The sequence below is a fragment of the Gilliamella mensalis genome, assembly GCF_900103085.1.
In the GTDB taxonomy this organism is placed as follows: Bacteria; Pseudomonadota; Gammaproteobacteria; order Enterobacterales; family Orbaceae; genus Gilliamella; species Gilliamella mensalis.
The window spans coordinates 1-57671 of record NZ_FMWR01000013.1 but is presented as its reverse complement, the minus strand read 5'-3'; the positions used below and the strand labels follow the sequence as shown (position 1 = coordinate 57671).

Genomic DNA, 57671 nt, shown 5'->3' with positions numbered 1-57671 from the left:
ACGCGTTGCACATAAAGTTTTAGGCCGTGTTTATTATCGCGATTCCACATATCCCAAGGTGCTTTTGCTGGGATGTAAAGTAGACTAGTATATTCTTGTTTTCCTTCTACACGATTATGGCTCCAACTTAATGGGTCAGCAAAATCGTGTGACAGGTGTTTATAAAATTCTTTGTATTCTTCATCAGTGACTTCTGATTTGCTACGTGTCCAAAGTGCTTGGGCTTTGTTAACTTTTTCCCACTTAACTTCTTTGCTTTCTTCGTCAGTGGTTTGTACTTCAACAGGAAGTGAAATGTGATCAGAATATTTGCTAATGATAGAACGCAAACGCCAATCATCTAAAAACTCTTTTTCGTCTTCTTTTAAGTGTAAAGTGATTTCGGTACCACGAGTTTCTTTATTATCGTCAGATATTGTATATTCACCTTCACCCGCTGACTCCCATTTAACCGCTTCATCAGCTTTTGCAGTGGCTGCGCGTGTTCTAACAGTGACTTTATCGGCAACAATAAATGCTGAATAAAAACCTACACCAAACTGACCAATTAATTGACTATCTTTAGCCTGATCACTACCAATCGATTCTAAAAATGCTTTAGTGCCTGATTTAGCAACCGTACCTAAGTTTTCAATCACCTCATCACGTGTCATCCCAATACCGTTATCGGCAATCGTTAAAGTGCCGGCTTCTTTATTGGTCGAAATACGCACACCAAGTTCACCATCACCAGCATATAGATCTGGATTTTCAAGTGCTTTAAAGCGGAGTTTGTCGGCCGCATCAGATGCGTTAGAAATAAGCTCTCTTAAAAAAATCTCTTTATTTGAATATAAAGAGTGAATCATTAAATGTAGAATTTGTTTAACTTCGGATTGAAATCCACGCGTTTCAGTGCCTGTTTTGCTCATTGATTAATACCTCAAATATAATTAATTAGCTCAAGTAACATAAAAAATAAAATAAGCGATATTTAATTTGACCTTTTTGTTTAGGTGTCGCTTTGTAAAATTATCTTTAGCGTTATTTAAGCATAAATAGCTTAATGGTTTGATTAATTGATGTATGGTTATATGGGAATAAAAAAACGAATTTCAAGGGATAGCAGACATGAATTTTATAGCATAACTTTTCGTAAAAATTTGAATTATGCCTCATAACTTGAGAAAAAATGGAACTAGAAAAAAATTGCTGTACTAAATTTACTCTATTTATCACCTATAAAAACTAGCAATTGTCATGTTAGGTTTAAACAAATGTCGATTTTATTTGTCAAAGTCTGTTTTGTAAAAATTATGTTTTTGTATTTGGGCTTACTCTAATTTTTGCTGTAGACATTGTCTAATGTAAATTCAAAGGTATCAATGTATTTTATCAAACCTGATGGATTAGCGTAGCCATAATTTCTAGAATCAAAATCAGATCTAATATTATTCATATACTGACCAACTTTCCCCCAGTTATGCCCAACCAAGTTCATCTTCTTTTTGTTTAATAGCATTTTTAATAAGAGCAATCAACTCGTTATCTTGTTTTAATTCTTCTGGAGTTTTACGTCCAAGAATATTTGAAGTTAGGTTTTTTTCAATTTTAGTTGAATTTTCAAGATAGATAAATTTATCACATGTTTTTCTTAATGATTCAGGGGGGTTATTAGCGCCAAAACCATAAACAGCGATACCATTTTCTCTTATGCGAAGAGCAAGCCTTGTAAAATCACTATTGCTAGAGATAATACAAAATATATCAAAGAGGTTGCTATATAGTAAATCCATAGCATCAATGACCATAGCAATATCTGTAGCATTTTTACCTTTTGTGTAAGCAAATTGTTGAACTGGAGTAATGGCATAAGGTAACAACTGTTCTTTTCATTTATTTAGTTGAGGCTAGCTCCAATCCCCATATAGGCGTTTAACACTAATGATCCCATATTTAGCCATTTCATCAAGTAAAGATGCTACAATATCTGAAGATATCTTATCTGCATTAATAAAAACAGCTAATTTGGGAGTCAATTTACTCATTTAATTTTTCCTATAAAATATATATGTATATACGACTTTTTGTTATAACTATCGGTAATACAAAGATTATTTTATGCTATCTGTAGTAAATTTAAACAAAAAAGCCTTGATAGAACAAGGCTTTTAACTGAAAACTGAATGTGCAATGGTTCTTTATACAAATCCATAAACCAAAATTATGATAACCGCAACAGGAACAATGTAACGAGTTAGTATAGTCCAAATGCTAAACCAAAAATCACTCAAATTTAACTCTTCGCGGATGCGTTTTTGATTCATCATCCAAGCACCAAATACTACAGTACCTAATCCTGTAAGTGGTAACATGATTTTACTGGTCAGGTAATCGAGTAAATCGAAAATATTTTTATCAAATAGTTTTACTTCAGACCATTCATTGAATGCTAATAAACAAGCAATACCTAAAGCCCAAATAACAAGACTACTTGCAATTGTGGCTGTTTTTCTTCCCATTGGTGTTTTTTCTTCTAATAACTCAACGGTCGGTTCAAGTAAGGAAATAGAAGAGGTTAACGCCGCAAAAGTTAGGAAAATAAAGAATAATACGCCTAAAATAGTACCGCCAGCCATGTTACCAAATGCAATAGGTAAAGTAACAAAAATAAGTCCAGGACCTTCACCAGGTTGTAAGCCATTAGCAAACACGAGAGGAAATATAGCCATACCAGATAGCATTGCTACAATGACATCTAAGATGACCACAGTGCGTGCAGTAGAAAGTAGATTAACATCTTTACCAAGGTACGAACCATATGCCATCATAATTCCCATACCTAAAGATAGGCTGAAAAATGCATGACCTAACGCTGCTAACATAGCCGTACCATTAATGGCAGACCAGTCAGGTGTAAATAAAAAACTAAACGCTTGACCAAAAGATGGACCACTTACATAAGCAGCATATCCAACTAATACTAATAGTAATACCCCTAAACCAGGCATCATAATTTTACAGGCTCGCTCCAAACCAGCGCCCACGCCCATAGCAACGATAAATGCGGTAGCAAACATAAATACTGTATGCCAAGTTAATAAATGGTTAACGTTACCTAGAAAGTTTTCGAAAATTTGCCCTGTAACTTCACCATTGGCGCCTTCAAAAGTACCTTGAGCGGCTAAAACAATGTAATCTGTGGCCCAACCACCAATAACACTATAAAATGATAGAATTAAAAATGAACCCACTACACCAATGATACCTACCCAACGCCATGATTTAGAACGACCTTCTGAAACAGCCACATCTTCCATCGTATGAATTGGATTTTTTTGACCGCGACGACCAATTAACCATTCTAAAACTAAAATTGGCAAGCCAATCACAAACATGAATAGCAAATAGGTAAGCACAAATGCAGAGCCACCCATTTCGCCGGCCATATATGGAAACTTCCATATGTTACCTAATCCCACCGCAGAGCCTGCAGCTGCAAGCATGAATCCCATGCGTGAGCTCCACTGGGAGTGACTTTTTTTCATAGTACCAGTACTCATTAATATTTTTTCCTTTAATCTCAATTAGTTTAATTTGCGTTGTGAAAAAAGTATGCCTTTTATGCGTGAACTTTCAATCATGCCATGAAATAAAGCTATAAACAAGATATCATTAGGTTATTGGTTACATCTGTCTAAAATTTAGCGTTTATTAATATATAATATTTATTTTAGAGGTTATAGCTTTAAGTCCTAAGTAATATTAAATATTTTTAATATTGCCAAGATGAAAATAGCAACAACAAAAGAAAGATATCATTGCAATTTTAATTGTAAAAATGAAAGAGCAAATAAAATGTTAAAAGTGGTCATTATTTGAATAATATTGTGTGTATGAGTATAGGTATAAAACCATATTGCATCACTAATAATATTAGCAAGTAAAGGAAGGATCACTAATAAAAAAATAACTGGATCAATCTTATTTTAAATACTACTTTTACGAGTGAAAAAGAATAATTAGGGCTATTTATTGATAATCACAAGCACATAGCATATAGTTACTTCTAGATTTTATTGATATTAAAGAGTTACCATGTCACAAAACATCGACCAAAACGAAATAGACAAATTTTCACAACTTGCTGCCGATTGGTGGAATCCAAATGGTAAATGTAAACCGTTACACATAATCAATCCACTGCGAGTGGATTATGTAAAACAAAAATGTGGAGCACTGACTAACAAATCTGTGCTTGATGTTGGCTGTGGTGGTGGAATATTGTCTGAAAGCCTAGCAAAATTAGGCGCTAATGTCACCGCTATCGACCTTGCTGATGAATCACTTTCGGTTGCAAAAATACATGCTACGCAAAGTGGTCTTTTCATTGATTATATAAAGCAAACGGTTGAAGACCATGCACAACAACACTTAGCTGGTTATGATGTCATCACATGCATGGAATTATTAGAACATGTCCCTGATCCGTTTTCAATCATTCAAGCCTGCGGAAAATTACTTAAACCGGGTGGTAAGCTTTTTTTGTCGACCATTAACCGCAACCAGAAAGCTAAATTACTATTGATTTATGGGGCAGAATATATTGCACGGCTAGTGCCTAAAGGCACACATGACTTTAATCGATTTATTCGCCCGTCAGAATTAATGAGCTGGATTGAACTTGCTGGATTAGATGTTAAAGATATTGTTGGTATGGAGTATCATTTACTTAAAAATGAATTCAAATTAGGACCAAATGTGGATGTTAATTATATCATCACGGCTCAAAAATCAGATTAATTTTAAAAATGTGATCAAATTCTCAATTTAGATATTTTCCCCAGTATTTTTTTTAATTTCCTTTATAATCTCGCATGTTACCGATAACACGGATTATTTTATTTTAGAGGAAGTATTTATGCCGTTAATGATAATTGCTATTGGTGTAGCTCTGCTACTTATCTTAATGTTACCACTTCGTGTAAATGGCTTTATTGCTCTGATCCTTGTGGCACTTAGTGTTGGTATAATGGAAGGTATGCCAGTAATGGATGTTGTAAAGTCCATTAAAAATGGGGTAGGTGGTACACTCGGTAGTTTAGCCTTAATTATGGGCTTTGGGGCAATGTTAGGAAAACTATTGGCCGATTGTGGTGGCGCGCAACGTATCGCAACAACGCTTATTGATACATTTGGTGATAAAAAAATTCAATGGGCTGTTACGCTAACTGGTTTTATTGTAGGCTTTGCGCTTTTTTATGAAGTTGGTTTTGTTCTATTATTGCCATTAGTATTAACCATCGCTGCCACGTTACGAATATCGCCACTCTATATTGGTATTCCAATGGCGGCTGCGTTATCGGTAACTCATGGTTTTTTACCTCCGCATCCGGGACCAACTGCGATCGCCGAAATTTTTAAAGCTGATATGGGGCGAACTTTACTATATGGTACTATCATCGCTATCCCAACGGTAATTTTAGCTGGACCAGTATTAGCAAAATTACCCTTTATTCGTGTAATTAACCATCCAATTGAAGAGGGTTTATATAATTCTAAAAAATTCACTGATGATCAAATGCCAAGTTTTGCGGTAAGTGTTTTTACTGCCTTAATTCCTGTTATTTTAATGTCGATTCGTGCAGTTTGCGATATGACTTTAGATAAAGGACATGTGGTATTACCTTATGTAGAATTTTTGGGTGATCCAGTCATTGCAACTTTAATTTCAGTATTAGTTGCGGTATTTACCTTTGGGATTTTACGTGGGCGCACCATGGCTGAAGTTAATTCAACTTTGGTTGATTCAATCAAAATTATTGCCATGATGCTGTTAATTATTGGCGGTGGTGGAGCATTTAAGCAAGTGCTTGTCGATAGTGGTGTTAAAGTTTACATTGAACAAATGATGCATGCATCGAATGTTTCACCAATTGTCATGGCGTGGTTAATTGCTGCATTACTGCGTTTAGCGCTTGGTTCTGCAACTGTTGCGGCATTGACAGCAGGTGGTATAGTATTCCCTTTAATTGCTGCAACAGGGGTGAGCCCTGAACTGATGGTGATTGCCACAGGTGCTGGTAGTGTGGTGTTTTCACACGTTAACGATCCTGGATTTTGGTTGTTTAAAGAATACTTCAACTTAAGTATTACTGAAACCATGAAATCATGGTCACTCTTAGAAACAGTGATTTCAGTTTGCGGATTAGTGGGATGCTTAACTATTAATATGTTTATCTAATAAAACTATAATTGCTTGTTTTTGGACCTCATCAGTTCTTATTTAATTGGTGAGGTACTTTCCATCTATTTTTATTTAATCTAAATTTATCTTATTTATATTTATATTTATATTTATATTTATTCGAATAAATATAAATTCCACTAGCCTTTTGAGTCAAAAGTAAGTAGAATGCCTCGGCAATATTTTATCAACAATCCAACCAGTGGTGAATATTGTCATGTCTCGTATAGTTAAAGAAGCTCTCACGTTTGACGACGTGTTATTAGTCCCAGCTCACTCAACGGTATTACCTAATACAGCTGATATTAGTACTCAACTTACCCAAACAATTAAATTAAATATTCCAATGTTGTCAGCAGCAATGGATACAGTAACCGAATCTGAATTAGCCATTGCACTAGCGCAAGAAGGTGGTATTGGTTTTATTCATAAAAATATGTCAATTGAAAACCAAGCCAATCATGTAAGGCGCGTTAAAAAACATGAAAGTGGTATAGTACAAGATCCGGTATCAGTCTTACCAACGGCAACCATACAGCAAGTTATTGAACTAGCTAAAGAGTATGGCTTTGCTGGTTTTCCAGTTGTAACCGAAACTCAAGAGCTTGTTGGTATTATTACAGCACGCGATGTCCGATTTGCAACCGAACTATCTTTACCCGTTACCGCTGTGATGACACCAAAAGAACGGTTAGTGACTGTAAATGAAGGTGAGCAACGTGAAATCGTACTGCAAAAAATGCATGAACACCGTGTTGAAAAAGTCCTTGTGGTTGATGCTCGATTCCACCTAAAAGGCATGATCACCGTTAAAGATTACAATAAAGCGGAACAAAAGCCTAACGCTTGTAAAGACGAGAAAGGTCGCTTACGCGTAGGCGCCGCTGTTGGTGCAGCAGCAGGGAACGAAGAACGCATTGCTGCATTAGTTGAAGCGGGTGTTGATGTATTATTGATTGACTCATCACACGGCCATTCACAAGGCGTACTTGAACGTATTCGCCAAGCAAGAAAAGTCTATCCAGATTTACAAATTATCGGTGGTAATGTAGCTACTAGTGAAGGCGCTAAAGCCTTAATTGATGCAGGCGTTAGCGCTGTGAAAGTGGGAATTGGTCCGGGATCAATTTGCACAACACGCATTGTAACTGGCGTTGGCGTACCGCAAATTAGTGCCATTATGGACGCTGTTGAGGTTGCACAAAAACACAACATTCCTGTTATTGCTGATGGCGGAATTCGCTATTCAGGCGACATAGCTAAAGCCATCGCAGCAGGTGCCTCTTGTGTCATGGTTGGATCAATGTTTGCCGGGACCGAAGAAGCTCCTGGCGAAATCGAGCTATTCCAAGGTAGAGCATATAAATCATATCGTGGGATGGGCTCACTTGGCGCAATGGCAAAAGGATCTTCTGATCGTTACTTCCAAACTGACAACGCTGCCGACAAACTTGTACCAGAAGGAATAGAAGGGCGCATTGCCTACAAAGGTCTATTAAAAGAGATAATTCACCAGCAAATGGGTGGATTAAGATCTTGCATGGGGCTGACCGGTTGTGGAACAATTGATGAATTAAGGACTAAATCCAAATTTTATCGCATTACTGGCGCAGGCATGAAAGAAAGTCATGTACATGACGTACTAATTACCAAAGAGCCACCTAATTATAGAGCTGGCGCATAAAAAGAAGGGATTCCTCCCTCTTTTTATTTTATATTTTTAATAAAATCAAAATGCTATTTAATAACTTTGGGAGGCTGTTAGTTTTTGGACATTTTGTCACTTTTTAGTGAAATAAGTAGCAATAGTGATAACATTTGAGCTAAGGAAATTGAGCAATTTCCTTAGTAATTACTCGTATCATTCATGATACTAGCCTCTTCGAAGCTATCTTCGCTTTGCTTAGATGATCAAATTTTTTCTGAAAAATTTGTCGTTAGGTTTTAATACACCGTTTGTGATTTGTCCCAGACAAAGCATAAACACGGCAAATATCCCTTGTTTTACGAGCTAGCCGGCCTTCGTTGTCAGCACTTTGCAAAGTACGAAAAAGCTCCGCCGCAAAAATAACATCACTTTACAAGTACGTGATTGACTTAAAAAATAAAAATTGTAAATAAAATAAACTTGTTACCTCATCTTTTTTTATGAAAAAAACATTTCAATTTTCATAACTTCAAAAGGTTGATATTGTCATTAATCCGGCGTTAGAATTTGCTGACAATAGGCGAGATCGCGCGCCAAACAGGGATGCTTGGCGAGGTTAACTTTGTCAGGACAGATTTTTCTTAAAAATTTTTCAGGCTTTTCAGCAAAAGACTAATCAAAACGGGCTTATAATAGCCTTTTAATAATTCTATCAACTTTTATTCGGCTAAGCCGTTTTATTAATTTATGGACTTGGCTTGGATAAAATTGGCTCGCTTGGATTTGCTGAAAGTGCGTAACTAATGTGGTTTTTTGGCGAATAGCGTTAAGTTCTTGGTTGAATTTGTCACTTAATTCTCGTTTCGGATCGTGTATTAATATGCCGTTTTCAAGGTCAAGTCGCCACGCACGCGGATTTAGGTTGTTACCGGTTATAAGTGCCCATTTGTCGTCTATCCAGATGCCTTTAAGGTGATAAGTTTGATTTTCGTCCTTCCATAGGCGTATGATAAGTTGTTCTTTATCAATAAAATATTGTAGGCGCTCAATAAAACTTCTTAAGTTGATTTCGTATAAATAGGGTAGTCCACCCGATATGTTAAAAGGTTTGTCTGGCGGAATATAAAAGTCGTTGGCCTCTTTGTCGCCAATAATTAGTTCAACTTGACGACCTTTGCGTAGTAGTCGAATAATATCACGCACTAAAATGCCTGGCAAATTAAAATATGGCGTGCAAAAGATGGCTTTTTGTTCGGTTACATTAATGAGATGATGGATGATTTTATTTAATACATTATTACGGCCAAGCCCCATAATTGGCGCAACCGATAAAGTTTGGTTGTCGGTATTGGCGCTGTATTGATAACTAGCATCCATTAAATTCTGACGTAGGGTTTTGATTTCAGACTTGAGTTGTTTGCGTGTTTTGTGCTTGCCAGTATTAAGCAGTTGTAGCGCTTGATATGATAAAAAATGGTCGTGAATAAACTGCACCATGCTGTCAGCTAATAATCGGTTAGTTATAAAATGATAACGATCATAACGATATTTATCACGTTTATGTAAGTAAACGTTATTAATGCTCGCACCACTGTAAATGACAGTGTCATCAATAATAAAGCCTTTAAGATGTAGTACGCCCAGTATCTCTCGACGATTAACTGGCACACCATAAATAGGAATATCAATATCTGGGTTTTGCTGTGTTAATTGGTAATAATAATTGGCGTTGGTATGGGCTTTATCTTCGCCAATTCGTCCTCGCTGAGCGCGGTGCCAGTCAACAAATATTTTAATATCTAAATTTGGGCGTTGCTGTTTGATTTGATAAAGCTCGTTAAGAATTTCTTGACCTGCTTCATCTTGTTCAAGATAAAGTGCAACAATATAAATACGGCGCTGGGCTTTTTTTATACTTTCAATTAAAGCTAATCGATACGCCTTAGGATTCGAGTATATATGATATTGTTCAGCATCTTGATGAATTTTAGCTAATTCATCAAGATGTTTTTGATGATTGTATTTTATAAATGGTATTCTCATGGTTTATTTATCATTATAACTGGTTAGTTACTTTAGAGTAGTGATTATCTAACGTAACGTAAATAATACCAGTAAAAATAACACTCCTTTTAAATTGTGTGCATTTTTGCAAAATTGTTTTTAGATTGTTACGTACTAATAACGCTATATTACGCCGCACCAAGCCGTTAGCAACTTGTTTATGCTTAATTACCGGGTGATAATAAATTGTTTAAGATTGTTCATCAACCCATGTTTGAATTATTTTGTAAGTTAATGCGAGTACCACAGGTCCAATAAATAGCCCCATTATGCCAAAGCCAAGTAGACCACCAATCACCCCAAATAATATGAGTAAAAATGGTAAATTGGCACCTTTTTTTATCAAGTAAGCTCGCATGACGCTATCTAACGTGGTTAAGATGATTGCCACAACAATTAATATAATACCGGCAATAGTGTTGCCGGCCCAAAATTGCCAAAAAATGCACCCAAGCATAACAACTACAGGACCAATTTGTGCAACACAGCAAATAAATAAGATTAGCGTCAGTACGCCCGGTAACGGCATGCTGGTTAATATAAAACTTAATCCACCAATTAAGGCTAAGGTAATGGCGGTAACCACAACGCCAAGTGCGACTGCGCGAATGGATTGTCCCGCTAACGTGACAGTGGTTTTACCATATTGTTTTGATAATCTGTTAGCTAATAGGTAGACGTATTTGGTAATGCTTTCGCCTTTTAAAAAGAGCAGTAGGCTAAAAATAATCATTACACCTGCATGAAAGATAAATATACCAATATTGGTGGCTTGTTCAAGTAGCCAGCCTATCATGGTGCCTACATAAGGCTGTATGCTTGAAACTAAATTAGAACCATCTGTTTGAATTAGGTTTAACCAATTTTGATGTATTTCAGAACCAAATGCCGGTATACTCTCCAGCCAGTCAAGCGTTGGTAGTTTTTGATGCGATAGCGTTCTTGCCCATTCAATAAGGTAGTGACCATTTTGTGCTACAGAACTAATAATTAATATAAAAGGTATAATACAAACAAATGCCAATATCAGAGCCATTACTAGTAATGATAGCCAACGTTTATTAAACAGTTTATGTTGAATTTTTATCATTAATGGCCAAGTAGTAATCACCACCATCACTGCCCAGAAGAATCCGAATAAGAAAACTTCAATAACACGATAGGTAATAATGATTAGCAACCCAATAATTAACAGGTTTAAAATCAATTTAAGTAAATCAGAAGTATATTTTTCTGCTGGCATTTTTGTACCATATTTATTAATCTAGAGGGCGTTATTATACGTATTATCAATCAAAATTAATACGATGGTGTTTATGATTAATTATTTTAGTGGAGATTTGAAATGAAAAAATTACTTTTATTAACATTATTAGGTGTGACATTGACGGCGTGTGCAAATTCACAAAAACTGCCACCAGTTGCGCAAAATGCTAATGATACAGCACCATTTCCAACAGCTCAAGCTGGTTTTACTCGTTATGCTATTCATTTGCCAACTATTGCTAACGAAAATAATGCAAAAGTTGAAGTGATCATTGGTAAAGAGATGAATGTGGATTGTAATTTACATAATTTAGGCGGTGTAGTTAAGCAAGAAGAGCTTAAAGGTTGGGGATACTCTTATTATGTGGTTGAAAGAACTGTTGGTAATATTTCGACATTAATGGCTTGCCCTGAAGGTAGCAGTAAAAATCGATTTGTGACAATTAACCATAATTTAGGTTTGTTTAATTATAACAGCAGTATGCCGTTAGTTTTTTATGTGCCAAACGATTTGCAAGTTAAATATCGTGTTTGGCAACCAAATACTAAAATCATGCAAGCTAGCGTCGAATAATCGCGTTAATTAATTGGTAATTGGTTGTTACTTACTCCTTGAGTGGCTAAAATATAGTCACTCAATACCTAAACTTTTAATATTTGATTTTTTAAGTGGACATATTTCAAAAAAAAGGTATTTTATCCCTCGTAATGCAAGGTTAGCTCTACTTGTTCATTAATTTTATTAATGACTTGTGATTGCCTGATTACCTCGGTTTCGCTAACTGTTCGTTATATTGTTAATTGATATCATTATTAACAACGCCGATAGCAAAATTTGGGGGTCCGTTGTGTCTTTGCAATGGGCTTGTGTCTAACATGTAATATCCCTACAACTAGAGGAGAAGTGGTGAGCATGTTTACTCAACGTAAAACAATTCTTTCAATCGTGGCTGGTGTTTCACTAGCGTTATCTCAATCTGCTATTGCTAAAGATCGTGTTGTGCATTTTTACAATTGGGCAGGTCAAATTGGTTCTAATACTATTTCAGATTTTGAAAAATCGACTGGTATTAAACTGGTTTATGATGTTTATGATTCAAACGAAGCGCTTGAAGGTAAATTAATGGCCGGTCATTCTGGCTTTGACGTGGTTTCTCCTTCAGATAGCTTTTTAGCTAGACAGATTAAATCTGATATCTATCTTCCATTAGATAAAAGTAAATTACCTAACTGGAAAAACTTAGATCCAAATTTAATGAAATTAATGGCAACGCACGATCCCGATAATAAATATGCTATTCCTTATGTGTGGATGACAACTGGTATCGGTTATAACATTGATAAAGTTAAAGAGCGCTTAGGTGATGATGCGCCGGTTGATAGCTGGGATTTAGTATTTAAACCTGAAAATATGGAAAAATTAAAAGATTGTGGTGTTGCGTTTTTAGATGCACCTACCGAAATCTTTGCTAGCGCACTTCAATATTTAGGTAAAGATCCAAATAGTACCGATGCGAAGGACTACACAGGCGTCGCTTATGAACTGTTAGAAAAGGTACGCCCAAATATTCGTTATTTTCATTCTTCACAATATATTACTGATTTAGCCAATGGCGATATTTGTGTGATTTTAGGTTGGTCGGGCGATATTTTGCAATCACGTGATAGAGCGAATGAAGCGAAAAACGGCGTGCATATTGGCTATCAAATACCCAAAGAAGGTGCATTAGTCTTTTTTGATACCTTTGCTATTCCAAAAGATTCAGCAAACCCTGACGAAGCTCACGAGTTTTTAAATTTTGTTATGAAACCTGAAATTGCTGCGCAAGTGACTAACGATGTTAACTTTGCAAGCGCCAATAAAGAAGCCAACGACAAATTTGTAAAACCAGAAGTGAAAGATGATCCAGCGGTTTATCCAAAACCAGAAGTGATGAAAAAACTCTTCACTTTACAAGTAAAAAATCCTAAACTTGAACGGGTAATTACCCGTACATGGACTAAACTTAAAACGGGAAAATAATCGATATTTTGTATATCGAGTTTTAAATAATAATTCAAGACGGAGAGGCTATTTAGTCTTTCCGTCTCGTTTTTTTGGCTTGTTGTTATGAGGAAAAAAGAGTGAACGATAAAACAACAAATCAGGTACAGCCTAAAAAAAAGATGATAACTCCATTGTTGGAGATCAAAAATTTAACTAAAGTTTTTAATGATGATTATTATGCCGTTGATGATGTCAATTTGACTATCTATACTGGAGAAATCTTTGCCTTGTTGGGAGCATCGGGAAGTGGTAAATCAACCTTACTGCGTATGCTTGCTGGTTTTGAGCAGCCTACGTCGGGGCAAATAATTCTTGATGGTAAAGATTTATCACAAGTTCCACCTTATGATCGCCCAATTAATATGATGTTTCAATCGTATGCTTTATTTCCTCACATGACGGTTGAGCAAAATATTGCCTTTGGTTTAAAACAAGATAAATTAAATCATAACGAAATCAAACAACGCGTTGAAGAAATGCTAGCGCTTGTACACATGGAACAATTTGGCAAACGTAAACCACATCAACTATCAGGTGGTCAGCGCCAACGCGTTGCTTTAGCCAGAAGTTTAGCCAAACGACCAAAATTATTGTTACTTGATGAGCCTATGGGGGCTCTTGATAAACAACTTCGTGATCGGATGCAACTTGAAGTGGTAAGCATTTTAGAACAAGTGGGAGCAACTTGTGTTATGGTTACGCATGATCAAGAAGAAGCCATGACCATGGCTGGCCGTATTGCTATTATGAATAAAGGTCAATTTGTACAAATTGGTGAGCCTGAAGAACTTTATGAACATCCAAATAGCCGTTATAGTGCCGAGTTTATTGGTTCGGTTAATATTTTTGACGGTATCTTGCAAGAAACATTAGAAGATGGTCTGATTTTGAGTTGCCCTACAATCAAACATCCATTGAAAGTGGATTATGATTCACCCGCGGTGGAAGGTGTGCCAATTAAAGTTGCCTTGCGCCCTGAAAAAATTAGGCTATGTGACGAAATTCCAGAACAGAGCTATAACGTTGCATCTGGTGAAGTGGTCGAAATCGCTTATTTAGGTGACTTGTCTATTTATCACGTTAAATTACCAAGTGGGCAAATAATTATAGCTCAATTGCAAAATGAGTACCGTTATCGTAAGGGGATGCCAACTTGGGGTGATATAGTTAATCTAAGTTGGGAAGTCGATAGTTGTGTTGTGCTTACCGAATAAACATAAGAGGATATCATAATGCGATCCATTGTATTAGGATTGTTGTTAAATGCATTTGTGTTGCTCAATGTTTATTTGCGTTTTGCAACAACAGGGGCGTTTGATAACTTATTTTTAGATGCGCTATTTACCGCAATGACATTAAGTTTTCTATTGTCATGCTTAGGCTTATATTTAGCAAATTATAGGCCATCTAAGTTTGCTTATCGGCTGATTATTGCAGGCAGTATATTATTTGTGCCTGCAGGACTTGTGGCAGTTTATTTTGCTTATAAAAAAATGCAACAACAACGATCTCAAGCCGATCTGATGACACTTTATGGGCGGTTAATTGTCATTGCAATTCCATATTTATGGATGCTATTGCTATTTTTATTGCCATTTTTAATTGTATTTAGGATCAGTTTTTCTGAAATTGCCTTAGCTGTACCACCATATACCGATTTATTAAGTTATGAAGACGGTTTGCTTAATATTACGTTAAATTTTGGTAATTATTTAAATCTCATCAGCGACACAATTTATATTGATTCGTATTTGCAATCGCTTAAGATTGCAGCGATTTCAACTGTGCTTTGTATTTTGATTGGTTATCCGTTGGCTTGGGCTATTTCTCAATGTAAACAGTCAACTCGTAACATTTTATTGTTACTGATTATTTTACCTTCATGGACATCGTTTTTAATTCGTGTTTACGCGTGGATTGGTATTTTAAATCCCAATGGTTTATTAAATCACTTTTTAATGTGGTTAGGCGTGATCGATCAGCCTTTGATTATTATGAAAACCTATTTTGCTGTATATATTGGTATTGTTTATTCTTATTTACCATTTGTGGTATTACCAATTTATACATCGTTAAGTAAGGTCGATTCAACGTTAATCGAAGCCGCATTAGACTTAGGGTGTAAACCGATTAAGACATTTTTTAATATCATTGTGCCGTTAACCAAAAATGGGGTTATTGCTGGTGGCATGTTGGTGTTTATTCCTGCTGTAGGTGAGTATGTTATTCCTGAATTATTAGGTCCTTCAGAGGGAATTATGATTGGTACACAGCTTTGGACTGAGTTCTTTAACAATCATGACTGGCCAGCAGCATCAGCGGTTGCTAGTGTGATGTTGATGATCCTAATTGTACCAATTTATTATTTCAATAAATTCCAAAATCGACAAATGGGAGGTAAATAGATGAACAATTTGCCTATTATCATGCGATCGGCTCTGATTGTATTTTTTTCGTCATTGCTTGGTGCGATTTTATTGAGTGTTTTGATTTCGTCATCGGGACTTGCACTTTTGGGAGAATGGAGCTTTTATTGCAACTGTTTTATTTTTAGTTTCATAATGACGGCTTTAGTTACTATTGCGCTGTTTTTTCGATGTTTGAAAGGACTTATCTTTTTGGTAGTATTTTCGTTTTTATATATCCCAATGATTATTTTGATTGTATATTCGTTTAATAGTTCCCGTTTGGTGACAGTTTGGGCGGATTTTTCAATCAAATGGTATTTTGAGCTAATTCATAACGAAACATTACTTAAAGCCGTTGGGCTGAGCTTGTCGATTGCGGCAGGTGCTGCAACTTTTGCGGTTGTGCTTGGGACATTAGCAGCTTATGCGGTAATTCGTTTTAGACGATTCCGCGGTTCTAATCTATTTTCTTTTATGACAACTGCACCACTAGTTATGCCTGATGTTATTACTGGTTTGGCTTTGTTATTGTTATTTGTGGGAATGGGACAGGTACTTGGGTGGCCAAAAGATCGTGGTGCTATCACTATATGGATGGCTCATGCTACATTTTGTACTGCCTATGTGACAGTGGTAATTAGTGCTAGGTTACGCGAATTAGATAAGTCAATTGAGGAAGCAGCATTAGATCTTGGTGCAAATCCCTTGAAGGTCTTTTTTATCATTACGTTGCCAATGATTGCACCGGCATTAGTGTCTGGTTGGCTTTTAGCATTTACATTATCACTTGATGATGTGGTTATTGCTAATTTTGTAACTGGACCCGGCGCTATGACGTTACCTAAATTGATATTTTCAAAAGTGCGTTTAGGAGTTGATCCTCAGATCAATGCTTTAGCCACAATTATATTATTAATTGTTGGTATTATTGGTTTTGTTTCGTGGTTGTGGATGCGTAATGCAGAGCGCCGCCGCATTAACGAAACGCGTATGCATTAAACCTTTCCTTTATAATAAATATTGCCGCACTTTGTGGCAATATTTCGTTTTAAAATCTCCGTGTCTTTTTAGTCATTTTGTATTATAGTGTGACTAGTCAATTTTTTTGGCAAAATTCTCAGGGCGGGGTGTAAGTCCCCACCGGTGGTATAGCCCACGAGCGCTTAATCTAAATTGTTATTTATCTGCGGCAATTGTTCGTATTGCTTGGTTAGGTTTTTTAGATTAAGGACAAGCAGATTTGGTGAAATTCCAAAGCCGACAGTTAAAGTCTGGATAAAAGAGAGTTGCTTATCTTTCCTATATTTGCTGAAAGGCAAAGTCACGCAGGTCAAGCACTGCCCTGATTCTGGTATTTTATTTATACTTAACTAAATTGATAGCTAAATAGCTATTTAAATTTAATTAAGTAAATAATGAAATGAGCAAGTTAAAAAATATATAGGTATTTACCATGAATCAGTTTAATTTACATGAATTTGGAACCCCCATTGAACGTGTCGAAAAAGCGATTGCATCAATTCAAGCCGGTCAAGGGGTACTTGTTTTAGATGATGAAGATCGTGAAAACGAAGGCGATATTATTTGGGCTGCCGAGTCCATCACTAGCCAGCAAATGGCGCTGACGATTCGTTACGGCAGTGGTATTGTTTGTTTATGTTTACCACACAAACGTTGTGAAGAGTTAGATTTGCCAATGATGGTGGAAAATAATACCAGCAAAAACAATACAGCATTTACTATTTCGATTGAAGCCGCTAATGGAGTTACAACTGGTGTATCGGCTGCTGATCGCGTTACAACTATTAAAGCTGCGGTGAATGACAATGCAAAGCCGAGCGATCTTAATCATCCGGGGCATGTGTTTCCTTTAGTTGCTAAAGAGGGCGGTGTTTTAGTTCGTCGTGGACATACCGAAGCATCAATTGATTTAGTCACGTTAGCAGGCTTAAAACCCGCTGCCGTACTGTGTGAATTAACAAATGATGATGGCACCATGGCAAGAGCACCAGAGGTGGTTAATTTTGCTAAACAATACAACATGCCAGTGGTGACTATTGAAGATATTGTTGAGTATCGTAAATCCATGTAATTCGATTTAGTCGTATCGCGCTAGGTTAATAGTGAATGGGTATATGGTTAGCCACTTGATATGATAACTGTGTGTGGAAATTATTAGTATTATTAACCGTAATTTGAAAACTACGGTAATGAATATACATATAACAAAACCAACATTTTATGGCAGAAAAGAGATAGGGTGATACATCATAAATGAAAATAATTGTCACCGATTTGGTTAAATGTTCTAAATGGTCAGCGTCTGACCATTTAGAACGTGCTAAAAAATCCTGATTAAAACAATTCGTTCCCTTAACCTGTAGAAACGAACGCTTTAAAATAACTTTAGGTATTAATTATGGCGATGCATCACAGAGGTTCCTTCCAAGGCAACACGATATAAAGGAGAAGCTAATTTAGATAAACTGTTAAATATTGATGTATACAATTTTGTTCTTGCCATTTAGATTTCTTCATTATAGAATTAACTACTTATTTGAAAAATAAGCATAAAATGGTGAAGGTGTATTATAAGCATCAGGCTTTTTTATTTAATGGTTAGGAATATTTAACTATTAAGATCTTTTGGTGGCAAATTTTCCATTTGCGAACCATCTTTTGTTTTGTCGTTGCTTATCGGCAATAGAGCAAAATCAAGCATTATATTAAAAAAATTTGCAGCAAAAAATTGATTATGGCACAAAATAAATTATCAAAAGCGAGGTAGCTATGTTTAGCGTTAATAGAGAGTGGGCATTTGTGGTGTTGACTTGCTTTTTTGAATTGTGTTGGATTTTGGGATTTAGTATCGCAACCGAGCTTTGGCAATGGGTTATTATTGTGTCACTCATTATTATTGATTTTACGCTTTTGACTAATGCTTGCAAGACAATTCCCACAGGAACCGTTTATGCCATCTTTTCGGGTGTTGGTGCAGTTGGCGCAACAATGATTGATATATTATTTTTTGATAAAGAGATTAAATTAATTCAACTTTTTTTTGTAGTGATAATTATCATTGGTGTTGTACAGCTAAAACGTGCGGACAGTTGATATTATATAATAAAGGACAATTTTGATCATGGGATGGCTATTAATATTAATTGCATCAGTTTTTGAAGTAATTGGAGCGATTGGACTTAAGTTATATGCTGAGAAAAAAAGCCTATTTAGATTTGTATTATATTGGGGAGGATTTTTTGTTTCTTTTGTACTTTTTTATTTGTCGCTCCATTATCTTGACTTAAGTATTGTCTATCCTGTTTGGGTGGGTCTTGGCACATCAGGGGCGGTGTTAGCAAGTATGTTGTTATTTAATGAACCTAAAAACTTTTCACGTTTATTTGGACTTACCATTATTATTATTGGTGTTATTGGTTTACATGTTACTTTGTGAACTGTTAAGAACTAAGCTTAAAATAAAAAACCGGAGATAAACTCCGGCAACGCAAAGCGTAAAATAATATGATAAGGATAAATAAAAAATTAAATTTCGCTAGCATGCTCTTTTAAGAAACTAGCAACACCGTTTGGATTTGCTTTCATGCCTTTTTTACCTTTTGTCCATTGTGCAGGGCAAACTTCACCATGTTCTTCGTGGAACTGGAATGCATCAACAATACGAATCATCTCATCGATGTTGCGTCCAATTGGTAAATCGTTAATTGTTTCGTGGCGTACAATACCTGATTTATCAATAAAGAATGAAGCACGTAGTGCGACACCGGCTTCAGGATGCTCAACACCATAAGCTTGCATAATTGAATGTTTGATATCGGCAACAATTGGGAACTTAACTTCACCAATACCGCCTTTATCTTGTGGGGTATTACGCCATGCATTATGTACGTATTCTGAGTCCATTGAAACACCAATTACTTCAACGCCACGTTTTTTAAACTCTTCTAAACGGTGATCAAAAGCGATAATTTCTGATGGGCAAACAAAAGTGAAATCCATTGGCCAAAAGAATACCACAGCATATTTACCGTTAATATGTTGTGATAAATTGAAATTGTTAACAATTTCACCAGTGCCTAAAACCGCTGCTGATGTAAAATCTGGTGCTTTGCGAGTGACTAATGTCATAGTATTTCTCCTTTCTAGTTAAGTGCAATTCACGTTGCGTAGCATTATAGCAATTAAAACCTATTGTCCAAGTTGTTATGAACAATCGATATCATAAGTTTTAGCTATTAAATGCCTAACTATTGTTTGGAATTAGTAATTGATCTTTTCGGTTTGCCTTTATTTTTAGTATCACGATGGCGTTGCTTTACTTTTTTCTTTTTGATATCTTCTTTTTTGTTGGCGTTTTTTAATTTTGCCTTTTGTGAAGGCTTTTTCTTAGTTGCTGGTTTTGGCGCTTTCGTTTTAGGACGCAATTCGTCAATTGTTCTTAATTTGATCGGTTCTTGAATGTAACGCTCAATTTTTTGCAGTAATTCGTTATCATGTGCTTCGACTAGTGTTATTGCAGTGCCTTTTTTCCCAGCGCGAGCTGTGCGCCCAATGCGGTGCAAGTAAACATCGGCGGTTTTTGGGGCATCAAAGTTAATAACATGGGAGATATCATCAATATCAATTCCACGCGCAGCAACATCGGTTGCAATCAATACATTAACTGTATTATTACTGATTCTTTTGATTGCTTCGTTGCGTTTTGCTTGTACCATTTCGCCTTCTAAGTAGCAACTATGTATGCCAGCTTGATGCAGCAGACTAACTAATTCGTGCACACGTTCACGTTTACGAACAAATACAATTGTTTTTTTAAATTCTTCTTGTTTTAACAAGTGAGTAAGCAGTGCTACTTTATGAGTTAGATCGTCAGCACGATAATAAAATTGTAAGATCTTTTTGCGTTCTTTACGCGATGGGTCGGCGTTGATTTCGATTGGTGCATTCAAAATTCGACTGGCAAAATTATGTAGTCCTTCGCCTTCAAGTGTAGCTGAGAATAATAAGGTTTGCTTACGCCAGCGAGTTTCGGCTGATATGGTTTCAACATCTTGCGAAAAGCCCATGTCTAGCATGCGATCCGCTTCATCTAAAATCAACATTTCAACCGCTCGACAATCAAAATTCTCTTCTTTTATATACTGTAATAAACGTCCGGTTGTGGCAATAACAATATCTTGATTTTTGCTAAATACTTCGGCGTGATTCATATATGCAACACCGCCGGTAATAGTTGCAATGCTTAAATGTGTCGATTCTGTTAATAATTTGGCTTGTTCGGCAATTTGCATAGCAAGCTCACGTGTTGGTGTTAATATCAAAATGCGTGGGGGACCAGGTTTACGACGTGGGAAGTCCAATAAGTGTTGTACGGCAGGGATTAAAAAAGCCAGTGTTTTACCCGTACCTGTTGGTGCTGAACCTAAAATATCTTTGCCATCTAAAGCAACGGGAATGGTTTGTGCTTGAATTACTGTTGGGGTATTTATATTTTGAATTTGAAGATTGTGAATTAAAATATCATCTAATTCTAAATCAGAAAAAGTGTGTGCTGTCATAGTTATCTTTTTATCTAAAATTATAAAACACATTATAACGACAATCGTTATAACTACAATCTTTAATAACTGCAAATAAAAACGTATTGTATTTTATTTGTTCTGTATAGGGTACTGAGTTGTAGATTAGTTGTTATGATGTCAAGGCAGTTTGCATGCCTTATGCCAAAAAACTAGATGCTTTATTTTAGCAAAACTTATCATCATTGGTTGTTTGTGATAAAATTAGTTGCGAATTGATGATACACATAATAATTCTATGTAATATAGCTGATCTTAAATTACTAAACTCGTATAATGAGAGCCTTTTTATAGCTGATTTTCAATTCGATATTGAATGATACTTCTTGAATAACCATCAGATAATGACTATGACTGAATATTTTTCGAATGATAACTATAATCAACAATTAGCAAAAAAAGTAGATAATTTAAAAGCAATATTATCAGACTTTACACTTCCCGAATTAGCAGTATATTCATCGCCTATTAGCCATTATCGTATGCGTGTTGAGTTTAGAATCTGGCATGATGGTGAAGACCTTTATCATATTATGTATGATAAACAGTCAAAAAAGCGGATACGGATTGATGAATTTCCTATCGCAACTAAACGCATTAATCAAGCTATGCAAGCTATTTTGCCTTTGTTACGACATAATCAGTTACTTCGTCATTTATTGTTTCAAATCGATTATTTTTCGACGTTAAGTGGTCAGTTATTAATTACGCTTTTGTATCACAAAAAATTAAGTGAAGAATGGATCATTGAAGCAAAAAAATTAAAATTGCAATTAGCTGAGCAGGGCATAGTTGCCAATATTATAGGGCGCGCTAGTAATCAAAAAATTGCAATTGATGTTGATTATGTTGATGAAGTTTTGCCAGTAATGGATAAGACGTTTATTTATCGTCAAGTCGAAAACAGTTTTACCCAACCTAATGCTGAGGTAAATATTAAAATGCTACAGTGGGCTGTCTCAGTCACGAAGAACTCGTCAGGCGATTTACTTGAGTTTTACTGTGGCAATGGTAACTTTTCAATCGCACTGGCACAAAACTTCCGCAAAGTATTGGCAACTGAAATAGCCAAAGCATCGGTTTATTCAGCTCAGCATAATATTGCTGTTAATAGCGTTGATAATCTTATTATTATACGGTTATCGGCCGAAGAATTTACCTGCGCAATAAAAAAAGAACGCGAGTTTAATCGTCTAAAAGGAATTAATTTGGATGATTATCAGTGTGATACGGTACTTGTTGATCCACCACGTGGGGGATTGGATTTAAATACTATTGATATATTAAAATCCTATAAAACCATTATTTATATTTCATGTAATCCTTATACACTGCGCGACAATTTGCAGCTGCTGACTAAGACTCATTCAATCCAACATTTTGCTATGTTTGATCAATTTCCTTATACCGAACATATCGAAACGGGTGTTGTATTGTATAAAAAGTAATAGGATATGATATTCAATATAGGATATTTTTGCTAAAATATATTCATATTTATATCTAACAACTTATTGTTTCAAATATATATGTAAACTTATATAGATTTATAATAAAAAAAACCCTAGATAACTAGGGTTGCATTAAATTGCAAGGAATGGATGAAAGGAAATAAAACAATGAAACAATAATGTCTAGCTTCATGAATCATTGTGTAGCTACTATAGCAAATAAAAACCAACTTATTGATGACATTAACATTACAAAATGGTCATCAAGGTATCATGATTGGTTTGCTGTCCATCACTTATTCTATAGAGGTATTATGCAATTTCGACAACCAAACAAATAGCAAAGGAAGTATTAAATATGAAATTGTTAGTAGTTGAAGATGAGCAAAAAACAGGTGAGTATTTACGCCAAGGGCTAGTTGAATCTGGATTTGTTGTTGATCTAACAAACAATGGTCTTGATGGTTATCATCGAGCCATGACTGAAGATTATGATTTAATCATTTTAGATGTCATGTTGCCAGATATTGTTGGTTGGAAAATTGTTCAGTCGCTTCGTGAAGCAGGTAAAGATACCCAAATTATGTTACTTACTGCAATGGGTAGTGTAGAAGATAAAGTAAAAGGTCTTAACTTAGGTGCAGATGATTATCTAGTAAAACCTTTTTCGTTTGCTGAATTGTTAGCGCGAGTTAAATCTATGCTTCGACGTAACGTTCCTCAGGTCAATAATTCACAATTGAGCATTGCTGATCTGGTGATGGATTTACCTAAACGGATGGTGATACGTGGGGATAAGCGTATAGATTTAACCAATAAAGAGTTTTTATTATTAGAGTATTTTTTACGTTATCCTGGTGAAGTATTACCTCGTTCGTTAATTGCTTCTCAAGTTTGGGATATGAATTTTGATAGTGATACTAATGTGATTGATGTTGCCATTCGACGATTACGTAATAAAATAGATGCCGGTTTTGAACCAAAATTAATTCACACAGTACGCGGAATGGGATATAAATTAGATGTCTTGGATGAAGCCGAATAAATTAATCTCGTTTCGTTTGCCTCTTATTGTTTGTTTATTAACCTGCGGCTTGCTTTACTGTTTCAGTTTTTTAATTGAACGTTCTTTTGAAAAATTCTCAATTCAACAAAATGTGTCTGAACTGAATTCGGTTATTGACTCTATTGAACGTGAACTTGTCTATTATTCTCCAGACGATAATCGTGACGAATTTATTCAAAATTTGTTATTAATTTTAACTGGGCACCATCGTTTATTTATTTATATCATCGATGATGCAGGTAAAATTGTCTATCGAACTCGTGGACCAAATTTAGCAGTTGCTAAAACTCAGATTGATTTTGAAACTATGATTAAAAATCATAACACTGATATTTGGAATCAAGATAAAGCGTCGTATCGAGTTGCGGTATCACGCGTAGTTATTGAAAATGGAAAACAATATACTACCATAGCTGCTGTTGGGCGTGATTTATATCTTGAATTTATTCAGCGACTACACGATGGTTTAGGATTACTCATTGGTATTGCTTGTATTTTGGCATTAATTGGCTCTTTTATTAGTATCTATTTTACCCAAAAACCAATTAATCGATTGATTAAAAAGATCGAGAAAATTAATCTTAAAAGTTTGAATTACCGAATTCCTACTTCTTTAGTGCCTATTAAATACGTCAGCTTAGTGAAAGCATTTAATGATATGCTTAATCGAATGGAAGATGTGTTTCAACGTCAACGTAATTTTACTGCCGATATTGCTCATGAAATGCGAACCCCCATTACTAATCTGACAACACAAACGCAAATTGTGCTGAGTAATGCTCGATCGACAAATGAGTATCGCGAGATTTTATATTCTAATTTAGAGGAATACGAAAAAATGTCGCAGATGATTTCTGACATGCTATTTTTAGCGCAAGCAGATAATCGTCAATTGGTACCCAATTTAATTGATATTGATTTACATAATATGATCACAATGATGTGTGAGTATTTTGAACCACTTACTGATGAGAAAAATATCATCTTTAACCTTGAAGGTAACTGTTCCCATATTCAAGGGGATAAAATTATGTTAGGGCGAGCAATTAGTAATATTTTATCCAATGCGATTCGTTATACACCAGAAAACCAAATTATCACTATAACTTTAAGTCAAGTTAGTGAAAAACGCATTAGGATCATTATTGCTAATCCGGGTAAAAAAATTGATAGTAAACATTTACCACATCTTTTTGATCGGTTTTATCGGGTTGATGAATCACGCCACCGTAATGGTAATGATAGTTCTGGTACAGGCATAGGGCTTGCGATCGTAAAATCCATTGTTGAAACGCATAAAGGCTCAATTTATGCTCAATCCGATGAGCAATCTACGAGATTTATTATTAATTTACCAACGGCTATTTAACATCAAAATCGCTGATCAATAAATTAGCTGCTGCATAAGCAGCTTTATCTTTTAGTTCTTGTGGTACGTGTTCGTTACGAACAATATCGTCCAACACTTGCATGACAGCCCCTAAGGCATCTTCAATATAACCCAGATCATTACTGCCAATTTGTGCGTATTTTTCGCAAATAAGTTCGCTATATTTATTCATTGCATACTTTCCTTTTGATTAATTTATAAAAAGTTAGCTAATTGTTGATAAACTTGTTCGACTTGAATGGTTTGCATACTTTTTTCATTTGAGATAATGCTGAATTGATTTTTTCCATATCCTCCGATTAGTTTAGGATCAGTTTTGCCAAATAAAGTAATATTGGGACGATCTAATGCAGCAGTTAGGTGACTTAGTCCTGTATCAACCGAAACAACCGCTTTTGCTCCAGCAATAATGGTTGCTATGTCAGAAAGTGGACATTTGGGGAGTACTTCGACATGTTTAAATCCTTGAGCTAGGCGAATTGCGCGTGCTTGTTCATGTGGGGCTCCCCAAGGTAATTTTATTTTTAATCCAGTTGGTTCAATTAATTTAATTAATTTTCGCCAAGCGTCTTCACTCCAATGTTTTTCATCGCGTGTTGTTGCGTGTAAAAAAATCAGATACTGCTGATTATCACTAGGTAGTGAAGATAAAAAGTGACGCGCAATGGCATAATCACCCATTGAATTAGGTAACTTGTACTGTAGGCTTTGCGCAAATAGTAATCTAATGCGCTCAATGGCATGCATCTGTTTGGGTACATTGTGTTTTACATCATAAAACCAACTGGCAATGGGCTCTTTGATGCTTTTTCGATCCAAACCGTGCTTAATGCCTTGAGCCTTACGAGTAATAAGAAATGCACTTTTAATAAGTCCTTGCGCATCAATAATCACATCATATTGTTGTTGTCTTAAGGTCTGAATAAACTCATGATGTTCTTGGCGAGTTGTTTTGGAAAACCAGCTTTTTCGCCAGCGTCTTATTGCAACGGGGATAACTTTATTTACTGCATAGTGCCAACTGGGTATTTGGGTAAAATTTTCTTCTACTACCCAATCAAAAGTTATATTTGCTAAGTTGTTGGCAGCATCAGTTAATGCTGGTAAAGTATGAAGTACATCCCCCATGGATGATGTTTTAACAACTAGTACACGCATTATCCATTACTCTTTTCACAACGCATAATGAGTTTCATTAATGTTTCAAATACGTTATCAGGTTTAATATCAATTAAGCTTTGATGATAGCCCTGTTCAGCATCCCCCTGGCGCACACGTTGGTAGCCAGTAATTAGACGAATAACTTCGGCTTTATTTGATAATGGTGGTGTGAAATCAGGGCTACTTGGTCCATAAAGTGCCACCAGTGGTCTATCTAATGCAGCAGCAACATGCATTAATCCGGAATCATTAGTAACAATCGCTTTACAAGCGGCAATTAAACTCACTGCTTGTTCTAATTGGGTTTGTCCAGCTAAGTTAATACATTGATCGCCATGTGTCATTTTTGCAATAATCTGTTCACCAACGTTGCGATCTTTTACGGAACCAAAAATAATAATTTTAGCATGTTGTTGAACTAGCATATCGGCAAGAGCTGCGTAATGATAATCTGGCCAACGTTTTGCTGGGCCAAATTCAGCACCTGGGCAAAAGCCAATTAATGGTTTATCTTGTGCAATTGTAAAAGTTGAAAGTGCTTGCGTTATTTCATCTTGTTCAACATTGAGTTTAGGCCATAACAGAGGCTGTGGTAAGTCCGATGCCGAGTGAATTTGATCTTTAGGATAAGCAAGTGCAACATAGCGTTCAACCATTAGCGGAAAAGCCTGCTTATCAAGTTTTCGTATATCATTTAATAATCCATAACGCATTTCGCCTTTCCAACCTGTGCGTTTAGATACTTTTGCAAAAAATGGGATTAATGCGGATTTAAATGAGTTAGGTAAAACAATTGCTTGATCATAATGGCTATCACGTAGTGATTTTCCTATTTCGTGACGTTTTGCTAAAGCAAACTCACCATGCCCTAATGGCATTGCAATTGCTTGATTCACTTCTGGCATTTTATTTAACAGCGCTCGACACCAAGCAGGTGCTAAAACATCAATTTGGTTATTAGAATCAAGTTGTTTTAATGTACGATACAGACTTTGCGACATCATCATATCGCCAACCCATGAAGGACCAATAATGAGTGTTTTCATTTAATTAATTCCGTTTTATTGTTCATTTAGCCATTTCATATATTCAGCAGTGCCTTCTGCAACGGTTTTAAATTCGATTGAACATGTTGTTTGTCTAAATTTAGTCAGATCAGCTTGGGTATAGCTTTGATAGCGTCCTTTTAGATGATCAGGGAAAGGAATATAATCAATTTCGCCTTTTTTATGGTAGTTAAGTACTGCATCAGCAACGGCTTGAAAGGATTCTGCTCGACCTGTTCCACAGTTATAAATGCCCGAGATTTTGTTTTTCCAGAACCACAAATTGACCGCAACGACATCACCAACATAAATAAAGTCACGCTTAAAATTCTCACTGCCAGCAAACAGCTTCGGTTTTTCACCTTTGTTAATCTGTTCATTTAAATGAAATGCAACACTTGCCATGCTGCCTTTGTGCGATTCGCGGGGGCCATAGACATTAAAATAACGGAATCCGCAAACTGGTGAGTTAGCTTGGGGTAATAGTTGTCTTACGTATTGGTCAAATAAGAATTTAGAATAACCATAAACATTTAAAGGTTTTTCGTAAGTACGATCTTCAATAAAGTTATCACTGCGTCCGCCATACGTCGCAGCTGATGATGCATATAAAAATGGAATGTTGAAGTCTAAACAATAATGCAATAAGTCCTTTGAATAGTCATAATTGTTTTCCATCATAAATTTACCATCCCATTCTGTGGTTGACGAGCAAGCACCTTGATGAAATACGGCTTCAATATCCATATCTTCCCCTGAGATGGCGGCAGAGATAAATTCGTCTTTATCCATATAATCGGCAATATCTAGATCAGCCAAATTGGCAAATTTAGTGCCATCCGTTAAATCATCGACAACTAAAATGTCTTTGTGCCCAAGATCATTCAAACCTTTAACAATATTACTACCTATAAATCCGGCACCGCCTGTTACAACAATCATGCTTATTTTCCTTAACCAAAAAATTAATCTGCTTATAATACCGATTTATAGCAAAATTTTCGAGTAATCATTTAAAAAAGCATGAGTGAGAGCGGATTTATTTACGAATTTATTTTATTTTTTGCAGTAACTAATATATATCTTGCTAAATTAAGATAAGGTTCAGTTTGGCAATATGTTTGCTCAAGTTCTAATAACTGTTCAAAGTGAGTTTCCGCTTTGGATTTATTGGTAAGATAATCATGAAAAATGCGAATCCCTGTTTTTTGTAAGATAGTAAAATCCAGTTGTGTAAGCCAGTGATATACGTCGGTTGGAACTCTTGGAAAATCGGGAGAAAGTGTTTTCTTTTTGCGTTTAGCTAAACCTGATTGCGTGTAACCAAAATTGCCTAATGTGACAGTTTTAAATAAAAGCGCATGATAATTATAAAACATTAACGATAAATAACCATCGGATTTGAGATGTTTTTTTAATGATGTTATTAATTCAATTGGTTCTGCTACCCATTCTAATACCGCATGGCAAATAACTAAATCAAACTTTTGGTTAATTAAGCTATCAAGTAGTTGGATAGAGCTGCAAAGGCAATTTATATTTACCTTTTCTGCTTGAGCCTTTTGTTTTGCTAGGTCTAGCATCTGTTCTGAGATATCACAAAGTGTTACTTGGTGTCCAAGCTTGGCAAGTCTGCAAGCAATTTGACCTTGACCTCCACCTGCATCTAGAATATTTAACGATTTATCATATGGATAGTTAGCTAAAATTTTTTCTAATTCTTGCCATACTACCGCTTCACGAATTTTTCCTTTAGTTGTGCCATAGATATTTTGTGCAAACTTATTGCTGATGTCATCAAAATTACGATCTTGTTTATTCATGAGTTATTTTTGTTTGTTTAACTGTTTTGCTTCATCATTTATTTGCGCTATTTTAGCTGCCATTTGGTTATAGCATAGCTCCTTTAAAGCCCTAGCATCTTCTTTGCCTAAATTCTTTGTTTCAATAGGCTCTAGCATTTCAATAATAACATACCCATTATTTAGACGATTTAATTTGATATCGTTGGTTTGCGATACACAAATTGGCACAATGGGTACACCAGCTGCAATTGCGGCTTTAAATGCGCCCGTTTTAAAGGGTAACAATCCACGTCCACGGCTACGAGTACCTTCAGGAAATATCCAAATAGATATGCCGCGTTTTTTGATTTCATTAACAACTTGTCCAATTGTATCGTGAGCTTTTGATTTATTGTTGCGATCAATAAGAATATTGCCGGTAAGGTAATAAAGTTGCCCAAAAAATGGAATCCAAGCCAGACTTTTTTTACCGACGGTGACTGTTTTAGGTTGTACAACATCTCCAGCTATAATTACATCGTAGTTATCTTGATGATTTGCAATGTAGACACAGCTCCCCATTTTGCTAATATTAGGGGAGAGACGTGTATCAACTTTTACGCCCAATATTGGTTTAAATAAAAAACTAAATATATGTGCAAATCTTGCTACATTTTTAGGATTTCTTGGGTTGAATAAACAAAAGAGGGTGCCCAATACACAAACGACAATACCAATTATAACAACACTAATTAAGCGGAACAGAAATACCATATTTTACCTCATAAGTTAACTTGGCGTATTATATACATAATCTAAACTAATATACAGTTTGTCAAATACTGTTGTTAAGGGATATTCATGCATAAATCGACGATTATTTGGAATGAAAATAAGACGCCTGTTTCTGTTCATTTTGATGATGTATATTTTAATACCGAAGGCGCTATTGACGAAACAAGATACGTGTTTATTGACGGTAATAATTTATGTCAGCGTTTTTTAGATCATAAGCAAGATACATTTATCATTGGCGAAACAGGTTTTGGTTCAGGTTTAAGTTTTTTAATTTTATGGCAAACGTTTTTAAATTTTAGAAGTGAGCATCCAAATCATATACTGAAACATCTTGCTTTTTTCAGTGTCGAAAAGTATCCATTATCTTTAGATGAACTAATAAAGATACATGATAATGTGGTTTCTAAAAATGCAACGTTATTTTCGTTAGCAAAACAACTTCAGGCTAGTTTGATTGATTCTACTTGCCAATTCGATAACGTTAGTTTGACAATATGCTATGATGATATTAGTCATTTTTCAGATTTTTTAGTTAAGAAAAGTGTATTGATTGATGCTTGGTTTTTTGATGGTTTTTCACCGGCAAAAAATCCTGATATGTGGTCAGAATGTTTATTTAACAATTGTTTTAGCCTAACAGCCCCAGGCGGTAGTTTTGCGACTTTTACGGCTGCTAGTTTTGTTCGTCGTCATTTAATGAGTGCCGGATTTACCGTTGAAAAACGAAAAGGGTTTGGCGCAAAACGTGAAATGTTAGTTGGCTATAAGTGAGTATGCCTTTATGTATATTTGTTACAGTCGTTTCTCAAATTACGATAAACAACATGAGTAATTCCTACTATTAGGTAATTTTCTAAAACTGATAAGTTAATTGATATAACATATTAATCAATAAAATCGTCAGAAAAACCATTTATTTTATTTGATTTTTTGTTTTTAGTGAAATTATGTACTTATATAATATCAAGCAAAAATGAATCAAGATAGCACTATTTCACTGCTTAAAGGGCTAACATTATATATTTAATTAAAGTGTCCGTAAGCAGTCTTTAATTCTTTCCGTTGGTGTTGGATTATTATCCCATTTAGATTCTGCCTGATGAGAATCTAAATGAGGTAATGCTAAAAATCAAACTGATAAATTAGATCCAATGTTTGCGCTAAGCTTGATGTTGCATCTAAATAGAGGCTAGGCATTAGGCGATAACGCAAAGTAAAAGTGGCAAGTGAATCAAATATACCTACACCATATTTGAGTTGTAAGTTTGGTAATATGTAACCACTTACCACAACTTTAGAGTTGTTACCTGCACCTTGCGTATCAAGCGTTAGATTTTTGATACCAAATACGTTACCAATATCGCCAATATATTTACCTGTTTTCGCTGTGCCAATACCAACTAGTAGGGCTGTCATCATGTCGCTATCACCTTGTTCAGCGCTATCAAGTCCTTCTCCTCGAATTAAGTATGACAGCGCTTCTTGTTGTGACATAGCTGGGTCTGAAAACACTTCAATTTTCGGGGACTCAGATGATCCAGTAACACGAATTCCCGCCATAATATTACTATTTTCCATGGATTCAGGATTACGGATTGCTTCAATGTCGAGCATAGCTTGATCAGTTGAACCTGAAAATGTAATTATGCCTTTATGAATAATCAAATCTTGTCCATAGGCATGGAATCGGCCTGTTGGAATCAAAACCTCACCATGCAAATCAAGACCTTTATTAGTTTGTGTCGCAATCAAGTTACCTTTAAGCGAAGCTTTTAATCCAAATGCATCGACAATAACTTTATCACCAATAGCAATTTCAAGATGACTAAAAATCTTCATGCCGAATTTTTGTGGTTTAATCTCTTTTCGATTCATATCGAGCATTACTTCATCAGGTGATACATCAATACTTGATGATGGAAGTGATTCAACCGTTATTTTACCTTTTGGAATGTTCACTTTGCCTAATAATGTTAATTCATCAGGTGTTGCATTGATTTTGATATCAGGGATAATGCTCATAACAATCATTGGCGGTACTGAAACTTCCATGGCGGCGCCATTAACTGTCAATGAAGCTTGCCATTTATCAAAAGTATTCCAGCTCGCATTACCATTAATATTAACATTGCCAGATTGCGTGGTTAAAATTCCTTTTAAAGTAGATGATTTACCAGTGAAATTGAGATCAAACTTAGCTGATTTAACATCAATCGGTAATTGGCTAGATTTTATTTCACTATTTTGTAAGTTAATATTACCTATGAGCAACGGGTCATTTAGTGATCCAGAAAATTTAACCTTACCATTAATGGCACCTTTGGCATAATCTTTGCTATCTAATAACGGATTAATAATTGCTAATGCCAAATGTTCGATATTTAATTGACCACTTATTTTTTTTTGATCAATTGGATCAGTTATAACCAGATTTCCGCTGATTTTTCCTAATTTATTTAGACCAAAATTCCAATCTAATTTCGCTTGTTGTTCACTAAATTCTGCATCAATCTTGAACAGTTCGAAAGGCAGTGGCAACGACTGCGAGGTAACCATTTGTTGAATATAAACATCATGACTTATTATATTCACTTTTATTGATGGTATGCTACTGTCATTTTTAAATTGGATGATTACTTTACCATTTACATTACCAGCGAGTTTGGTTTCACCATCGTTAGGTATTGGTAGTTTAGATAGATTAATCTCTTTTAAAGTAATACTTGTATCGGTGTTTTTAGTTAGCGAAAATTGTTTATCAAGGCAAATAGTTGACTTTCCATTTATCCAACAATGAGAATTAATGGTTGGAATTTGGTTATTCACATCATAAGATAACTCTACAGATTTAGCGAGTTGCCAATTGTTGTTACTGCCTAAATTCAGCATGGCATGTGAAATGCTTCCGAGCCATTTTGTTCGATCTTTATCTAGCTGTCCTGTTAATGAAGTCTTTAATGATGCAGGTTCACCATCAATATTAACTGTTAAAGTATGCTGGTTTTCACTACCAGACAGATCAATGTTTACTTTTTGGATAGTTTGGCTTGGAAGTTCGATTGATTGACCGGTTAGCTTGATATTCCCACTTACTTGTTTTTTATATTCAACTTTGCCAACAAGATTAGCTTTGCCGACTTTTATTGTGTCAAAAGAGAGTGAATTAATAGTTAAATTGGTATCTATGCTTGCATTATCAGGTGTGCTATTGAGTTTTATATTTCCCACAATTGATCCTTGCATATGATCAACTAATAACGATAATGATTCGAGATTTAATTTCACAAGTAAATTGCCCTGTTGTGTTGAGCCATTTAAATCGATCTGATTTTTACCCCATTTAATCGTAAAGTCATTCGCAGTGGCTATATTTTTGGAATCAATAAATACGTTACCTGATGCTAAAAAATCAGCATGATTAACATTACCTTTTAATTGTAGATCCGATATATTAAACGCCCATTTATCGCCGTCTAGCATGCCTTTTGTTTTCAAATGTCCGTTTAATCGAATCGGATAGGTTGGCAACTCTTTAGTAATATCAATATTATTGAGTTTTATGTCAGTATCCCATTGCAGGGCTTGTTGCCAATTTGCAGTTCCTGCTATATTAATTTCACCTTGAGGTAATTTAATTATGCCATGGTCGATTATTGCACCTTGATTGGTGCCTGTACCGGCAATATCAAACATAGTGTTGGCTAATTCTTCTCCTTTTATATGACCTTTAGCAGACATTTGATACTGCTGCACGTTACCATTTATTGATGCATCAAAATCATTTAATTCATATTGCGCTTGCCCTTCCATTGGCCATTGGATATGCTTTCCTTCAAGTTGCATCATTACAGGTAAGAATTTTTCAATAAAATTGATGTGTCCATTGATCACCATTTGATTTGAACCATCAAGGTTTATGTTAGTTAACAACTCTCCGAGCAATTTGCCTGAAAACTGTGCATCCAATTGGTTTTGTTTGGTATTTGCTTTTACTAATGCCAACACAGGCCAGTCATCGTGTAAGGTGATCTCTCCGGAGACTGCAGCATGACCTCTTGCATAAGGGGTAGTTACATCCGTATCGACTTGTTTTACCATGATATGGCTATTTACTATATTGGTTTGAATAGCTACGTTATTGAATCGATAATCTTGCCCACCTATATGTAATAACCAGTTATTACCCGTTAAACTTGTCACATTAATATCTAATGGGATATTAACTTGAGGCAATGAGTCAATCAGTGGTTGATTAAAAATTTCGGTGATTTTTTCATTAATTGCGATATCCTCATCTGTTGTTTTAACGGGTGCATTGGTTATTTTATTATCTGCAAAAATAGCGCTTAAATCTGTTGCTACAGACGGATAAACATGAATTTGATTATTAACCCACGTTGCTTTACCAGTAAAGTCTGACATACCAAATTGCATGTCATCAACCGTGACTTTTATATCGGCTAGGTGAGTATTTTTAAGATCTATAGGTAACGGCGTTTTTAGTTCAAAACGTTCTTCTGTGCTAGGCGCTTGGCTAGGTGAACTATCTATTTGTTCGGTATTAATTGAAACTTTTACACCATTAGCCTTAAATTGACTAATACATACTTCGGTTTTTAATAAACAAAGTCCAGCGAGTGACAGTGAAGCATCATTGACTTGAACATTAACACCGGGTAATTCGAGCGAAAGACCGTGGATATGCAGATTGTGAAAGGTTCCCTCAACTTGAGTTATTCTTAACTCAGGTAAAAATTTATTTAGAACATAAGTAGTTAGTCTGACCCCTAAACTGGTATATATAAATAAAATAACAAAGGCAATTAGAAAGATGAAAACAGATAAAATGGCAATACTGCGTTTTTTCCATTTATATATCCGTTTCAATTTTTTAACTTTTTTAATTCTCATAGAATTTTTAGTCATATTATAATTCGCTTCCTAGGCCAATGTATAGGTGAATAGATCCAGTGTTTGTATTTAGTGGTGTTGCCAAATCTATTTTTATTGGTCCAACAGGAGATGCCCAACGAATGCCAAACCCAGTGCCTGTATAAAATTTGGTTGTATCAACTTTATCTATGGCCTCGCCTGTATCTACAAACGCAGCTCCCCACCATGATCCAGATAAATTATATTGATATTCAAGTGAACCGGTGATCAGTTTAGAGGCACCTTTCAATTTACCTTTTTTGTCTTTAGGTGAAATAGACTGATAGCTATAACCACGGATACTGCGCTCACCACCCGCAAAAAATCTAAAAGATGGTGGAACTCGATCAAAATTGCTCGCTTGTATAATACCGAAATTACCACGAGCAATAAATCGATGCGACTTATGTAGCGAGCGAATCCAAGTTTGCTGTGCTTGAAAGCGTACTAAATTAATATCTGACCCTAATGATTCCCCAGCGGCTTCGACAGAATAACGTTGGGAATCGCCCCACATGGCTAATAAATCACCATCAGAACGGATTCTTGATAAGCTAAGTGAAGGATAATACAAAAATGTTTTAAAACTTGCATCACCTTGGGTAAAATCATCACGTAACATATTGAAACCTAGTGTTGTTTGCCATCCATAAAAATTATCCCAGTTGCGTAAAGTGCCGAACGTATAAGAACGGGAGTAGGTATCATTGTTGTCAATTTTTTTATAACCACTTTGAATGGTATAATACTGCTCAAGAGGCGATTTTTTTAATGGAATTTTGTAACTCATAGTGACCAGTTGTTCTGGTGAAGATAGCGATAAGTTACTTTGAAAACTTTGTCCTCGGCTATTGAGCCATGGTTTATTCCAACCAATTTTGCCGTGCACGCCGTGATCAGTTGAAAATCCTAATCCTAAATCCATATTATTTTTTTTGCGGGGAGAGGTTTCCACATCAATGGGAAGTACTTTATCTTCTGTTAAATGCGGAAAATCAGGGACAACAACCACAGAATTAAACCAGTTTGTTGAGGTAAGACTTCTATTTAATAATGACAACTGCTCAGCTGTATATTCCTCACCCTCTTTAAATGGCACAATATTAGCTAAATAATCATCACGGATTTTGGCATTATGAAAAGTAACTTTACCGAATCGATAGCGTTTACCTGTCGTATAATCAATATTCCAAAAGGCCTGATGCTCAGACAGCAAGACAGCTAACTGATGTTTAGGCATATTGGCATCAAAGTAACCTTTTTTTAGTGATAAATTTTGCAGGCTTTTCTTAAATGATTCATAAATACCATGATTTAACACATCGCCAATTTTGGGTAAATTATTTTTTAGCAAATATTCAAAATCGGGATCTTTTTGTCCGTCCCCAGTAATATTGACATTGAGCTGCTCAACTAATACGGGTTCGCCAGGTGATATACTAACAACAAGCACTTTAGGATTTTGTGCGTTATATTCAAAAGTAGGGGAGTAGTAGCCTAATGCACGCAGTGCTTTTTGGGCTTCACTTTCAAAATAACGTTTAAAATTTGGGGTATCACTAACTTTGTCCGGTGTGATTAATGAAGTACGCGCCTCAACATTATCAGCAAGTTCTCCAGCTAATCCCTTAATGGATAACTTCATGTCAGCATAACTTGATGTAGCTGTCAGCACTAAGAGAAAACCTAATGAAAAGGAAAATCGTGGCACATACACCTCGTATAATATTAAGATTCAAGTAAAGTGACATGACCAATATAAGGTAAGTGACGGTAGTGTTGAGCATAGTCAATACCATAACCCACGACAAATTCGTCAGGAATCGAAAATCCGATATATTTCACTGGAACATTCACTTCACGCCGTGAAGGTTTATCTAGTAGTGTACAAATTTCAATACTACGAGGATGGCGTAATTTTAAAATAGCCATAACTTTGCTAAGTGTATTACCCGTATCTATAATATCTTCGATAATCAATACATCTTTATCACGGATATCTTCGTCTAAATCTTTTAATATTTTAACATCACGGTTACTAATAACAGCATTACCATAGCTTGACGCTGTCATAAAATCAACCTCGTGTCCAACGGTAATTGCTCTGCTCAAATCGGCCATAAAAATGAAAGAGCCACGTAAAAGACCAACTAAAATAAGTTCATTTTGGCTATGTTGATAATCTTGACTAATTTGTTGACCTAGTTCAATCACGCGCTTTTGGATATCATCAGTAGATATCATCATTTCTAATGTGTGTTTTTTCATTAATAATGCTCAAATTAAATTTTTAAAAAATTAAATTAGATTCTAGCAATTTTCCTTGATAAAAAGAATAAGCGAACCCATTTTTTATTAAACTAACATGGGAATAGATTTTCGTATTTTATACTCAAACACCTAGTTATCTGAAACTTTTTGACAACAATTTTTAGTCACTTTTTTTTGTAAACGCCGTTTTTTAAAAAAATCACTCAAAATAGTACTACATTCGTTAGCTAGTACTCCGCCTGTCACTTCTGCATAATGGTTGATGCCTTGCTGAGCAAGAATATCGATAAAAGAACCTGCTGCGCCAGTTTTGTAATCATTTGCACCATATACTACACGTTTAATACGGCTATGAATAATAGCGCCAGCACACATAATACAAGGTTCAAGAGTGACATATAAGGTTGTATTAATTATGCGATAGTTATTTAAAAATTTACCCGCTTGTTCAATAGCTAGTATTTCGGCATGAGCAGTGGGATTATGCTTACTAATAGGTTGATTAAAGCCTTCACCAATAATTTGATTATTTTCATCAACAATCACCGCACCGACTGGGATCTCTCCTATCGATTCGGCACGATTAGCAAGCATTAATGCATGTCGCATCCAAATTTCATCTGACATTTTCAAATTATAAATTATTGAGATTTAGGACATCACGCATGTCGTATAAACCAACAGGTTGTTTGGCAAGCCAGAGTGAAGCTCGTACAGCACCATTAGCGAATGTCATACGGCTGGATGCTTTATGACTAATTTCAACACGTTCACCAATATCGGCAAAAATAGCGGTATGTTCTCCTACTATGTCCCCAGCTCGGATAGTTGCAAAGCCGATAGCACCTTGTGGTCTTTCCCCTGTGTGACCTTCGCGACAGTAAACTGCACGCTCTTTTAAGTTGCAATCAAGTGCATCTGCTATTGCTTCACCCATGGCTAATGCTGTACCAGACGGCGCATCAACCTTGTGACGGTGATGCGCTTCAATAATTTCGATATCAGTATAACTGCCCATAATTTTGGTGGCTTTTTCCAATAATTTCAGCACTAAGTTCACACCGACACTGAAGTTTGCGGCAAATACAATGGCAATGTTTTTAGCTGCATCAGCAATAGCTTGTTTACCTGCATCATCAAAACCAGTTGTGCCAATGATTATCATTTTTTTATTTTCAACACAAAAAGCTAAGTGTGCAAGGGTGCCTTCAGGTCGGGTAAAATCGATCAGTACGTCAAATTGGTCTTTAGCTTGTGCTAGATTATCGGTGACTTTAATGCCACAAGTACCGATCCCTGCAAGTTCACCAGCATCGCTACCAATTAATGATGAACCTGCTCGTTCAAATGCTGCACCTAAGGTAACCCCTTCGATTTGCGAAACAGCTTGGATAAGTTGCCGTCCCATTTTGCCACCAGCGCCAGTTATCGCAATACGAATCATGTTTGTTGACATATAACTTTCCTTAACTTTTTGTGAATGTAGATAATTAAATATTATAGCGGAAAATAAATAACTTATACACATCAGCTAAACTTAAATGCTACAATTTTTGATCCGTTTTCTATAAAAAATAATCAGGAGTTATTATGCGATCTCCATGGTATTTTGGTTGGAATATCGTTATTGCAGCATCTTTTCTCACTTTGCTTTCTAGTGGGTTGAGAATGAGTATGGGTGTTTTTTTCCTACCTATTGCAAATGATCTTGGGTTTAGTCGTAGCGTCCTGTCTGGCATTATTGCTATAGGCATGCTTTTTTCAGGTATCGCAATGCCAATAGCGGGATATTTAGTGGGTAAGTATAGTACTCGTTTTGTCTTAATATTAGGTGCGATCATTATTATTCTCTCGACAGTTTGGTCAGCTAACTCAACTGATTATTGGAGCTTTTTACTATCTTTCGGTATTGCATTATCTTTTGGTACCTCCTTTGTGGGGTCAGTTAGCTTTACGCCTATTGTAGCGCGTTGGTTTATTAAACGCAGAGGATTGGCCTTATTTATTTTATCAACAGGAAGTATGGCAGGTATTGCGGTGATGTTACCTGTTTTTGCATTCTTCATTCCTATTTATGGATGGCAAACAACGCTAATTTCGTTTTCAGTGATTTTTATGATTATCGCCTTGCCTATTGCTTTGTTTATTATGAAAGATAATCAATCTGAAATCGAAAATTCTAGTATAGAGCCTGTTATCAATCAAAAAATAGAGCCTAATATCAAACTTATAGATGTGTTAAAAACACGTCCATTTTGGCAACTGAGTTTTGGGCTTTTTACCTGTGGCTTTAGTATGAATTTATTAGGAACACACGGTGTCCCAATGCTTATCGATCATGGATTTGATCCTATCACCAGTTCTAATGGTATTGGTTTGATTGGTTTAGTCGCTATTTTTAGTACTTTAGTTTTGGGTTATCTATCTGATATAGTGCAACGAAAAAACATTTTGATGATGGTCTATTTAATACGAGGTTTAGGTTTTATTGCTCTTGTTTTAGCATCAACTAAATGGCAGCTTTTTACTGTTGCAGCAGTGGGTGGTTTGGTTTGGGCTGGCGCTTTGTCAATGTCTGGGGCTATTACAGCAGATATTTATGGTGTAAAAATTGTGGGATTACTTTCTGGATTAACCTATTTGGGGCATCAAATTGGTGCGATGATTGGTTCCTGGTTAGGTGGATGGGCTTACGATCATTTACACACTCATTTAGTTGCGTTTGGCACGGCGAGCATTTTATTGTTACTGGCGGCATTTAGCGCCTATCTTCTTCCTAAACGATAATAGTTTAAAACAAATGGACGTCAAGTCGCGTCCATTCTTGCTTATAAAACTTTTAATAATTCAACATCAAAAATTAATGCACTGTATGGTGGAATTGATGCACCAGCACCTTGAGCACCATAGGCTAACTCTTGAGGAATATATAAACGCCATTTTGAACCTGTAGGCATCAGTTGTAGTGCTTCAACCCAGCCTTGAATTACGCCATTGACAGGAAACTCAGCCGGTTGTCCACGCTCTACTGAGCTATCAAATACTGTGCCATCAATTAATTGACCCGTATAATGGACTTGAACGCGATCTGTTGCTTTAGGTAAAGCGCCATCACCTTGTTTGATGATTTCATACTGTAAACCAGATTCAGTCGATTTAATGCCATCTTTATCAAGGTTTTTGGCAAGAAAATCTTTACCTGCTTGAGCAATTTTTTCTGCTTGTTTGGCCTTTTCTTTTGTCGCTTGTTCGTGTACATGACGTAGTGCATCATGTAGTTCTTGTAAAGGTAGTGCTGGCGGGTTACCGGCTAAAACATCTTCCATTGCTTGTTTTAACGCATTGAGTTCTAAATTATTCAAGCCTGAATCTTTCAATTGTTGCCCAATTTGTAATCCAATAGCATAACTTGCTTTTTGATCTATTGTTTCTAGTTTCATTTTGTACCTTAGTTGTTTAAAAAAAGCGTCTATTATGACTATAATAAGTTGGTGGATACAAGGATAAAAGTCAAGTGATAATTCGTATCATTACTTGATGATAATTTGATTATTAGCTAATTGCTAAAGAATTTATCAATTTGGCTAGCACTCAAGCAAAATATCAGCGATAATATAGTCTATTATTTTTTTAATGGATAAAGTTAGATGCTGTTTCGTAAATTTACCGCCTTTGCAATTGTAACGAGTGTTTTATTAACTGGTTGTTCGGTTGTTGAGCGTTGGGTATATAGACCTGATATTAATCAAGGTAATTATGTGACACAAGATGCTCTTGATCTATTAAAAGTAGGTCAAAGTAAAGAACAGGTTGTATTTATTATGGGCTCACCAATGTTAACTTCTGTTTTGGGTGATAACATTTGGTATTATGTTTTCCGTCAACAACCGCAGCATGAAGCTGTTAGTCAAAGAACTTATGCTATCTATTTTGATGAGATGGGCAGAGTAAAGGATATTAAAGCTTCAGCGTTAGACAGTTCTAAATCACTCGAGGAAATGAATAAACAAGATATTTCCGATCCAATTGATGTTGAATCTGCCAATAATAACTCTGATTCTGAATCTTAATAAAATATAAACCTCGCTAAATAACATAACGAGGTTTGAATCTTTTAAATTTTTAAATTATTTCTTAATAAAAATAAATTTTTTCTAAAAAGCGACTAGAGTCTAATAACCGTATATTGCTGAAGATACTAGTGTCGCAAAAAGAAATAACATTGTGATAAACATGGCTACAGATAATATGAAAGTAATTAGCATAAAAATCCAATACCCATGAAGGTCATTAATCGCATTTAAAAGATCATCGCTATGTTTTAATTTTGCGGTTAGAGCAAATGAGCTACCTGATTGGAAAAGTTTTATACCACCAATGATAACTGGTACGCCAATAATAGCGGAAATGATACCTAAACAAGCGATTGCTCCACAAATTATTACTAATACACCGAAAATTTGTTGCATAATACCGATAAAACGCAGGCACTTTTGCAGTAAATCGGTTACTTGTAACGAAATGGTATTTATATCATCATTTTTCATTTTTATTTCCTATATTTTTACTTATTGTATAATCAAAAATCGATAGCTAGAATAGCAATTTTTAATTAATTGTCGAGATTTTTTTGCTCATAAAATCTATACTTAATCGTTTTCTATTGCCCTATGCTTGATAGGATAGATAGGCTTTTGTTTAAAAGATTTTTGGCGTTTCAAGGAGCTTATAGGAGCCCGTATAATGCTGATACAAACACAAATATTCCAACAAAAATTATAATATTAGAAAACCATTAAATTTATTTTTATATTTTAAAATAAAACGATATTTAAATTGAAAATTTAAAATTAGTATATCAAATTGTGCGAAATGTAGAAGATACAAATGAACCAAATAACATAAAATAAGAGATGAACTATCTGCATTTTTATGAGGCAGTTTGCTTAAATCACAACTTTAGTTTATTCTCAAATAGAACAGGTAATAAATTGTTTAAATACGAACGCTTGCTTACACAATTATAAATTACATTAAGCCGTAATATACTATAATGGATTGGTTAGCATTTATATTGAGTTTATTCATTTGATTATGAAGAATTGAATAAGTTTGCGAGATAAACAATAACCTTTTATCTAACAAGCATTGTCTACTTTACCCCAGTTTTGCCCCAAAGTGGATTAAGATAGGAAAATAAAATTTCCGCAAAGGCTTATCGAGTAATGCTTTAGAATGGTACGCCCGGGTGGACTCGAACCACTGACCCCCACCATGTCAAGGTGATGCTCTAACCAACTGAGCTACGGGCGTATATTTGAAACACGCAAATATTAGCTGGCAAATCGTTTTGTATCAAGTAAAAAAATAAAAAAACAGCTGTTTTTTTAAGCTGTCGCACAAAATTGGTTGAAAACTAAACATAAATTGCTTTCGATTTTAAAAAAAATTCTATCATAATAGCTCAATGCAAGTTTTTTAAGAATTTTTTATTTTTGGAATGAACTATAAATTTATGTCAATTGGTGGTGGTTTGTTTGAACTAATTTAGCTATACTCGCTGCTTCATTTTAGGCTCTATATGTTTAGGTTTGTATGTCGATAAAAGATCAGATTGAAGATGTTTTGCAAAACGTTTTTGGTTACAAGTCATTTAGAAATCAACAAAGAGAGATTATTGAATCTATTATCGATGGACGTGATACTTTAACAATTATTCCAACAGGGGGAGGTAAATCTTTATGTTATCAAATTCCCGCAGTTTTATTACCGGGTACAGCAATAGTTGTTTCTCCTTTGATTTCTTTAATGAAAGATCAGGTTGATCAGCTATTAGCTAATGGTATTGCAGCAGCCTATCTTAATGCCTCACAATCATCTGCAGAACAACAAAAAGTTGTCAAACAATATTTGAATCATTCGATAAAGCTATTATATATCTCTCCTGAAAGATTAGCGGTATACTCTTTTTCTACATTGATTGATGAATATCCTCCTTCATTAATTGCGATTGACGAGGCACATTGTATTTCACAGTGGGGGCATGATTTTAGGCCTGATTATCGACAATTAGGTCAACTTTCGGCTCGCTTTCCTAAAGTACCAATTGTTGCGTTGACAGCCACTGCAGATAAAATGACGCAGTTAGATATTATTCATCAACTAAATTTGGTCGATCCATTAGTAATAGTAAGAAGTTTTGATAGGCCTAATATTCGTTACACGGTTGTTGAAAAATTTAATCAAACTGAGCAGATTGTCTCGTTTATTGAAACGCAAAAAGGTAATAGTGGAATAATTTATTGTTCAAGTCGTTCAAGAGTCGAAGATATGACCACTAGACTTGCTAGGCGAGGGTTTTCTGTTAAGGCTTATCATGCAGGGTTGACTAATAACGAACGACAACAAGCGCAGGAAGATTTTTTAAAAGATAATGTACAAATTATTGTAGCGACCGTTGCATTTGGGATGGGGATTAATAAACCCAATGTGCGTTTTGTTGTTCATGCTGACTGTCCGCGAACGATTGAAGCTTATTATCAAGAAACAGGTCGAGCGGGGCGAGATGGCGTACCTGCCGAAGCTATACTATTATTTAATAGCAAAGATCTTAATTGGTACCAACGACAAGTTATTGAAAAAAGAAATGACCGACATAAAGATGTAGAGCTGCAAAAGATTAATGCGATGGAAACTTTTGCTCAAAGTTTGACTTGTCGACGCATCGTATTGCTTAATTATTTTGGAGAAGATCGAACAGAACCATGTAATAACTGCGATGTTTGTTTGTATCCTCCAGAGCTTTATAATGGTTTAATCGATGCGCAAAAAGTTTTATCCTGTGTTTATCGTGTGGAACAATGTTATGGAGCTCAATATATTGTTGATGTATTACGTGGGTCAGGGCGTTCTCAGATTAAAGAAAATGGTCATGATAAATTGTCGGTATATGGAATAGGTAAGCAACATTCGTCAGATTATTGGCTCAGTGTTATTAGACAACTGGTTTATTTGGGTTATTTAAGTCAAAATATATCAACCTTCACAACTCTTACAACCCTTCAATTGACGCAAAAAGCGCGCTTAATTCTTAGGGGTGAAATTTCATTATCATTGGCAAAACCTCGTTTAGAAATTGTCAAAAAAAGCCGCATAAATCGATATGCTAGAGCAATTAATTTAACCACTATTTTATCTTATGAAGAACGTATTTTATTCAATAATCTCAAGCGATTGCGCAAAAACATTGCTGACACAGAGGATATTCCCCCATATGTTGTGTTCAGTGATGCAACTTTACTTGAGATGGTTCAAACTAAACCTGAAAGTAAAAAGCAGCTAATTAACATTACTGGCGTTGGTAAAATCAAATTGGAAAAATATGGTAACTTGTTCTTAGATGAAATAAATGAATTTATGATAAAAAATATATAACAATTTTATACAAATTACATATAATGGCTATTTTTAGAACAGATTGATTTTTTATTGGTAATCAATCGGCGAAAATGGAAATTTTTATGTCAACAATGAGCAATATGCCACAAATGCTTGCGTTAGTGCTGTTACTGATAATTCTTTATCTTGGTGATATTGTTTCAACACGTACTAAAGCATGGATCCCTTCTGTTTTTGTTTGCGCAGTCCTTTTTTTAGTTGGTTACTGGACATTCTTTCCTTCTGATATTGTTGCAAGAGCAGGTATTCCTTCTGTCGTTGCCGTTATGTTCATGTATTTATTGATTGTTAATATGGGAACGTTGCTATCGGTAAAAGAACTGCTACGTCAATGGAAAACAATTTTAATTTCGCTTGCAGGTATTGTTGGTATTATCACTGTTGCCTTTTTTGTCGGTTATCTATTTTTTGATTTTAATACTATCATTGTAGCCATTCCTCCTTTGGTTGGTGGTATTGTTTCAGCTATTATTATGGCAAATGGTGCAAGCGAAGCTGGATTACCCGATTTGGCTGTTTTTGCTATCATAATATATGTAATGCAAGGCTTTGTAGGCTACCCTCTTACCTCAATTATGCTTAAACGTGAAGGACGAAGGGTTCTTAAAGAATATCATGAAGGCAGATGGAATGTTGATACTGTTCAAAAATCGCAATTAGATATACAACATGCTGTTTTATCAGATGAAACCCCGATGCCTAGGCTATTTGAAAAAATTCCTGCGCAATATAATTCATCTTATTTTATCTTTTTACGTATTGCTATAGTTGGTTTATTGGCTTATTTCGTATCAGAAATTTCAAAACCTATTGTAACTATAAATTCATTTGTACTTTGCTTATTATTTGGGGTTATTGCTTCTTCATTTGGTTTTTTGGAACGTCATCCATTAAAAAAAGCAGGGGGATTTGGTTTAACTGTAATGGGACTGATGTTATTTGTTTTTGATACTCTAAGTAGAGCTACGCCAGAAATGCTTGTTCGCCTTATTATGCCACTGGTTGTCTTTATTTTAGCTGCTGTTGTTGGAATGTGTATTTTTTCAATAATCGTTGGTAGGTTATTGAAAGTGAGTAAAGAAATGGCATTTTCGATTGCACTCACGGCACTGTATGGATTTCCGGCGGACTATATTATTACTAATGAAGTGATTAATAGTTTAACTAATAATCCAAAAGAAAGAGAGGTACTTATAAGTCATATGTTAGCTTCAATGCTAATCGGTGGATTTATTTCAGTGACCATTGTTTCAGTATTTTTAGCCGGTATAATGATTAATATGATTGTAGGGCCATTAACGCATTAATTGTTGATGGAATTTATATTTATTTAGGTATTGTATTTGTCTTAGTCATAACGGTTTTTTGAAAAGTTAGACCGATTGCTTAAGTGAGTTCATTTCATTTGATAACCACTAATCCGATTCATATTAATTCATAAAACGTGCCTAAATGAATTGAAATTTTAAGGGTAGTAAAATGATCAATCAGAATATAAAAATATTAATTCAGCAAAATATAAATGAAATGATAGCTTTTCGCCGCGATTTGCATCGATATCCTGAATTACCATGGGAAGAGTTTAGAACAACAGATAAAATTGCTATTGAATTGGATAAAATAGGTATTCCATATCGCCGTACAGAGCCAACAGGGATCATTGTTGATATTGAAGGCTCAAAACTAGGTAAAAGGATCTTGCTTAGAGCCGATATTGATGCTTTACCAGTACAGGAGTTAAACCAAAATATCGATTATAAATCAACTATTGATGGTAAAATGCATGCATGTGGTCATGATACTCATGCTTCGATGTTATTAACTGCAGCAAAAGTACTTTGGGCAATTCGAGATCAATTACAAGGTAATGTAAGGCTTGTTTTTCAACCAGCAGAAGAGATTGCTCAAGGTGCTAAAGGTATGATTGAACAAGGTGTGTTAGACTGTGTTGATAGTGCTTTTGGTATGCATATTTGGTCACAAATGCCTGTCGGTAAAGTATCTTGTGTGGTTGGTTCGAGTTTCGCATCGGCTGATTTGTTAACAGTTCGCTTTAAGGGTAAAGGTGGACATGGTTCTATGCCTCATGACACGGTTGATGCAGTAATGGTTGCTTCAGCATTTGTTATGAATGTACAGTCGATTGTCTCTCGTGAAGTATCACCTCTTGAACCAGCGGTTGTCACCATTGGACGAATGGATGTGGGGACTCGTTTTAATGTAATTGCTGAAAATGCAGTTTTGGAAGGTACTGTGCGCTGTTTTAGTGTCGATGTGCGAGACAAAATTGAGGCAGCGATCCGTCGTTATGCCAACCAAGTTGCAGCAATGTACCGTGCAACGGCTGAAGTTGAGTACGTTTATGGTACTTTACCGGTCATCAATGATAACGAAAGTGCTCTGCTTGCCCAAAAAGTCATAGTTGAATCATTTGGTGAAGATGCACTTTATTTTGAGCCGCCAACAACAGGGGGGGAAGATTTTAGTTATTATACTCAAAACATTCCTGGTGCATTTGCATTAGTCGGTTCAGGTAATCTTGATAAAGATACCAAATGGCCTCATCATCATGGGTGTTTTAATGTCGATGAAGATGGTATGGCACTGGGTGCTGAACTGTATGCTCAATATGCTTGGGCATATTTGAACCAAAACAACTCTTAATAAAAATCCAACCATTAAATCAATTAGATTGATGGTTGGTTTCTTTTTTATGTTTTTTATCTAGAAGTTACAGAATATGTTGCTGGTTATTATTATAACCTCATAATTATTAGATGTTATATTTCTTAGTCAATTTTATTTTATAAATTAACCGTATCTAATTTAATTGAATATCAACTTGATTAAGCTATAATGCGATCATTATCAAATAATTTACGATTGTAATGATTATTGGTTTTATTGGTGCGGGTAAAGTAGGTTGCACCTTAGCTAAGTATTTTTCTTTATGTGGAATGCCGATTGCTGGGTTTTATAGCCGATCTTATGAACATGCAAAAGAGGCAAGTGATTTTACTCATAGTCAAGCTTATGCATCGTTAGCTGATTTAGTTAATGATTGTGATTGTTTATTGGTTACTGTATCAGATAGCCAAATAGCCACTGTTTGGCAAGAACTTTGCCAATTACCTATTGCCAATAAATGGATCGGTCATTGCAGTGGGCTGTTGACGTCACATATATTTAGCCAATATAAAATTGTTCATCCATTTGCGTTTTCATTGCATCCTTTATATGCCATTTATGATAGATTTGAATGCTATACCGCTATGTCAGGTGTTTCTTTTACGCTTGAGGCAAATAAAAGTATTATCCCTCAATTAAAAAACTTTTTTGTTTCACTAAAAAATCCTTTAGCCATTTTACCTGCGAATAAAAAGCCACTTTATCATGCGGCTTGTGTTATGTTGAGTAATCAAGTTATTGCATTGGTACAAATTGGTGTTGATTTACTTGACCAATGTGGGTTAGATACTGAGTTTAGTGAACAAGCGTGGCATCCATTATTTTTAGGAAATGCTAAAAATATATGTAAAGTTGGGGTGATTAATGCTTTAACTGGACCTGTAGAACGTGGTGATATTGAAGTTATCAAACAACATATAATGGCTATGCCCTCTGAATTAAAACCTATTTATCAGCAATTATCTGCTATTTTACTTAATATTAGTCGAACAAAGCATCCAAACAAGGACTATCGACAATTAGAACTGGAGCTGTTACCTTGAAAAATACGATTGCCACTTTAAAAGAACGTAAACAAAACCGACAAAAAATTACCATGCTAACTGCTTATGATTACACTACAGCCAAATTAATGGATGAAAGTGGTGTAGATTGTTTATTAGTGGGGGATTCTTTAGGTATGGTGATGTTAGGTTACGATAGCACCGTATCGGTTACTATGGAAGATATGATCCACCACTCCAAAGCAGTTGCAAGAGCCGCTAAGTCGGCATTTGTTGTCACTGATTTACCTTTTATGTCTTATCAAACATCTGTGTATGATGCAGTTTTCAATGCCGGTCGCCTAATTAAAGAAGGTCAAGCTCAAGCGGTTAAACTTGAAGGAGGGCAAGCATTTAGTGAACATATTAAAATGATTACACAAGCCTCCATTCCGGTTGTTGCGCATATTGGACTCATGCCCCAATCTGTTCTTGCATTGGGGGGATACAAAGTGCAAGGTAAAGATTATCAAGATGCTAAAAACATTGTTCTTGATGCATTAGCGGTTGAACAAGCGGGTGCGATTGCGATTGTACTTGAATGTGTACCTGCTGATTTAGCAAAATTGATCTCACAATTAGTGAGTATTCCAATTATTGGTATTGGCGCAGGTGTAAATTGTGATGGTCAGGTGCTTGTTTATCAAGACATGCTGTCTATGTATGATGGTGTTGCATCAAAATTTGTCAAATCTTTTGCCCCAATTGGTCATCATATGAAACAAGCGTTTACTGATTATTGCCAAGAGGTAAAACAGCAACAATTTCCAGCATCGATCCATGAATTTGCGATTGATAGTGAGGTAATGAGCAAACTTAAATCTGAGTTTCAATCATAAGGGATAACTAAATGAATGTTGTAACGACAATTGGACAAGTACGAGAGCAAGTTAAAGCTTGGCGGCAAGCTGGCTATAGTATTGGTCTTGTTCCAACCATGGGCTATCTGCATGAAGGCCATCAGAGCTTAATGACAGCGGCCAAAAAAGATAATCAAAAAGTCATTGTGACGATCTTTGTTAATCCTATACAATTTGGTCCTTCAGAAGATCTTGCTAGTTATCCACGTGATTTAGAGCGGGATAAAATCGCTTGTGAGAAGATGGGGGTGGATTTGATTTTTTGTCCAACTGCCAGTGAAATGTATGATGCTAATTTTAACAGCTATGTTGATGTTAATGGTTTAACAGATGCTTTATGTGGAAAGAGGCGTCCTGGGCATTTCAAAGGTGTTTGCACGGTTGTTACAAAATTATTCAATATCACACAACCTGATCGTGCCTATTTTGGACAGAAAGATGCACAGCAGCTAGCGGTAATTAAACGTATGGTCAGTGATCTGAATTTCGACATTGAAATTATTGGTTGCCCTATTGTGCGTGAAGCAGATGGACTAGCTAAAAGTTCACGTAATAGTTATTTGTCGGAATGTGAACGATCCGCCGCCGTGTGCCTTTATCAAGCAATTGAATGCGCTAATGCAATGATAAAACAGGGAGAAAAGTCGGTAACTGTTATAACAAAAGCTATGCATAATCTTATTGTCAATCAACCTTTAGCCAAGATTGACTATATTGAATTTGTCGATCTAGCATCATTAACATCGGTTGATAGGCTTGAGCAAGATAGTTTATGTGCACTAGCGGTTTATATTGGTAAAACACGATTAATTGATAATTTTATTTATCAACACCACTAATTACAAATTATATTTACAGTGATAGATATCAAAAAAACACTTAATATAAGGCGGTTTTTTGTGCTATTCATCGTATTATAAAAATTTTTACAATTCGATTAAATCAATGAGTTTATTGTTCTGCTAATTTATTGTTTGGCTATTTTACTGTAGAATAGCAACCATTTTATGCCTTAAATCAGGATTGATGCATTAATTATGAAAAACACGACTTATAACCCACAAGAAATTGAACAACCTATTTATAAGCATTGGGAACAAAGCGGTTACTTTAAACCCAGTGGTGATAAATCACAACCAAGTTATTGTATTGCCATTCCACCACCTAATGTGACAGGTAGTTTACATATGGGGCATGCTTTTCAGCAAACCATTATGGATGCTTTGATTCGTTATCATCGCATGCAAGGTAATAATACCCTTTGGCAATCAGGAACCGATCACGCTGGTATTGCAACGCAAATGGTGGTTGAACGTAAAATTGCGGCAGAAGAAAATAAAACACGCCATGATTACGGGCGTGATGCTTTTATTGACAAAATTTGGCAATGGAAAGCCGAATCAGGCGGTAGCATTACTAAGCAAATGCGTCGCTTAGGGGATTCAGTTGATTGGGATCGTGAACGTTTCACCATGGATGAAGGTCTATCAAATGCGGTAAAAGAAGTATTTGTTCGATTATATCAAGAAAATCTTATCTATCGTGGTAAACGTTTAGTTAATTGGGATCCTAAATTACGTACTGCGATCTCGGATCTTGAAGTTGAAAACCGCGAAGTTAAAGGTTCAATGTGGCATTTACGTTATCCGTTAGCTGATGGTGCTAAAACAGCCGACGGCAAAGATTATTTAGTGGTGGCAACCACTCGTCCTGAAACCTTATTTGGGGATACAGGGGTTGCGGTGAATCCTGAAGATCCTCGCTATAAAGATCTGATTGGACAATTTGTCATATTGCCATTTGTTAATCGCCGTATTCCTATTGTGGGTGATGAACATGCTGATATGAGCAAAGGTACAGGGTGCGTAAAAATTACTCCTGCGCATGATTTTAATGACTATGAAGTTGGGCGACGTCATCAATTACCGATGATCAACATTTTAACGTTTGATGGGGATATTCGTCAGCAAGCTGAAGTATTTGATACTAATGGTGAATTAAGTGCGGCTTACGAACCAACCATTCCGGCTCAATTCCAGAACCTAGAACGTTTTGCAGCGCGTAAAGCCGTTGTTGCAGAATGCGAATCATTGGGTATTTTAGAAAAAATCGAACCGCATGATCTGACCGTTCCATATGGTGATCGTGGTGGTGTTGTGATTGAACCTATGTTAACCGATCAATGGTATGTGCGTGCAAAAGTGCTTGCCGAGCCTGCTATTGATGCAGTAAAAAATGGTGATATCCAATTTGTACCAAAACAGTATGAAAATATGTATTTTTCTTGGATGAATGATATTCAAGATTGGTGCATTTCACGTCAATTATGGTGGGGACATCGTATTCCAGCTTGGTACGATAAACAAGGTAATGTTTATGTTGGCCGTGATGAAGCTGAAGTGCGACGCGAAAATAACCTTGCCAATGATATTGAACTGAAACAAGATGACGATGTGCTTGATACTTGGTTTTCATCTGCACTTTGGACATTTTCAACGTTAGGTTGGCCGAATAATACTGATGATTTAGCCACATTCCATCCAACTAATGTGCTGGTAACTGGTTTTGATATTATTTTCTTCTGGGTAGCTAGAATGATCATGATGACCATGCACTTTATTAAAGATGAACATGGTAAACCACAAGTTCCTTTTAAAACGGTGTATGTCACAGGTTTAATTCGTGATGAAGAAGGACAGAAAATGTCTAAATCTAAAGGAAACGTTATCGATCCTTTAGATATGATTGACGGTATATCATTGTCAGCTTTATTAGAAAAACGTACTGGCAATATGATGCAGCCTCAATTAGCTGAAAAAATTGCTAAACGTACTCAAAAACAGTTCCCTAATGGTATTGAATCGCACGGGACTGATGCGCTACGCTTTACTTTAGCAGCATTAGCCTCAACAGGGCGTGATATTAATTGGGATTTAAAACGTTTAGAAGGTTATCGTAATTTCTGTAATAAACTTTGGAATGCTAGCCGTTATGTGTTGATGAATACAGAAGGGCATGATTGTGGCTTTAAAGGTGGGGATTTAGATTATTCTTTAGCAGATAAATGGATTTTAGCCGAATTTAATCAAACTATTAAAGCTTACCGAGAAGCATTTGATACTTATCGTTTTGATTTAGCTGCTAATATTTTATATGAGTTTACATGGAATCAATTCTGTGATTGGTATTTAGAGCTAACCAAATCCATTTTAGCCAATGGCGAACTATCACAGCAACGCGCAGCTCGCCATACGTTAATTACGGTATTAGAAGCTCTATTACGCCTTGCACACCCAATTATTCCATTTATAACCGAAGCAATTTGGCAAAATGTAAAAGGCTTAATGAATATAAGCGCTGACACCATTATGTTACAGCCAATGCCTGCTTTTGATGAACAGCATTCAAATGATCAAGCAGTAGCCGATATTAATTGGATAAAAGATGTCGTGATTGCCGTACGAAACATTCGTGCTGAAATGAATATTGCGCCAAGCAAACCATTGCAGTTATTAATTCGAAAAGGCTCACCAACGGTGCATCGAATCATCGCTGATAACATCAATTTTATTGAATCATTAGCCAGATTGTCTGAAATTGTTTTGCTTGATGATGGTGAAACAGGACCATTGTCGGTCACCAAACTGGTTGATGGCGCCGAGTTACTAATCCCAATGGCAGGATTAATCAATAAAGAAAACGAACTTGCGCGTCTAGAAAAAGAAATTGAACGCATCAATGGCGAAATTTCTCGTATTGAAAATAAACTATCTAATGCCAGCTTTGTCGATAAAGCACCAGCAGCAGTAGTTGCTAAAGAAAAAGAAAAACAACAAGGTTATATTGATGATAAAGCAAAACTGCAAGAGCAGTATGTCGCTATAAAAAATCTTTAATCTTTGTAATAAAAAAACCTCTCGTTTGAGAGGTTTTTTTATATTTGCTCATTTAAAATTTATAACCCACACCAATCATTGCAACCCATGGATCAAGCTTATAATTAGCGGTAACTTTAGTATTGCCTAAATGGGTAGTCGCTTTAGTTTCAATATCGATATAACGTATTTGAGCATTCAAAAGCCAATTATCATTTAAAGTATAATCAGCACCGACTTGTGCAGCCCAGCCCCAAGAACTATCGAGATCTAAACCATGAAATCCCGCTTTTTTGGCTTCGCCACTAAGTTTTTCGTCAAAAAAGAAGGTATAGTTGATACCCATTCCAACATAGGGTTGTAACTCATATTGTGAATCAAGTGGATACCAAACAGCACTTAATGTTGGTGGTAGATGTTTAATTTTACCTAAATGAGCACCAGCAAGCCCTGTTGAATTGCCTCCACCTAGTTTAACCTGGTGGCTAAAAGGTGTTGCAGCTAACAGTTCGACACCAATATTATCCGTCACCATATATTGGAAATTTAACCCAAGTTGAGTATCGTTATCGGCTTTTGCTTTTAGATCACTTTTGGCTCCGCCAACTTTAACATGATCACTTTTATCTTGAGGGTGAACATAAACTGGCCCACCACGAACAATAATTTCATCTGCATTATGTGCATAAGCTACAGAGCTGGCTAATCCCATTGAGATAAGCATAGCAATTGACGATATTTTCATTTTTTTTCCTCCCAATCTATTTATAATATCATGATATAACATTTCATTATGTTGAAAAACTAACTACAGTAATACATAGAATTATATTAATAATATAGTAATATTGAATTTTACTGGTTATATTTAACTTAGCGTTAACCGTTCATAAATTAAACTCAATTAGTATAATTTATATAACCAAAATGATTTTAGCACATTAAATTTAATTTTTTTGTTTTATCTCAAAATTTTATTAAATAAAATAAGATTGGTAATTTGCATTATTGCTTAAATCTATATAAAATAGAGTTGAATATTTCGGTGGGTTGTTAGCTCAGTCGGTAGAGCAGTTGACTCTTAATCAATTGGTCGCGGGTTCGATCCCCTCACAACCCACCATAATATCTTCCTTTTCAAGCGTTAATAGCTATCTATTTTACCTTTGATTCATACTTAATGATTTAGAAATAGGGCAACGAAAATATTGGCTTTATCTATTAACGTTTATGCAGTTAATTAAAGTTGATGAATCTAAGGTTTCAGCGTTAATTTTAGAAAATTAGCTTTTTTAATTTAACGATTATAGGCATTAAGATGAACTCATATTTATTACTATTTTTTGCTATTATTTGTGAAGTGATAGCAACATCGTCATTAAAACTATCAAATGGTTTTACCAATCTTATTTTCTCAATCATCACTATTATTGGCTATAGTTCTTCGTTTTATCTCCTTTCATTAGCATTAAAAACCATTCCTGTAGGTATTGCATATGCTATCTGGTCTGGAATCGGAATTGTGTTAATAAGTTTAATTGCATGGATCTTTTTAAAACAAACATTGGATCTAGCTGCGCTAATCGGCATGGGGTTTATCATGTTTGGCGTGGTGATTATTAATTTGTTCTCGAAAGTAGCAGGGCATTGAACAATAATTAACAAAGTTAGATGGTTAATTTATAGGCTCTATCCAGAAGAGTTATTGGCTTTTATACCTTACAGTGCAATATTTCCTTATCCAAAATATAAAAGAAATATTCTAATTTACTCTTTTATCTATCAAAAAATCATGAGTAGATTATTGAGTTTATTTTTTGTGGTTGTCTTATAGCTCATAATTACCGAGCTATAAGACAACACTCCCCCCTTGTTAGTAGTTGTTATAGTGGCAACTGAGAGTAGGCAGTAGTTATCTTATTTGAAAGTGTGTTGTAATTTTGACTAAATTTATTGATAAGATTATTAGTCTATATAATATTTAGTTTTCTCTAATCTATTGATAAATAGTTTTCTGAACCATAATGCTATCATTCTTTTTTTCTTATCTTTTTTAAATAGCTTTTTTCTATACTCAGAACGTTGCTCGATGAGTGGTGCTCTATCAGTATGTATTGATGAATTTAATAGATTTTTATCATTAGTTGTTATAAGGCTGGGTAATGTTGCATATATTTTGATACCAGTACATAATTTCATTATTCTGAACATATCAGCTTCATAGCGAATAGGAAATAAAAATTTAATTAACTTTTTTGCGGTATCATGAGTGATGATATATCCATTGGCTCTAACAGCTCTTGTTACTTCAAAAACCTCAAAACTATCTAAGTTAAATTTTTTGTTAACAAGATAGTGAAAATCGGCAGTTAATAAAAAAATACCTTTTTTAGTATTTTTAGCTTTAAAGCTATTTAAGAAATCAGATAATTTTCTATCTAATACGGCATCGTCTTCGAGAATTAAGGCATAAGGTAAATTGTTTTGAATAATTTTTTTGTATATTTTAAGTGACTGAGTGCGCAGCCTATTTCACCCTTTGTTAAAAGATTATTTGGATAATCGTAGACTGTATTTTGAATAAATGAATCAGATAAATTATTGCCATCAATGGCATTGTAAATTTCAAAGTCTAGTTTTAATTTCTCGCATTCTTTTTTGATGTGTTCTCTTTTTTTGATTCTTTTTCTAAATTTATTATAAAAATCTTCATTTGTTTACCTTTTTTATAATGATCTTCAAATTGTAACATACTAATAAAGACTTATTAACAAATGATCTACAAAAACAGATTACTTAAGTATATACTCTTTATCAATTAAATTAGATTATCATTGTGTATGTTAGTTGTGAGTAATTTAATTGTCGGTATTTATTTTCATCAATATTTTAAGGATCTTTTAGTATGATTTTAGGTAATATTAATCATTTAAGGTTAGTTCCTTATTTACCTTCCAAAATAAAACAATCTATTGAATATATTAAAGACAACGTTAATATTAATACACCTATAGGACGCTATGATATTGATGGCGATAATATGTTTTTCATATTATCAGATAGTACATCGCGTCATATTCACGAAGCTAATCCGGAATATCATGAAAAATATATTGATGTGCAAATTGTTTTAGAAGGTCATGAAGGGATGGCTATTTGCACGTTACCTCCATATACAGAAGTATTAGACGATAAATTAGAAGAAAACGACATTGCTTTTATAAAAACTCCAAAAGAAGAGACCATATTAGTTTTACATCCGAACGATTTTATTGTATTTTTACCCCACGAAGTACATAAACCGCTTTGTGCAATTGATGATGAAATTGTGGCGGTTCGCAAAGTTGTGGTAAAAATTGCATTTAATTATTTATATTTAAAATAAGGGCAGGTAAAACTATGACGACACAAATTGCTATTATTGGCGAATGTATGATTGAATTGTCGATTCAACAAGATTCAACAAATCTTAGCTTTGGAGGAGATACACTTAATACTTCAGTTTATTTATCTCGTTTATTAAAAAATAAAGATTTTTCTATTCATTATGTTACGGGGCTTGGTGTTGACCCTTTCAGCCAAGAGATGTTACTACGCTGGAGAAAAGAGAATATTAAAATAGATCTAGTGCAAAAAATGCCGGATAAAATGCCAGGCATTTATTCTATTGTGACCAATGAAAATGGTGAACGTTCATTCTATTATTGGCGTAATGACTCCGCAGCTAAATATTGGCTAAAGACCCCGCAAACAGATAATATCACACAAACAATTGCTCAGTACGATTATATTTATTTAAGTGGTGTCAGTATTGCTATTTTAGATGCTCACAGCATTCAAAAGTTATTGGAGTTGTTAAAACGAGTTAAAATAAATGGTGGTAAAATTATTTTTGATAATAACTTTCGTCCAAATTTATGGAGTAGCCTTGAGAAAGCCAGAAAAGTTTATTCGCATATTTTATCATACACCGATATTGCATTTTTAACTTTAGATGATGAAAATCTGTTATGGGGTCAATTATCTTGTAAACAGGTGATTGAACGTACTAAAAACTTTGGTATTAACGAAATAGTGATTAAACGCGGTGGTAATAGTTGTATCATTGATTCCGATGAAGGATATTTTGAGGTACCAGCAAATAGGATACCAAAATATAAAGTGATTGATACTACTGCTGCAGGTGATTCATTTAGTGCTGGTTATCTAGCTGCACGTTTAACAGGATGTAATCCTTTAGAGTCAGCATTACAAGGTCACTCAGTCGCTGGTGCTGTTATACAACATCGCGGTGCAATTATTCCTCTGGAAGTGACGCCTAAATTAGCTGATTAATTTAAATCTAAAAAACGGTTATTAATGACCGTTTTTTTATTCTATTTTAAAAACTAATATGTAAATATCCCAAACTTAGTACACAACTCACGTAGAAAATCATGCTGCTTGTTTTAGTGTTTTATACTCAATCGGTGTCATGTTATTTAATGCCTCATGCGGTCTTTCGGTGTTATAAATCGTTAACCATTCTTCGGTTATTCTCCTTGCTTGTGCTAAGTTGTTAAAAAGATATAAATCGAGTACTTCAGTAC

The 57671-nt window shown here is 35.3% G+C and carries 50 protein-coding genes, 2 tRNA genes, 2 pseudogenes and 1 riboswitch (1 of these 55 running past the window's edge); of the genes and pseudogenes, 28 read left to right on the top strand and 26 right to left on the bottom strand.

What is annotated here, in order from left to right:
- The 5 genes from htpG to BQ5209_RS07320 all read right to left on the bottom strand — a co-directional run.
- Positions 1–911 carry the start of a molecular chaperone HtpG gene (htpG, locus tag BQ5209_RS07330; RefSeq protein ID WP_085247885.1) on the bottom strand. 964 nt of this gene lie to the left of the window's left edge, so the window shows 911 of its 1875 coding nt (coding positions 1–911); the start codon lies at positions 909–911; the stop codon falls past the left edge of the window.
- 407 nt (positions 912–1318) lie between these two features.
- Positions 1319–1438: an LOTUS domain-containing protein gene (locus BQ5209_RS11025; RefSeq protein ID WP_208609984.1), complete on the bottom strand. Its 120-nt coding sequence runs from the start codon at positions 1436–1438 to the stop codon at positions 1319–1321.
- Positions 1439–1460: 22 nt separating this feature from the next.
- Positions 1461–1862, bottom strand: coding sequence for an NYN domain-containing protein (locus BQ5209_RS10815; protein ID WP_208609983.1), 402 nt, complete (start codon positions 1860–1862; stop codon positions 1461–1463).
- Between the two features lie 27 nt (positions 1863–1889).
- Positions 1890–2027 carry a PIN domain-containing protein gene (locus BQ5209_RS10810; protein WP_208609982.1) on the bottom strand — a complete coding sequence of 46 codons (138 nt, stop codon included), beginning with the start codon at positions 2025–2027 and terminating at the stop codon, positions 1890–1892.
- A 153-nt stretch (positions 2028–2180) separates the two neighbouring features.
- Positions 2181–3542 carry a sodium-dependent transporter gene (locus BQ5209_RS07320; protein WP_208609981.1) on the bottom strand — a complete coding sequence of 454 codons (1362 nt, stop codon included), beginning with the start codon at positions 3540–3542 and terminating at the stop codon, positions 2181–2183.
- A gap of 535 nt (positions 3543–4077) precedes the next feature.
- On the opposite strand from BQ5209_RS07320, the gene ubiG reads away from it, so the two are divergent.
- The 3 genes from ubiG to guaB all read left to right on the top strand — a co-directional run bounded on the left by ubiG (position 4078) and on the right by guaB (position 7910).
- Complete coding sequence (ubiG, locus tag BQ5209_RS07315; RefSeq protein WP_085247884.1) at positions 4078–4782, top strand: bifunctional 2-polyprenyl-6-hydroxyphenol methylase/3-demethylubiquinol 3-O-methyltransferase UbiG; 705 nt, start codon at positions 4078–4080, stop codon at positions 4780–4782.
- 100 nt (positions 4783–4882) lie between these two features.
- Entirely contained in the window at positions 4883–6223 is a 1341-nt protein-coding gene (gntT, locus tag BQ5209_RS07310; protein ID WP_370737833.1) for a gluconate transporter, read from the top strand.
- A gap of 220 nt (positions 6224–6443) precedes the next feature.
- The gene (guaB, locus tag BQ5209_RS07305; protein WP_085247882.1) at positions 6444–7910 is read left to right on the top strand and encodes an IMP dehydrogenase; all 1467 of its coding nucleotides are present in this window, start codon (positions 6444–6446) and stop codon (positions 7908–7910) included.
- A 651-nt stretch (positions 7911–8561) separates the two neighbouring features.
- On the opposite strand, the gene pssA is transcribed toward guaB, so the two are convergent.
- Together pssA and ydiK are read right to left on the bottom strand one after the other, a co-directional pair.
- Complete coding sequence (pssA, locus tag BQ5209_RS07300; RefSeq protein ID WP_085247881.1) at positions 8562–9917, bottom strand: CDP-diacylglycerol--serine O-phosphatidyltransferase; 1356 nt, start codon at positions 9915–9917, stop codon at positions 8562–8564.
- A gap of 211 nt (positions 9918–10128) precedes the next feature.
- Entirely contained in the window at positions 10129–11181 is a 1053-nt protein-coding gene (ydiK, locus tag BQ5209_RS07295; RefSeq protein WP_085247880.1) for an AI-2E family transporter YdiK, read from the bottom strand.
- A gap of 102 nt (positions 11182–11283) precedes the next feature.
- Here ydiK and eco point away from each other — a divergent pair, with 102 nt between their 5' ends.
- The 8 genes and pseudogenes from eco to BQ5209_RS07255 all read left to right on the top strand — a co-directional run bounded on the left by eco (position 11284) and on the right by BQ5209_RS07255 (position 19116).
- Positions 11284–11778, top strand: coding sequence for a serine protease inhibitor ecotin (gene eco / locus BQ5209_RS07290; protein ID WP_085247879.1), 495 nt, complete (start codon positions 11284–11286; stop codon positions 11776–11778).
- A 339-nt stretch (positions 11779–12117) separates the two neighbouring features.
- Positions 12118–13227 (top strand): extracellular solute-binding protein, encoded by a 1110-nt coding sequence (locus BQ5209_RS07285; protein WP_085247878.1) that lies wholly within the window; start codon positions 12118–12120, stop codon positions 13225–13227.
- A gap of 101 nt (positions 13228–13328) precedes the next feature.
- Positions 13329–14465 (top strand): putrescine ABC transporter ATP-binding subunit PotG, encoded by a 1137-nt coding sequence (gene potG / locus BQ5209_RS07280; RefSeq protein WP_085247877.1) that lies wholly within the window; start codon positions 13329–13331, stop codon positions 14463–14465.
- Between the two features lie 306 nt (positions 14466–14771).
- Positions 14772–15656, top strand: a pseudogene (gene potH, locus BQ5209_RS07275) (putrescine ABC transporter permease PotH); the annotation flags it as partial.
- A 156-nt stretch (positions 15657–15812) separates the two neighbouring features.
- Positions 15813–16658, top strand: coding sequence for an ABC transporter permease subunit (locus BQ5209_RS07270; protein ID WP_085247903.1), 846 nt, complete (start codon positions 15813–15815; stop codon positions 16656–16658).
- Positions 16659–16768: 110 nt separating this feature from the next.
- A riboswitch (FMN riboswitch) is annotated at positions 16769–16950 on the top strand.
- A 162-nt stretch (positions 16951–17112) separates the two neighbouring features.
- Positions 17113–17751 (top strand): 3,4-dihydroxy-2-butanone-4-phosphate synthase, encoded by a 639-nt coding sequence (ribB, locus tag BQ5209_RS07265; protein WP_085247876.1) that lies wholly within the window; start codon positions 17113–17115, stop codon positions 17749–17751.
- Positions 17752–18449: 698 nt separating this feature from the next.
- A complete protein-coding gene (locus tag BQ5209_RS07260; protein ID WP_085247875.1) occupies positions 18450–18773 on the top strand; it encodes a DMT family transporter in 324 nt (107 codons plus the stop codon).
- A 28-nt stretch (positions 18774–18801) separates the two neighbouring features.
- Positions 18802–19116 carry a DMT family transporter gene (locus tag BQ5209_RS07255; protein WP_085247874.1) on the top strand — a complete coding sequence of 105 codons (315 nt, stop codon included), beginning with the start codon at positions 18802–18804 and terminating at the stop codon, positions 19114–19116.
- 89 nt (positions 19117–19205) lie between these two features.
- Here BQ5209_RS07255 and BQ5209_RS07250 read toward each other — a convergent pair whose 3' ends face one another.
- Together BQ5209_RS07250 and srmB are read right to left on the bottom strand one after the other, a co-directional pair.
- Positions 19206–19808 (bottom strand): peroxiredoxin C, encoded by a 603-nt coding sequence (locus tag BQ5209_RS07250; protein ID WP_085247873.1) that lies wholly within the window; start codon positions 19806–19808, stop codon positions 19206–19208.
- A 119-nt stretch (positions 19809–19927) separates the two neighbouring features.
- Positions 19928–21238 carry an ATP-dependent RNA helicase SrmB gene (gene srmB / locus BQ5209_RS07245; RefSeq protein WP_085247872.1) on the bottom strand — a complete coding sequence of 437 codons (1311 nt, stop codon included), beginning with the start codon at positions 21236–21238 and terminating at the stop codon, positions 19928–19930.
- Between the two features lie 371 nt (positions 21239–21609).
- On the opposite strand from srmB, the gene trmA reads away from it, so the two are divergent.
- The 3 genes from trmA to BQ5209_RS07230 all read left to right on the top strand — a co-directional run bounded on the left by trmA (position 21610) and on the right by BQ5209_RS07230 (position 25145).
- The gene (gene trmA / locus BQ5209_RS07240; RefSeq protein ID WP_085247871.1) at positions 21610–22707 is read left to right on the top strand and encodes a tRNA (uridine(54)-C5)-methyltransferase TrmA; all 1098 of its coding nucleotides are present in this window, start codon (positions 21610–21612) and stop codon (positions 22705–22707) included.
- A gap of 361 nt (positions 22708–23068) precedes the next feature.
- Positions 23069–23755 carry a heavy metal response regulator transcription factor gene (locus BQ5209_RS07235; protein WP_085247870.1) on the top strand — a complete coding sequence of 229 codons (687 nt, stop codon included), beginning with the start codon at positions 23069–23071 and terminating at the stop codon, positions 23753–23755.
- Positions 23733–25145: a heavy metal sensor histidine kinase gene (locus tag BQ5209_RS07230; RefSeq protein WP_085247869.1), complete on the top strand. Its 1413-nt coding sequence runs from the start codon at positions 23733–23735 to the stop codon at positions 25143–25145. Before BQ5209_RS07235 ends, BQ5209_RS07230 begins: the two co-directional genes overlap by 23 nt.
- Here BQ5209_RS07230 and BQ5209_RS07225 read toward each other — a convergent pair.
- The 6 genes from BQ5209_RS07225 to BQ5209_RS07200 all read right to left on the bottom strand — a co-directional run bounded on the left by BQ5209_RS07225 (position 25138) and on the right by BQ5209_RS07200 (position 29931).
- Entirely contained in the window at positions 25138–25338 is a 201-nt protein-coding gene (locus BQ5209_RS07225) for a YaeP family protein (protein ID WP_085247868.1), read from the bottom strand. The genes BQ5209_RS07230 and BQ5209_RS07225 overlap by 8 nt on opposite strands.
- Positions 25339–25361: 23 nt before the next feature.
- On the bottom strand, positions 25362–26324 hold the full coding sequence (rfaC, locus tag BQ5209_RS07220) for a lipopolysaccharide heptosyltransferase RfaC (RefSeq protein ID WP_085247867.1): 963 nt from the start codon (positions 26322–26324) through the stop codon (positions 25362–25364).
- Entirely contained in the window at positions 26324–27373 is a 1050-nt protein-coding gene (gene rfaF / locus BQ5209_RS07215; protein WP_085247866.1) for an ADP-heptose--LPS heptosyltransferase RfaF, read from the bottom strand. Before rfaF ends, rfaC begins: the two co-directional genes overlap by 1 nt.
- Positions 27374–27388: 15 nt before the next feature.
- A complete protein-coding gene (gene rfaD / locus BQ5209_RS07210) occupies positions 27389–28315 on the bottom strand; it encodes an ADP-glyceromanno-heptose 6-epimerase (RefSeq protein ID WP_085247865.1) in 927 nt (308 codons plus the stop codon).
- 101 nt (positions 28316–28416) lie between these two features.
- Positions 28417–29196 carry a methyltransferase domain-containing protein gene (locus BQ5209_RS07205; protein WP_085247864.1) on the bottom strand — a complete coding sequence of 260 codons (780 nt, stop codon included), beginning with the start codon at positions 29194–29196 and terminating at the stop codon, positions 28417–28419.
- Between the two features lie 3 nt (positions 29197–29199).
- The gene (locus tag BQ5209_RS07200; RefSeq protein WP_085247863.1) at positions 29200–29931 is read right to left on the bottom strand and encodes a 1-acylglycerol-3-phosphate O-acyltransferase; all 732 of its coding nucleotides are present in this window, start codon (positions 29929–29931) and stop codon (positions 29200–29202) included.
- An 87-nt stretch (positions 29932–30018) separates the two neighbouring features.
- On the opposite strand from BQ5209_RS07200, the gene mnmC2 reads away from it, so the two are divergent.
- On the top strand, positions 30019–30726 hold the full coding sequence (gene mnmC2, locus BQ5209_RS07195; protein WP_085247862.1) for a tRNA (5-methylaminomethyl-2-thiouridine)(34)-methyltransferase MnmC2: 708 nt from the start codon (positions 30019–30021) through the stop codon (positions 30724–30726).
- Between the two features lie 351 nt (positions 30727–31077).
- On the opposite strand, the gene tamB is transcribed toward mnmC2, so the two are convergent.
- The 5 genes from tamB to dapB form a co-directional block, all read right to left on the bottom strand.
- A complete protein-coding gene (gene tamB, locus BQ5209_RS07190) occupies positions 31078–34881 on the bottom strand; it encodes an autotransporter assembly complex protein TamB (RefSeq protein ID WP_085247861.1) in 3804 nt (1267 codons plus the stop codon).
- A 1-nt stretch (position 34882) separates the two neighbouring features.
- Complete coding sequence (gene tamA / locus BQ5209_RS07185; protein WP_244168457.1) at positions 34883–36598, bottom strand: autotransporter assembly complex protein TamA; 1716 nt, start codon at positions 36596–36598, stop codon at positions 34883–34885.
- Positions 36599–36615: 17 nt separating this feature from the next.
- Complete coding sequence (gene hpt / locus BQ5209_RS07180) at positions 36616–37155, bottom strand: hypoxanthine phosphoribosyltransferase (protein ID WP_085247860.1); 540 nt, start codon at positions 37153–37155, stop codon at positions 36616–36618.
- A gap of 132 nt (positions 37156–37287) precedes the next feature.
- Positions 37288–37785, bottom strand: a complete 498-nt coding sequence (tadA, locus tag BQ5209_RS07175) for a tRNA adenosine(34) deaminase TadA (RefSeq protein ID WP_085247859.1) — start codon at positions 37783–37785, stop codon at positions 37288–37290.
- Between the two features lie 7 nt (positions 37786–37792).
- Complete coding sequence (dapB, locus tag BQ5209_RS07170) at positions 37793–38614, bottom strand: 4-hydroxy-tetrahydrodipicolinate reductase (protein ID WP_085247858.1); 822 nt, start codon at positions 38612–38614, stop codon at positions 37793–37795.
- Positions 38615–38748: 134 nt separating this feature from the next.
- Here dapB and BQ5209_RS07165 point away from each other — a divergent pair, with 134 nt between their 5' ends.
- Positions 38749–39945, top strand: a complete 1197-nt coding sequence (locus BQ5209_RS07165; protein WP_085247857.1) for an MFS transporter — start codon at positions 38749–38751, stop codon at positions 39943–39945.
- A gap of 41 nt (positions 39946–39986) precedes the next feature.
- On the opposite strand, the gene bamJ is transcribed toward BQ5209_RS07165, so the two are convergent.
- Positions 39987–40598, bottom strand: coding sequence for a BamJ family beta-barrel-assembly machinery protein (gene bamJ, locus BQ5209_RS07160; RefSeq protein WP_085247856.1), 612 nt, complete (start codon positions 40596–40598; stop codon positions 39987–39989).
- 207 nt (positions 40599–40805) lie between these two features.
- Here bamJ and bamE point away from each other — a divergent pair, with 207 nt between their 5' ends.
- Positions 40806–41228 carry an outer membrane protein assembly factor BamE gene (bamE, locus tag BQ5209_RS07155; RefSeq protein ID WP_085247855.1) on the top strand — a complete coding sequence of 141 codons (423 nt, stop codon included), beginning with the start codon at positions 40806–40808 and terminating at the stop codon, positions 41226–41228.
- Positions 41229–41330: 102 nt separating this feature from the next.
- Here bamE and BQ5209_RS07150 read toward each other — a convergent pair whose 3' ends face one another.
- Positions 41331–41705, bottom strand: a complete 375-nt coding sequence (locus tag BQ5209_RS07150) for a DUF5362 family protein (protein ID WP_085247854.1) — start codon at positions 41703–41705, stop codon at positions 41331–41333.
- Positions 41706–42394: 689 nt separating this feature from the next.
- Positions 42395–42471 (bottom strand) — tRNA-Val (locus BQ5209_RS07145).
- Positions 42472–42753: 282 nt separating this feature from the next.
- On the opposite strand from BQ5209_RS07145, the gene recQ reads away from it, so the two are divergent.
- From recQ to BQ5209_RS07110, 7 genes are all read left to right on the top strand, one after another.
- The gene (recQ, locus tag BQ5209_RS07140) at positions 42754–44592 is read left to right on the top strand and encodes a DNA helicase RecQ (RefSeq protein WP_085247853.1); all 1839 of its coding nucleotides are present in this window, start codon (positions 42754–42756) and stop codon (positions 44590–44592) included.
- 104 nt (positions 44593–44696) lie between these two features.
- Positions 44697–45923 (top strand): hypothetical protein, encoded by a 1227-nt coding sequence (locus tag BQ5209_RS07135; protein ID WP_085247901.1) that lies wholly within the window; start codon positions 44697–44699, stop codon positions 45921–45923.
- Positions 45924–46095: 172 nt separating this feature from the next.
- Positions 46096–47280: a M20 family metallopeptidase gene (locus BQ5209_RS07130; RefSeq protein ID WP_085247852.1), complete on the top strand. Its 1185-nt coding sequence runs from the start codon at positions 46096–46098 to the stop codon at positions 47278–47280.
- A gap of 224 nt (positions 47281–47504) precedes the next feature.
- Entirely contained in the window at positions 47505–48347 is an 843-nt protein-coding gene (locus BQ5209_RS07125; protein WP_085247851.1) for a Rossmann-like and DUF2520 domain-containing protein, read from the top strand.
- Positions 48344–49186 (top strand): 3-methyl-2-oxobutanoate hydroxymethyltransferase, encoded by an 843-nt coding sequence (gene panB, locus BQ5209_RS07120; RefSeq protein WP_085247850.1) that lies wholly within the window; start codon positions 48344–48346, stop codon positions 49184–49186. The genes BQ5209_RS07125 and panB overlap by 4 nt, the downstream gene beginning before the upstream one ends.
- A gap of 11 nt (positions 49187–49197) precedes the next feature.
- Complete coding sequence (panC, locus tag BQ5209_RS07115; protein WP_085247849.1) at positions 49198–50046, top strand: pantoate--beta-alanine ligase; 849 nt, start codon at positions 49198–49200, stop codon at positions 50044–50046.
- A gap of 198 nt (positions 50047–50244) precedes the next feature.
- Positions 50245–53103, top strand: a complete 2859-nt coding sequence (locus BQ5209_RS07110; RefSeq protein ID WP_085247848.1) for a valine--tRNA ligase — start codon at positions 50245–50247, stop codon at positions 53101–53103.
- 52 nt (positions 53104–53155) lie between these two features.
- On the opposite strand, the gene BQ5209_RS07105 is transcribed toward BQ5209_RS07110, so the two are convergent.
- The gene (locus BQ5209_RS07105) at positions 53156–53827 is read right to left on the bottom strand and encodes an OmpW family outer membrane protein (protein ID WP_085247847.1); all 672 of its coding nucleotides are present in this window, start codon (positions 53825–53827) and stop codon (positions 53156–53158) included.
- Positions 53828–54129: 302 nt separating this feature from the next.
- Here BQ5209_RS07105 and BQ5209_RS07100 point away from each other — a divergent pair.
- Both BQ5209_RS07100 and BQ5209_RS07095 read left to right on the top strand, forming a co-directional pair.
- Positions 54130–54205 (top strand) — tRNA-Lys (locus BQ5209_RS07100).
- A gap of 195 nt (positions 54206–54400) precedes the next feature.
- A complete protein-coding gene (locus BQ5209_RS07095) occupies positions 54401–54733 on the top strand; it encodes a DMT family transporter (protein ID WP_085247846.1) in 333 nt (110 codons plus the stop codon).
- Between the two features lie 314 nt (positions 54734–55047).
- On the opposite strand, the pseudogene BQ5209_RS11020 reads toward BQ5209_RS07095, so the two are convergent.
- A pseudogene (locus tag BQ5209_RS11020) lies at positions 55048–55763 on the bottom strand (glycosyltransferase family 25 protein).
- 224 nt (positions 55764–55987) lie between these two features.
- On the opposite strand from BQ5209_RS11020, the gene BQ5209_RS07080 reads away from it, so the two are divergent.
- Positions 55988–56467, top strand: a complete 480-nt coding sequence (locus BQ5209_RS07080; RefSeq protein WP_085247844.1) for a NanQ anomerase/TabA/YiaL family protein — start codon at positions 55988–55990, stop codon at positions 56465–56467.
- A 14-nt stretch (positions 56468–56481) separates the two neighbouring features.
- Entirely contained in the window at positions 56482–57417 is a 936-nt protein-coding gene (gene kdgK, locus BQ5209_RS07075; RefSeq protein ID WP_085247843.1) for a 2-dehydro-3-deoxygluconokinase, read from the top strand.
- 99 nt (positions 57418–57516) lie between these two features.
- Here the strand turns inward: kdgK and BQ5209_RS07070 are convergent.
- On the bottom strand, positions 57517–57671 hold a 155-nt coding region (locus BQ5209_RS07070), incomplete at its 5' end, for an integrase core domain-containing protein (RefSeq protein WP_141674060.1).

Coding starts and splice junctions, on each gene's coding strand:
- BQ5209_RS07270 (WP_085247903.1), top strand. CDS start 15,813: ATGACGGCTTTAGTTACTATTGCGCTGTTTTTTCGATGTTTGAAAGGA.
- BQ5209_RS07110 (WP_085247848.1), top strand. CDS start 50,245: ATGAAAAACACGACTTATAACCCACAAGAAATTGAACAACCTATTTAT.
- BQ5209_RS07200 (WP_085247863.1), bottom strand. CDS start 29,931: ATGGTATTTCTGTTCCGCTTAATTAGTGTTGTTATAATTGGTATTGTC.
- BQ5209_RS07150 (WP_085247854.1), bottom strand. CDS start 41,705: ATGAAAAATGATGATATAAATACCATTTCGTTACAAGTAACCGATTTA.
- BQ5209_RS07235 (WP_085247870.1), top strand. CDS start 23,069: ATGAAATTGTTAGTAGTTGAAGATGAGCAAAAAACAGGTGAGTATTTA.
- kdgK (WP_085247843.1), top strand. CDS start 56,482: ATGACGACACAAATTGCTATTATTGGCGAATGTATGATTGAATTGTCG.
- bamJ (WP_085247856.1), bottom strand. CDS start 40,598: ATGAAACTAGAAACAATAGATCAAAAAGCAAGTTATGCTATTGGATTA.
- eco (WP_085247879.1), top strand. CDS start 11,284: ATGAAAAAATTACTTTTATTAACATTATTAGGTGTGACATTGACGGCG.
- tamB (WP_085247861.1), bottom strand. CDS start 34,881: ATGACTAAAAATTCTATGAGAATTAAAAAAGTTAAAAAATTGAAACGG.
- BQ5209_RS07135 (WP_085247901.1), top strand. CDS start 44,697: ATGCCACAAATGCTTGCGTTAGTGCTGTTACTGATAATTCTTTATCTT.
- BQ5209_RS07105 (WP_085247847.1), bottom strand. CDS start 53,827: ATGAAAATATCGTCAATTGCTATGCTTATCTCAATGGGATTAGCCAGC.
- panC (WP_085247849.1), top strand. CDS start 49,198: ATGAATGTTGTAACGACAATTGGACAAGTACGAGAGCAAGTTAAAGCT.
- ydiK (WP_085247880.1), bottom strand. CDS start 11,181: ATGCCAGCAGAAAAATATACTTCTGATTTACTTAAATTGATTTTAAAC.
- BQ5209_RS07080 (WP_085247844.1), top strand. CDS start 55,988: ATGATTTTAGGTAATATTAATCATTTAAGGTTAGTTCCTTATTTACCT.
- rfaF (WP_085247866.1), bottom strand. CDS start 27,373: ATGAAAACACTCATTATTGGTCCTTCATGGGTTGGCGATATGATGATG.
- recQ (WP_085247853.1), top strand. CDS start 42,754: ATGTCGATAAAAGATCAGATTGAAGATGTTTTGCAAAACGTTTTTGGT.
- BQ5209_RS07165 (WP_085247857.1), top strand. CDS start 38,749: ATGCGATCTCCATGGTATTTTGGTTGGAATATCGTTATTGCAGCATCT.
- BQ5209_RS07250 (WP_085247873.1), bottom strand. CDS start 19,808: ATGACATTAGTCACTCGCAAAGCACCAGATTTTACATCAGCAGCGGTT.
- BQ5209_RS07205 (WP_085247864.1), bottom strand. CDS start 29,196: ATGAATAAACAAGATCGTAATTTTGATGACATCAGCAATAAGTTTGCA.
- BQ5209_RS07285 (WP_085247878.1), top strand. CDS start 12,118: ATGTTTACTCAACGTAAAACAATTCTTTCAATCGTGGCTGGTGTTTCA.
- pssA (WP_085247881.1), bottom strand. CDS start 9,917: ATGAGAATACCATTTATAAAATACAATCATCAAAAACATCTTGATGAA.
- BQ5209_RS07260 (WP_085247875.1), top strand. CDS start 18,450: ATGTTTAGCGTTAATAGAGAGTGGGCATTTGTGGTGTTGACTTGCTTT.
- ribB (WP_085247876.1), top strand. CDS start 17,113: ATGAATCAGTTTAATTTACATGAATTTGGAACCCCCATTGAACGTGTC.
- ubiG (WP_085247884.1), top strand. CDS start 4,078: ATGTCACAAAACATCGACCAAAACGAAATAGACAAATTTTCACAACTT.
- BQ5209_RS07320 (WP_208609981.1), bottom strand. CDS start 3,542: ATGAGTACTGGTACTATGAAAAAAAGTCACTCCCAGTGGAGCTCACGC.
- hpt (WP_085247860.1), bottom strand. CDS start 37,155: ATGAAAAAACACACATTAGAAATGATGATATCTACTGATGATATCCAA.
- BQ5209_RS07255 (WP_085247874.1), top strand. CDS start 18,802: ATGGGATGGCTATTAATATTAATTGCATCAGTTTTTGAAGTAATTGGA.
- bamE (WP_085247855.1), top strand. CDS start 40,806: ATGCTGTTTCGTAAATTTACCGCCTTTGCAATTGTAACGAGTGTTTTA.
- dapB (WP_085247858.1), bottom strand. CDS start 38,614: ATGTCAACAAACATGATTCGTATTGCGATAACTGGCGCTGGTGGCAAA.
- tadA (WP_085247859.1), bottom strand. CDS start 37,785: ATGTCAGATGAAATTTGGATGCGACATGCATTAATGCTTGCTAATCGT.
- BQ5209_RS07095 (WP_085247846.1), top strand. CDS start 54,401: ATGAACTCATATTTATTACTATTTTTTGCTATTATTTGTGAAGTGATA.
- BQ5209_RS10810 (WP_208609982.1), bottom strand. CDS start 2,027: ATGAGTAAATTGACTCCCAAATTAGCTGTTTTTATTAATGCAGATAAG.
- mnmC2 (WP_085247862.1), top strand. CDS start 30,019: ATGCATAAATCGACGATTATTTGGAATGAAAATAAGACGCCTGTTTCT.
- rfaD (WP_085247865.1), bottom strand. CDS start 28,315: ATGATTGTTGTAACAGGCGGTGCCGGATTTATAGGTAGTAATATTGTT.
- BQ5209_RS07130 (WP_085247852.1), top strand. CDS start 46,096: ATGATCAATCAGAATATAAAAATATTAATTCAGCAAAATATAAATGAA.
- BQ5209_RS07225 (WP_085247868.1), bottom strand. CDS start 25,338: ATGAATAAATATAGCGAACTTATTTGCGAAAAATACGCACAAATTGGC.
- BQ5209_RS11025 (WP_208609984.1), bottom strand. CDS start 1,438: ATGAATAATATTAGATCTGATTTTGATTCTAGAAATTATGGCTACGCT.
- srmB (WP_085247872.1), bottom strand. CDS start 21,238: ATGACAGCACACACTTTTTCTGATTTAGAATTAGATGATATTTTAATT.
- guaB (WP_085247882.1), top strand. CDS start 6,444: ATGTCTCGTATAGTTAAAGAAGCTCTCACGTTTGACGACGTGTTATTA.
- BQ5209_RS07230 (WP_085247869.1), top strand. CDS start 23,733: ATGTCTTGGATGAAGCCGAATAAATTAATCTCGTTTCGTTTGCCTCTT.
- rfaC (WP_085247867.1), bottom strand. CDS start 26,324: ATGCGTGTACTAGTTGTTAAAACATCATCCATGGGGGATGTACTTCAT.
- BQ5209_RS07125 (WP_085247851.1), top strand. CDS start 47,505: ATGATTATTGGTTTTATTGGTGCGGGTAAAGTAGGTTGCACCTTAGCT.
- trmA (WP_085247871.1), top strand. CDS start 21,610: ATGACTGAATATTTTTCGAATGATAACTATAATCAACAATTAGCAAAA.